This window comes from Vibrio sp. OPT41, assembly GCF_015163595.1.
GTDB classification, from domain to species: Bacteria; Pseudomonadota; Gammaproteobacteria; order Enterobacterales; family Vibrionaceae; genus Vibrio; species Vibrio alginolyticus.
In genome coordinates this window covers 335,076-392,746 of the sequence record NZ_JADDYH010000036.1, presented here as the reverse complement: position 1 = coordinate 392,746, position 57,671 = coordinate 335,076, and the positions used below count along the sequence as shown (strand labels likewise).

The following is a 57,671-nucleotide window of genomic DNA, read 5'->3' as shown; positions in this document are numbered from 1 at the left end:
GTAACAGTCGCTGCTGACCGTACTCTAATTGCTTAAATGAGGTTTTTTTGTACTGGCTCATATGTAAGATATCGAGCCACTCGTTTGCAATATCCATTTCTTTGCGAGTTGGCTGGTTATACAACCCAATCGAATCGTAAAATCCTGACAAAATGACTTCTAATGCGCTGCAATTGACTCGATATTGGAGGTGTAGCGCTGAAGACACCATACCGATATGCTGCTTAATTTCCCAGATTGTCTCGCCAGTACCACGCTTTTTACCAAAAATATCAATGTCATTGCTGTAGCATTGCGGATGATCGCCAAAGATCAATCCAAGTAAGGTACTCTTTCCACAACCATTTGGGCCTTTGACCTGCCAATGTTGGCCCTTGTCTATGCGCCAGTTCAAGTCAGTAAAAATCTTCTTATCGGTATATTCAACAGCCCCATTCTTTAGTTCAAATATTGGGTTGTTGAATGGTGTCGAGTGCTGATGCTGACGTATCAAGCTCATCATTTCTTCACTCTGTTGTTCTGACTGAGATTTAATTTGTCCAATGATTGGATGATTATCCCAACTGGACTTATCCATTGTACTATCAAGCTTTCCTGCACTGAAAAGCGCGATGCTATTGATCCACTCAGGCATGTCAGATTCGCGAGAGAAGGTTATGAGTAGTTGCACATTTTGAGAAAGCGAGTGTAAATAGCGAGCGAGAGCAGCTCGGTGCGCAATATCTAAGCCAGTAAATGGATTATCGAGTAATACTAAGTCAGGTTGTGTGGCTAAAGCTCGGGCGAGCATTACTCTTCTGGTTTCTCCGGTAGAGAGAACACGGAAGCCACTATCTCTAAGATGACTTAGGTCGAGATCATTGACTAGCTGTTCAGTTAAGTTAGTGTCTTGGCTCTGTTCTAGGATTAATGAATAAACAGTGCTTCCTTGGTCGATACGATCAAGAAAATCCGTATCATCTTTTTCTAATTCTCTTTCCAGTAATCGCTGTTGCTCTGATAACGACACTTGCGCAACGGATAGCCCATTTAGCTCAATTTCCCCACTATTTGGTGACATTTCATCACAAATAAGGTCTCCAAGCAGAGAGCCAATATCTCCATCCGCGCTGAATATCCCCCAAGACTGCTGAGTGTTAATTTTCCAATCGTCAATAAACAAGTGTGTCGTGTTTCTCTTAGCTGCAAGCTGACGAAAGTGAATAGTCATTGTGTTTGTCTTCCTTGTTTTCGTTTTAGTGGATTACTTATAACAATTTACGAACTCAGTACGGAAGCGCTTTTGTGTATTAATTTTGAACAGTGCTCAGTCTTGTGCATATCAACGAAGCCTTGTATTAGAGGATAAAAATGCGACTAGAGTCATTAAGTAACAAGTAAGCTTGTCAATAATTTTGTTTTATTTTTGAATCAACCTATCATTATGCATGTGAATGTTATGCTGATAAGTTCATATTTGCCGTTTGTTAATTAATCAATGTAAGGACACATGTTTATGAGTGAAACGGAATACGATTACCCCTCGAGTTACAGCCTAGTTTCCATTACCGATACCTCCAGTTACATCAAATATGCCAGTGAAAACTTTAATGAAGTAGCGGGGTTTGATGAAGGGGAGCTTATCGGTAAACCCCACAATGTTGTGCGTCATCCTGATATGCCAAAACAGGCTTTTAAAGATTTATGGACTCACCTGAAAACTGGCAAACACTGGATGGGAATGGTCAAAAATCGACGTAAAAACGGCGGCTATTATTGGGTTGACGCGTTTGCTTCTCCTATAAAATCTAATGGTGAAGTTGTGGAATACCAATCAGTGAGATTTAAACCTGAGCGTATACACATCCAGCGAGCGGAAAAAGCGTATTCGAAGCTTCGAAATAATCGTAAGCCGTGGAAAATGTATCTTCCTCGTACACGTTTGTGGATGAGATCGGCCTTCTTCCTTTTAATTTCAAACCTTCTTGGCTTACTCACTCTACAAATGAATCAATCACCAGTGATAGCGTTTAGCGTTGTTGCGTTACTTTCCGTTTTCTCTATTTATGTATTAACCAGACCAGTTGAAAAGCTCGCTAAACAGGCTAGGCAAGACTTCAACAATCCACTTATGGAATATATTTATTGCGGAAGAATCAACGATCTGGCTGAGATTGAGCTGGGTATGAAGATGCGTAAGCAATTTGCCAATGCGCTATTGGGGCGCGTTGGCGTGTCTGTAAAAGACTCTTGCGAAGAAACGCGCGCAAGTGCTAACAGTGCTGCGACAAATAGCCAGCAAGTGACGGAGAACTTAAGCGCACAGAAAGTGGAGATTGACTCGGTCGCAACAGCGGTCAACGAGATGCAAGCCTCTTCATCTGAGATATCAAATAATGCTCAAGCGACCGCCGAGGCTACGTTAGAAGCGCAAAATACGATGATAGACAGCCGTAGCGTTATCGATAATGTTAACCAATCGGTACTAGAGCTGGTGGGTGAGCTCGGCGAAATATCTAAAGTGGTCATACGTTTGAACCAACAAACCGAGCAAATTGGAACCGTTGTTGAAGTCATCAATGGTATTGCCGAACAAACTAATTTATTAGCGTTGAACGCTGCAATTGAAGCCGCGAGGGCAGGCGAACAAGGCAGAGGGTTTGCCGTTGTAGCAGATGAAGTGAGAACCTTAGCTAAAAGAACTCAGGAATCGACAACAGAGATTAAATCGGCCATTGAAGGGATTCAAAATGGGAGCAAATCAGCGGTTTCTGCGTTAGAGAAAGGTAATGAAATGTCGACCGGAACGGTAACATTGCTAAGTACTGCTTTGGATAGCATTCAACAACTGGAGTCCCTTGTTCAGGACGTCGTCGAACGAAACCAACAAATTGCGGTCGCGATAGAAGAGCAGGTTTATGTAACGGATGAAATAAATGAAAACATCCAGTCGCTTAATTTAAAGTACAGTGAATCGTATGAACTGATGACTGAAACGAATCATATGAACACCAAAGTGCAAAATTGCACCAATGACCTGTCTGAAATGATTAAGAAGTTTGCTTAAACTTTAGAAAATCGAAGTTAAAAGCCCGCTAAACATTAGCGGGCTTTTAACTGGAATATAGTGAAGTGCTGGATTCGCTTACGAGCGAGGATTTCTAAATCTCGTTTTTGTAAGAGCTAAAACGACGAGAGCTCGCAATAAATGCGAGCTCTCTAAATAAGTGGCGGAGAGATAGGGATTTGAACCCTAGATACGCTATTAACGTATGCCGGTTTTCAAGACCGGTGCTTTCAACCACTCAGCCATCTCTCCGTTGTGGGCGGTATAATAAGGAGCATAGTCCGACTTGTAAAGTGCTGAATTATAATAGAAGTACTGTTTGCTTGTTTTATGATCACTGATCTGATGTTGGACAGTTTGAAAACGGAGTGAAAAAGGGACAAAAAGTACCAATTTATAGAGTTTTTACTTTATATTGGCGCACGTCAATAAAATGGTGTTTTATTGTTATCTTGCTGATATATAAGACATAACATGCTTTTAGGGTACATGTGTTCGCCCGAAAGTATTTGCAAGACTTTGTGAACTAATTCAAAATTAACTGGTATAGCCAGTTGTGCTTAGAATTCTTAAGGGTGTTTATGAAGGTCACAAATCTATTTAAAGACAAAGTTGATGCGATTTCTGCTCATCAATCCGAGTTTATGAATTGGATGTCTCCAACGTTACGCGATTATTGGAGTGACTTTTTGGGGAAAGCTCAAAATAGCTTTCTTTTCTCAAAAGTTCGTGATCACCAGCAGCCAGCCGTCAACGAAGAAGTTGCACCTCAACCTGCACCGATCGTAATGGCACCTGAGGCTCAAAAGCTTTATGACGAGTTAAGTGAAAAAATTGGCGAAGTTATTCACACTGGTGATTGGGTTCATGTGTCTCAAGAACGTATTAACCAATTTGGTGCGGTAACGGAAGACATGCAATGGATTCATACTGATCCAGAGCGTGCTTCAACTGAATCTCCATTTAAGACAACTATCGCTCATGGCTTTTTAACATTAGCATTGCTGCCTAAACTGACGGATTCAGTCGATCCAGACAAGCCAATGTTCCCAACAGCTAAGATGGTAGTTAACTTGGGTTTAAACCAAGTCCGTTTCCCTTACCCTGTCAAAGCAGGCAATAATGTTCGTGCAGTCAGCACGTTAACAAAAGTAACGCCAATCAAAAAAGGTTTGGAGATTGAGCGCGAAATTAAAGTGGAAATTGAAGGTATTCGTCGACCTGGTGCGGTTGTGGTCTCTGTAATTCAACTGCATTTCTAATTCCGAAACCGGATAGAACACGACATAGTAAAAGAGAGCATCAAGGTGCTCTCTTTTTCATTTTTACTGATTAAAGTTTTTTACTGGCGTATAACCGTAACCTGCAATCGCTTTTTGTCCCTGCTCTGAACGAAGGAAAGCGATAAAACCTTTACCTGCATCGCTAATCTTATCTACTTTGTATAGCACTAGGAATGGTCGCGCCAACTTGTACTTATGATTGCTAATGTTTGTCGAGGTTGGGTCAATACCATCTAACTGAATCGCCTTGATCGAGCGATCTACTGACCCTACAGAGATAAAACCAATGGCGCGAGTGTTATGGTTAACAATGGTTTTTACCATGCTGTTGCTGTTTACAACCAAGTTGTTTGGGCTGATATCCGAGACAAGGCGATCATTAACGATTTTGGTCAGTCCCAGCAAGCTTTCGAAGCTGTAACGTGAACCTGAAGACGCTTCTCTAGTAACCACCGCGATAGGCTGATCTGCGCCCCCGACCTCTTTCCAATTCTTAATTTTACCTTTGTAAATATCAAATAGTTGTTGCTGAGAAAGGTTTTCTACAGAGTTGGTACGGTTTACAACAACAGCGAGGCCATCATAAGCGATAGGGTATACATTGAGATCTTCACCTTTTTCGCTTTCAGTCAGATAGCGAGAGCTCATGCCTATTTCGGCTACTCCTTTATTGACCATGGTGATACCAGCACTCGAACCAATGCCCTGAACAGCAACGTAATCGTCTGGGTGTGTTTTGTTGTATTCCTCAGCAAGTACATCCATCACACGAGCAACCGACGTTGAACCTGAGATGTTGATTTCTTTTGCAATGGTAGGGAGGGAGACTGCTATGGCCAATAACGTCGCCACAGTAAAACGTAACATATTAAACTCCATATACGGGATAAAGCAGAGTTTATGATATTGCGTTCAGGTTACACTTTTGTGAACTGTTAGCGCTAAACAAAGGAATTGTTTCTAGTCAAGAGGTGATGGAGCTAGCGTTTCCAAGTGGATTGAGATGATAATCTGGGCAAATGATAATATAGCTATCTTATACTTGAGTTAGGTAGATAACTACCATCGGTGATGATGTAAAGGTTATATACTAGGATCGACAGCTCTAACTATCATCCATCGGGAGAACGTTGATGTCAGTGTCCCAAATGGCGACAAGTCGTTTATACAAATCAGTTCAATCGCTCTGTTCTGCGCGTAATGCTAACTTGCCTGTCGAACAGGGCAAGTGCCTCTATGAGCTAGTAGAAAATGGCGTTGAGCTTCATCGGGCGCATTTTCTCCTCGACTCCCAGCATAGCGAGTATACTTCTCCCGTCGCGAAGATCATGTTTGATGAGGACAACCAACTTTGGTATTTCTATGTTCCCACATATCACAACGAGCTGTTAAGGTGGGTGCCTTATAAGCCACTTCCATTTAGCCGAATGCTTGAGGACTTACTCAACGAGTTGGAGCGCGATCCTCAAGCGTGTTTTTGGGAATAGGGCGAGCCCAACGGATGCGAATGCCGACATGATTTATACTTTAGGCCTAACAACTTGGTTTCTAAAGTCTTTGGGGGGTCATGTTGTAAACGGATTTAAATGCTGTACTGAAATGCGCTGCACTTTTAAAACCAGACTCAAACGCTATTTCTGTTATTGATTTTTCTGACTTGCGCAGTTGGGTTGCTGCGAAGTTTATCCGTTTCACCTTTAATATCTGAGAAAACGAAAGATCATCTGCGGCGAGGCGACGTTTTAAGGTCGCGATGGACATGCTCATATGAGCCGCTAAGCCTTCTAGCGTGATGTCTTTTTCAATATTACCCTCAATGTACTTAATGGCTTTTTGAGAGTCGCTCAGGCTACTTGCATCATCTATGATAGATAGAATGTTTGGCTCTACCTCAACCATCAACGACAGCAATGCCATTGCGATATGGCTTTGTGTGTAGTCTGGAGCGTTGCGACTCGCTAACTTAACCAACATGTCCTTCAATTGTGCTACTTCGCTACTGGATTGCGTTGAAAAAGGATAGAAGCGCCTTTCTTCCGTTTTGGAACGTAGCATCGGGTGCGCTTTCTTAAAGTCACAGAATATGTTTGGGTTGAAGACCAAAGCCAATGCTTTAAAGCCTCCGTCACTAGAGACGGCTTCTGCACTGCTCAGATCTGCGGAGTTATAGAGTGTGAAATCTCCGGCTTTAAGTTCAAATTGCTCGCCATTAGGTTGATGAACTAATAGGGCACCTTCTTCAACAATATATAACCCATTATGTGTTGCAGTGTAACGCTCACTTTTGCGCGCAGTGAAGTGATTAAAGCGAATGATCTCAATGTTCGGCATACTCTTTCTTATCGTTTTACATAACAAATAAAAAAGGCGCTCAATAGAGCGCCTTTTAACTTCATTCGGTATTACTCACTTACAGTCTGTTCTGTTTGTGCTGCTGGTTGTTCAGCGAATACCTGGGTTGGCTTTGCAACTAAACTGCGGTTTTCTTGGTTTACGTCCGTAAGGACAATTTCCAATGTATCCCCAAGTTTGTATACGACCTCTTTATCGATAGAGATGGTACCGTTGTCGCCATTGCACTCAATTCTTTCTTTATTATCAAGAATTAGTGCACCAGGAATAAAGGCTGCTGCGCCATTTTCGAGAAGTCGGACACGTGCGCCTGCACGATTAATATCGAAAATCTCACCTGTGAAACAAGTTTTCTTACTCGGCTCATCAGCAAGCGTGCGTGCATATAGCCAATCTGAGACATTTCGCTCAGCGATTTTATGATGTTTACGATGTAGAGCTAGCTCTTCGCCTACTTGGTCATCTGGTTTTTGTACGGGTTCTTTACCAAGGATGACGGCCTTCAACATACGGTGGTTGATCATATCACCGTATTTACGAATTGGTGATGTCCAAGTTGCATAGATGTCTAAACCCATTGCGTAATGAGGCAGAGGCTGATTACCCACCTCACTGTATGCTTGGAACTTACGAATGCGGTTATCTAGATAAGACGTTTCTTGAGCTGCCAACCAGCGGCGCAACGCAGCAAAGCCTTCTAGCGTAGCAATAGACTCCGCTGTGAACTCCAACTGGCCTTCTGGATTGACAAGTTGAACCACTTCTTCAATCTTCTCGTTCTTGATACCTGCATGCGTATTGAAGACACCTGTTTCAAATTTATCGCGTAATGTACGACCTGCACAGATGTTTGCGGTAATCATGGATTCTTCAACAAGACGGTTTGCACTGCGGCGCATGTCTGCGTGGATAGCGATTACATCGTTATCTTCACTGAGCTCAAAACGGTAGTCAGGACGATCAGGGAAGACCACTGCGTTTTTCTCACGCCATTCAGCGCGAGCAAGAGAGAACTCATAAAGATCACGAACGATGGTCGCGATCTCTTCAGATGGCTGCCATGCTTCAGAGCTGCCGTTTTCTAACCAATCAGACACGTGATCGTATGCTAGGCGTGCATGTGATTTGATGTTTGCCGCGAAGAATTTAATATCGTCGCCAATCACACCATCTTTACTTACCGTTACGGTACAGCAAATAGCAGGGCGGGTTTCACCTTCAATCAGAGAACATAGGTTGTCCGCTAAATCACGAGGTAACATCGGGATGTTGCGGCCTGGAAGATAAATAGTATAGCCACGCTCACGCGCTACTTTATCCATTTCATCTTCAGGTGTGATGTAGGCGGTTGGGTCCGCAATAGCGATGGTGAGTTCGAAATCGCCAGATACGGTTTTCTTCGCGTACAGCGCATCGTCCATATCTTTAGTCGATTCACCGTCGATAGTGACGAATGGAACATGAGTCATGTCTACGCGTTCTAGCTCCGCGTCGTCTTTCAGTTCCCAGTTATCGATGCCTGCTGGCTCAGAGTTTGGTAGATCGTTTTGAGCAAGCGTTACCCACCAAGGCGCAATTTTATCATTCGCGTCAGTGATTTTTTCAGAAATTTCTACGAAGAAAGAGTTATCGCCTTTTAGAGGGTGGCGAATAAGATGTGCGACAACCCAATCACCTTCGGCGAACTCGTCAGGTTTTAGACCTTTCTTTAGTTTCGCTTTAAGAGATAGCTTTTTAAGCTGTGGGTGATCAGGTGCTACGTTGAGCTTGCCTTTGAACATTTTTACTCGACCAATAAAGCGAGTCACGGCTTGTTCCAGCAGCTCTTGTGGCTCTGCAACTTCGCGTTCATTTTCGGTGCGGATAATGGCGATGACTTTGTCACCGTGCATGCACTTTTTCATGTACGCAGGCGGGATGAAGAAGCTCGTCTTACTATCCACTTCCAAAAAGCCAAAGCCTTTATCTGTGGCTTTTATTGAGCCTTCTTTTTTAGGCAGGTTTTCTTGGATTTGCTGCTTAAGCTGAGCGAGTAGTGGGTTATCTTGAAACATCTTTTCTTAAATTACCTATGGAGTTGGGCACACTATAATCATTGCGAGCTATTATTACTACCTGTGGAGCGTAATTTCGCCGTGAATTTTGCCAATTTAACCACGAGAAATTGGCTTAAATATTGATGAAATTCTCATCTGTGAGTTACGCGAATCTACGGGGAATGGTAGGGTTGGTGGAAAAATATGCTAAAAATACCATTGTTGAGAATAAATTGTGATGTAATTCAATTTTTTCTGGATTTTTTTATGCTTTTAAGGAATAATCCGCCTCCCTTAGTCGTCCCTAATGGCTTATCGCGGTTGTGTACTGTGCTGTGTTCCCGTCTGAATGGAATCAGTATCTGGATGGATCAGTATCGAATTGGAAGAGCATATGGGACTGTTTTTTTGTTTAATTAAGTAGGATCCCAATGCAAGATTCTGTTATTCAATTCAGTGATTTATCTCTGAATGATTCTATCCTTTCTGCTCTAGACGGAATGGGTTTCGTGTCACCAACTCCAATTCAGGCTGCGGCAATCCCACACCTATTGGAAGGTGCTGACGCGCTGGGTAAAGCTCAAACAGGTACAGGTAAAACAGCAGCGTTCTCTCTGCCTCTTCTCAACAAACTCGATCTAAACCAACGCAAACCGCAAGCGATTGTACTTGCTCCGACTCGTGAGCTGGCAATTCAGGTTGCAGCGGAAATGAAAAACCTTGGTAAAAACATCAAAGGTTTGAAAGTTCTAGAGATTTACGGTGGCGCATCTATTGTCGACCAAATGCGTGCTCTTAAAAGTGGCGCTCATGTAGTTGTTGGTACTCCAGGCCGTGTTCAAGATCTTATCAATCGCGAACGTCTACACCTAGACGAAGTTAGTACTTTCGTTCTTGATGAAGCAGACGAAATGCTAAACATGGGTTTCGTAGATGATGTAACTGCGATCATGGAGCACGCTCCAGAGTCAGCACAACGCGTTCTGTTTTCTGCAACTATGCCTCCAATGCTGAAGAAGATCGTTGAACGTTTCCTTCGTGACCCTGTAACGGTTGACGTTGCTGGTAAAAACCACACTGTAGACAAAGTTCAACAACAGTTCTGGGTAGTGAAAGGTGTAGAGAAAGATGAAGCGATGTCTCGTCTTCTTGAAACTGAAGAAACTGACGCGTCAATCGTATTCGTACGTACTCGTCAAGATACTGAGCGTCTGGCTGACTGGCTATCTGCACGTGGCTTTAAAGCAGCTGCACTGCACGGTGACATTCCTCAGTCTCTACGTGAGCGTACTGTTGATCACATCAAACAAGGTGTTATTGACATTCTAGTTGCAACTGATGTTGTAGCTCGTGGTCTTGACGTTCCACGTATTACGCACGTATTCAACTACGACATCCCATTTGATGTTGAGTCATACATCCACCGTATCGGTCGTACTGGCCGTGCTGGACGTAAGGGTAAAGCGATCCTTCTAGTTCGCACTAACCAAATTCGTATGCTTCGCACTATCGAGCGTGTAACTAAGTCATCTATGGAAGAAATCCAACTTCCTCTACGTGACCAAGTTGCTGAAGCTCGTCTAGCTAAGCTAGGCGCTGAGCTTGAAGCAGAGAAAGAGCACAAAGCACTAGACAAATTTGCTGAGTTGGTAGAGAAACTACAAACTTCTCTAGACATCGACCCAGCAACACTTGCTGCTATGCTTCTTAAGCGTCAGCAAGGCAAACGTCCTCTGTTCTACATTGGCGAAGACCCAATGGTTGAAGCAATTGAGCGTGACAAGCAACGTCGTAAAGAGCGCCGTGAAGGTGGTCGCGACGGCGGTCGTAACTTCAACAACCAAGACTGGGATACTTACCAGCTTCAAGTTGGTCGTGAGCAAGGCGTTCAAGTTAAAGACATCGTTGGCGCTCTAGCAAACGAACTAGGTCTAGGTAAAGGTTCTATCGGTGCGATCAAGCTAGCTCAAGGTCACACATTCGTACAGCTACCTAAAGCAATGACTTCAGACGCGGCGAACAAGCTAAGCAAACTACGTATCCGTCAACAAGATGTTGGTGCTGTAGTATGTGACTTCGATGATTTCCGCGAGTCTCGTGGTGGTCGCCGTGACGGTGGTCGTCGCGATGGTGGTCGTCGTGATGGCGGTGGTTACCGTGGCAACCGCGAAGGCGGCAACCGTGGTGGTGATCGTCGTGAAGGCGGCCGTCGCGAAGGTGGCTTCCGTGGTAACCGTGACGGCAACCGCGATGGCAATCGTGAAGGTGGCGAACGTCGTTTCGATCGCAACCGTGGTGGTGATCACCGTGGTGCACATCGTGGTGAACGTGGTCACGGTCGTGGCCGTCGTACAGACGCATAATCACTAGTGATTAAAGCGACGGTTTAAGTCGCTACAAAAAGAATTGAAAGCCGAGCAAAGCGCTCGGCTTTTTTATGCGCGTCTAATACGGTTTTGCTTTTTCATCGTGTTTGTTTACCCAACTTATTACTTCGTCTAAGGGCAGGACAGAACAAGTAACCCTGAATGATGTCACAGCCTCGACTTCTCAAAAAATGCAGTGTGTCCATGTCTTGAACGCCTTCTGCTACGACCGAATACCCTAATCCATGTGCTAGCGCAATCGTGTTCTCAACGATAGAGCGGGAGCCTTCAGTGCGGCTTGCTGTGGAGAGAAATGAGCGGTCGATTTTAATTTGATCAACCGGAAGATCTCTTAACAGTGACAAAGATGAATACCCAGTGCCAAAATCATCCAAGCTGATCTTTATACCTAATCCTTTAATTTGATGAATTAAGGGGTTGAGCTCAACGACCCTATCGATCGCCATCGTTTCAGTGATCTCTAAACTTATTAGGTCAGCGAATTGCGGGTTTACTTTGAGCAAAGTTTCTAAGCGATTAAACAGCAAGTTAGATGAGAGATCTTTCGCTGATAAGTTTACGTGGACAGGAAGCTTAATGCCTTTCTCTATAAATGTTTGCAGATCCCTTTCTACTTGGTTAAGAACCCACATGGTAATGTTGTGCACCTGATTGCTACGCTCTGCGATAGGAATGAAGTCGTTGGGTGAGATCGTTTTACCATTTTCGTCATGCCAACGAATCACTGCTTCAAAACCGACAGCTAAGTTAGTGTGTGCATCAATCAACGGTTGGTAATACAACTGAAACTCTTCTTTTTCAAGCGCACATTGAATACGAGAAGATATCTCAAGTTGGTACTTAGCCCCGACGTTCATATCCTCATTATAAAACGCACAAAGATTGCCATTACGCTTGGCGTGATACATAGCGATATCTGCGTGCTTGATCAAAAGATCATTGGTTAGGGCGTCATATGGGTAGGTTGTTCTTATACCGAAAACAACGCGGCAGGAAACTTGAAACTCATCTAAATGAAAGCGTTCAGACATTGCAGAATCTAGTTCTTCTATGAGTTTTTTACCCGTTTCCTCGCATGCAGAAGAGGTCAGGATGACAAATTCATCACCACCAACGCGGAATATCTGGTCATTGCCTTTCAGTTTCCCCTGAAGGCGTTGACCAATTTGAATAAGTAACTGGTCTCCACAAAAGTGACCCATTGCATCGTTGACTTGTTTAAAATTAACCACGTCAAAAAGGATCACCGAGAATGGGTCTCTAGATTGTATTCTGCCTTCGATAGACTCAAAGCAGTATTTACGATTAGGGAGCCCAGTAAGAGCGTCATGGACAGCATTGCGCTTCTCTCTTTCAGCAACGGTATGAAGCTCTAATATCGAATCGTTGCTCCACTTAATCACCAGCACGACAAAGATACTGCCGCCAAAAAGTATAAGAGAAACCCCCGTTTCTAGGAGAGAAGCAATAGGTTTTTGCATGATGGCGTGCAAAAAAACGGCATAAGCAAAAATGAAACAGCTGATTAACAATAATAGGTAAGTCCACCCGGTTACGTCAGTTTTCGAGCAGATGTTTTTTGTCATCTGCCATCCCCAGCAGAGCAAAATCAAACCTAAGATCACTAGTAGAAACGCAATAGTGAGCACATTATTACCCCGATTTATTGATTGGTTTGTTATTTTTGTTAACCCAATAAACAACGTGTTTTATATGCCTGACTTTGTACAAATTGACCTGTTCATAAACTATGTTTAACAAGTGATATTTTTTAGTCTTCAAATAAAATCAAAACTTGCTACAGATCAACAAAATTTGTTCAATCAAATCGCTTTTACTAAAAGATTGTTGAAAGATTAAAAAATTATTGAATAATAGAGGGGCAAACAAGAAGTACGCAGCGCACAAGCGCTATTACAACCTCTGCTCTACAACAGGATAACTATTTCATGTCTAATTCGTTTGTACTGGTGATCAACTCTGGTAGCTCTTCATTAAAATTTGCTGTTATTGATTCTGAAACCGGTGAAGCTTTGGTATCAGGTATTGGTGAGTGTTTTGGCCTACCTGAAGCTGAAATCAGTTGGAAATATCAGGGAGAAAAAACCGTTGAAGCAATTCCTGCTGGCGGTAACCATCATCAGTACGCTGTTGAGCGAGTGGTAAAACTACTCGAAACTCTAGGTTTGAGCTCAAAATTTGTCGCTGTAGGCCATCGCATTGTCGCAGGCGGTGAAACCTTTAAAGGAACTGTGAAAGTTGATGAAACAGTTATTCAAGAAGTAGAGCGCCTTGCTGAACTTGCACCACTTCATAACAAAGCGAACGCTGAAGGCATGAGAGCGGCAATGGCGGCGTTCCCTTCACTGCCTCAATTTGCTGTATTTGACACTGCTTTCCACCAAACAATGCCAGCCAAAGCCTTTATGTACGCACTTCCTTACGAGCTTTACGAAGAGCATAAAGTGCGTCGTTACGGTGCTCACGGTACAAGCCACTACTACGTAAGCCGTGAAGCAGCGAAAATGCTAGATAAGCCGGTTGAAGAAAGCAGCTTTATCACTGTGCACTTAGGTAACGGTGCATCAGTGAGCGCGGTTAAAAATGGCGAATGTGTTGATACAAGTATGGGTTTGACACCGTTAGCTGGCCTAATGATGGGCACTCGCTGTGGTGACCTTGATCCAAGTGTTATCGAGTTCCTTTTCCGTAAAGGCTGGGAAAAAGACGAAGTGTTCGAGATGATGAACAAGAAGTCAGGTTTCTTAGGTGTATCTGGTGTGACAAGTGATGCTCGTGGCGTACTAGAAGCAATGGAAGCGGGGAATTCACGTGCGAAGTTGGCATTTGAGATCTTCACTTACCGCGTTGCGAAATACATTACTTCCTACCTAGCGGCTCTGGATTCATTAGACGGCATCATCTTCACTGGTGGTATTGGTGAAAACTCACTACCAATTCGTCGTGAAATCTTGAAAAACCTAAAGCTGTTAGGTTTTGTTGAAGATGAGAAAGGTAACGAAGATGCAAGATTTGGTAACGCAGGTGTTATTGCAACATCTGAGTTGTTAGGTGCCAAAGCTCTTGTTATTCCTACTAACGAGGAATTTGTGATAGCTAAACAATCGGTTGAGCTATTGTAATATATAACGAAAACAGAAAGTTAAAAGCGAGCCTCGTGCTCGCTTTTTTTATTTAAAGCAATTTGGTAATTACTCTTTGAGTTTCAGAGCTTCGCGCTTTTCGATTAAAAAATCCATCAAGACGCGGATTTTTTTCGGCATATGCTCTCGTGAAGGTATATATAAATAAAACCCAGGAAACTCTTTGCACCAAGGTGTCAGAACTCGGGTCAATCTTCCCTCATTTATGTGCTTTTCCACCCATAAATCAATATGCTTCACTAAACCCACACCCTGTATTGCAGCTTGTAACATACTATAGTCATCATTAAAAATAGCATTGCCTTTAGGCTCGAAAACGAGGGTGCGCTTTGCAACATCTGGAGAGGTTAGCGACCAATGATCAATTGTTCCGCTAGAGGTAAAACGATAAGCAAGGCAATTGTGATCTTCTAAATCCTCAGGAGTTTGAGGTAGTCCATTTTGCCTAAAGTATTCAGGAGAGCCCACTATTGCCGTTGTTAACGGCGGAGTAATAGGGACCGCAACCATATGTTCATCTAAGCTTAATCCTAAGCGAATGCCAGCGTCAACGCCTTCTGCGACGATGTTAGAAAACCCATCATCCATGATTAGCTCTAGGCGTATTTTAGGATAACGAGAGAGGAACTCACCTAGATAGGGCTCAATAAGCAGCCGAGCAGCGGTTCTTGATACACTGATACGGATTAATCCCGAAGGCTCAAGATGAGAGTCGTTCAATTCGTTAACGACCTGCTCAATGTTCATCAATGAAGGTTGCAAAATATCAAGCAGACGTTGGCCTTCTTGAGTCAACGACATACTTCTAGTGGTTCTATTGATTAACCGAACTTGTAGCTGTTGCTCTAACGCTTTCAGGTGTTGTGATAAGGCAGCACGGGTTATCCCCATTTCTAAGGCCGCTTTAGTGAAACTGCGATGGCGAGCAATATGTGCAAACCACGTCAGTGATGAAATTAAAGAAGGTTCTATTCTCATTTGTTAAGTATAACTAAACAGTCATGTAGATAAAACGATATTTATCCGAAACAGTGTGTTGACTAATATTACCTCGAAGCTCAGGTCAGCCTGAGATGAACAGTTAACCTCTAATGGAGAATGTCGCTATGTCTAAAGTCACTTTCAAAAATCTCAATGGTCAAGGTATTGAGATTTCAGCGGTTATCAACTTCCCTATAGATTTTGATGCAAGTAAACAATATGCGGCGGTTGTTGTTTCACACCCAGGTGGTGGCGTAAAAGAGCAAACCGCAGGCCTATACGCGAGTAAACTTGCAAAAAGCGGCATAATTGCCATTACGTTTGACCGTTCGCATCAAGGTGAAAGTACAGGTGAGCCTCGCCAAATGGAAAACCCTTACACGAGTACTGAAGACGTGAGCGCAGTCGTCGACTATCTGACAACGTTAGAGTACGTCGATAACGATAAAATTGGCGCAATGGGGATTTGTGCTGGTGCGGGCTATAGTGCAAATGCAGCGATCAATGATCGTCGAATCAAAGCACTGGGTATGGTTAGTGCCGTAAACATTGGCCAAATGTTCCGTAATGGTTGGGATAATTCGGTTAACGATGCTGACGCTGTTGGTTACTTAGAATTTGGTTCGAATGCTCGCACAACCGACACGAATGGTACAGAATTCGCGACTATTCCTCTAGCTCCGATGCGTGAAGAAGATGCCTCAAATGCAGAACTACGCGAAGCTTGGGAGTATTACCACACACCACGTTGTGAACATCCAAATGCGCCGGGTTTTGCTCTAACTCGTAACTTAAATCAGATCATTACTTACGATGCGTACCACAAAGCGGAAGCATTCCTAACTCAGCCAATTCTTGCTGTCGTTGGTAGTGACGCAGGCAGCAAATGGATGAGTGATGACCTGATAGAACGTGCTGCGAGTTCAGATAAAACCTTGTATGCCATTGATGGTGCAAACCATATGTCGCTTTATGATGTTGCCGAATACGTCGATGACGCAGTATCCCAACTCGCATCTTTCTTCCAACGCACTCTTTAATATTCCCGATGAAAGGCTCAATTGCTTCGAGCCTTTCTGCTCTCAAGGCTTTTTACTCTTAAGGTATTGATTATGAATATGCAAAAAATCACTTTTAGAAATGCTGATATGTCTTGGGATATGTCTGAATTAATTTTATTCCCAGAAGGCTTCAATGAATCGAAACGCTACCCAACAATGATAAGTGTTCATCCTTTTGGTAGTTGTAAAGAACAAACATCCAGCGCTGTCTATGGTAAAGCCCTTGCTGAGTTAGGTTACGTCGTGATCGCATTTGACGCGAGCTTCCAAGGAGAATCGGGAGGATTGCCTCGCTACGTAGAAGACCCAAGTCAACGTGTTGAAGATATCAGTCGCGTTATCGACTATGCAGTAACTTTACCATATGTCGATGAGAATAGAATTGGTGGACTCGGTATCTGCGGCGGTGGTGGTTACATGATCAATTCAGCCCTAACCGAAAAGCGCTTGAAAGCTGTCGTAGGTATTACGCCTGTTAACTTAGGCCGCTTGTTCCGTGAAGGCTTTAGTATGTACGACCCTATCGCCAATCTTGAAGCTATGGCTGCACAGAGAACAGCCGAAGCTCGCGGCTCAGAGCTGAAAATCGATGAACTTCTTCCTCCAAATATTGAATTTGCAAAAGAAAATGGATTAACAGAACGAGACGTGTTCGAAGCTACTGAATACTACAAAACATCACGTGGACAAACCGAAGGTGGTGCAACTCGTATGCTGTTTTCACATGCACAGAAAACACTGAGCTGAGATGCCTTTGCATTTGCCGAAACGTTATTGACTCAGCCTGTTATGGCCGTGGTAGGGCAAAAAGTCGGGGCGTTTGGTGCTTATCGTGATGGGCAGGAAATTTATGGCCGCTCTGTTCAATCAAAAGACCGACAGCTGGTTAATTTGGAAAATTGGTCTCACTATGAACTGTATGACCATCCAGAAGCAGTCGGCATTGCAATGGACAAGGTTTCTGCATTCCTTGAAACACACTTAAAATAATCTAATAAGTTAGAAGCGTTTTGTAGAGTTGCAAAGCGCTTATTTTTAACAGCGTAAGATGTAGTTCGAAGCGAGTAGGTCGGTAAATCTTCGTGCGAATAACCTCATCTACAGGCTATTGACTAAATACCACTGCCAAATACTGTTTAAGACAATGTACACTGAAACCTAATTAAAGGCGTTAGATAGGAATGAAGTTTAATTTATGCGCAAATCAGATAAGAAGGTCGAGAATCTAATTAGAGAAGTGTTGACCGAAGTTTGTGAAGATACGCTAAAAGGCTACGATGGCTTTCTTTGGGTGACTCATACCGTCAAATTCTCTTCTTTTCCACAAAGCTTAGAAATAGTCTGCGTCTTCGAAACGAAGCAAGATCGAGCTAACTTTTTTGAAGGAGAGGGCCGCCAGCATGTTTCCACAACTATTCAAAAGGCATTTAATAAGGCAGGAGTGCAACTAAAGAACGTCAGTAAGCAAATCAGTTACGATACAAAACAAAAGCATTAGCGCAGGCAGCAATGGTCCGTAATAAAATGGTGCTTGGCTACCTTGCTATAAAAATGCAAAGGGCACTGGATGGGCAATGAAGCTTCGGCTCACTTAGATATACATCGGTGTAACTATGAGTTATGGAGTTATGGAGTTATGGATTGTGAATACGGTTGGTTTTCTAATGTTGCCTTAAGAGGCCATGATTAGTCGTTTACAATGAGTAAAGTACAAACTTCTGCATGGTGGATATCCGCAGAAAATTATTGAAAAGAAAGGCTCTAGCTGGAGCGGTCTATCATTTTCTTTGGGTTACCTCGACTATGAATAGCTTAATTGCTATGTTTCGCAAAATATATGGATATTCTTCTGCTCGTTATCTTCAGATGCCGTGCAGAAGAATGTGTTTGCCGGCTGAGGGAAAAATGAAAACCAAAATAATAATGTCTTTTCTACTCGCTACATTGTGTGTCAGTGTCAGCGCCAGTACGAATGAGCCGAAATACCATTCTGCGCTAACAGTCAAAACGGGATTCAGTGAAGACAGAGACAAGCCTGTGGAAGTCTATTATTGGTATCCCACCACGAACGAAAAAAACAACTTCTCGTTTGGTAGGGGGAACATTTTTAAATCAGTCGAAACGCAGTTAGATGCCCCTTTAGCAAGTGGAAAATTTCCCGTTGTGCTTTTGTCGCAGGGCGGAACACGGTCAGCGTTTTCCCACAGTGGTTGGATAGCCTCGAGCCTGGCGCAACAAGGTTATGTCGTTGTGGTACCAAAGCCTCCTGCACCGAACGAAATCAATGCAGAAATGGCTGTTGATGAAATCACATTCAGAACCAGTGATTTGGTGCTTGGGCTGAACGAATTAAGTTCGGTCGGGATACTGTCCGGAGGCGTAGATACTGATGCAGTGCAGGGGGTCGGCTTTTTTCTGGGCGGCACATCTATGCTGATGCTCTCCGGAGCTCAAATAAGCCCGGAGAAATATCGAACATCGTGTCACAACGCCACCAATGTAGACTGTCATTGGTTACGTGAAAATAACGTTGATATTACCAGCATCCCGGATCAAAAATTCCCCCGATTTCAGTCTGAAAACAAACTGAAATCGGTCGTCGTTATCAACCCTGAGCTAACGAAAACTTTTGTCCCTGAAACTCTGGCCTTGATGAACAATGCTATCACCGTGGTGGCGCTCTCTGATCGGCTACATCCCGCACTGACACCAGCCGAATCACTTGTTGCTCTTCCCAATGTGACATTTCAAGAGATCCCCAGTGCGAGTCAGTTTAGTGCGTTCTCAGAATGTACTGAGCGTGGCATTAAAATTCTCGCATCAGAAGGGGAGGAAGCACTTTGCCAGGAGCGTGACGAGGTTTCCAGAAAGGACAATCATCAGCACATTTTGGATGTAATTCTGGCCAGGTTAACAAAGTCATAAGAGTGCAACAATGAGGAGCTTTCTTACACATTGTGTGCTTGGACCAGCAAAGCGAGAAGTAAGTTTTTGCAGGCTTATCCTTTCACCATAGTGCAAGGCCTACTAGTGACCGTGTTATTTGCTCTAACTAAGTACTTGTACCAACATTTTGAAACTTAGAAGAACACACAAAATACCAACGATTTTCTTAAGAACTTTATTTGGGAAATACGCTGCACAACGCACGCCGAGGCTAGTAGTTAAGTAGCTACTAATGGAGAAGCTGAGCATTGCAGGAAGGTATATGTATCCTAATACTAAGTTGTTCCAATCTGTGTTTCCCCATCCGTTTAACATGTAACCGAGGCTTCCTGACAGCGCGATAGGGAAACCTATCGCAGCAGAGGTACCAATAGCACGTTTTACCTCAAAATTTTGCTGGACAAGATAGGGGATGATCAACCCCGCACCGCTTATAGAGACAAGTGCTGATACAGAGCCAATCACCGAGCCTACAGTGATATTACCGATAGCTCCATGTGGGCTCGGGTTGTACTCATTTTCAGTGTTGAGGAACATCTTATAAGCAACATACAACATGAATACGCTAAAAAAGCCTGCCAGATAGACTCCTTGTAGATACGATGCTACGAATGTGGCGCAAAATGTTCCGACTAGAACTCCGCTCAACATTTTTCCTACCATTGTCGAGTCTACATTCTCTTTTTTGTAGTGAGCGCGCATGCTGCCCAATGTTGTAATAATCATCGAAGCCATTGATGTCCCTAACGCAAGATGCACTACTTCCGTATCAGCTATTCCCTGTAGTGAAAATAGAAACGCAAAAATAGGGACGGCCATTCCACCACCACCCACACCAACGAGTCCAGCGAGAAAGCCAATGCCCAAGCCTGCTGTAATGTAATAGATAATAAAGATAGGTTCGTTCATGATGGTTCTGCCTTCGATAAAATGATCGTTGCTAAAATGTTACTCGAACGCTAACTTGCTATGGTAACGTTAAGAGGACAGAAAATAATGAATAATGGCCAAAATGGAATTGAGTAAATAAAGTGACAAACTCTGATTACAGCGAATGGAAAAATGGCGCCGCACTGATCGCTAAGGAGTGGCAGCATGAAAGGAGCGACTTCAACCATTTGGATCAACGGCCACATAATTGGCACAGTCATCATCGAGGCCAGTTACTGTGTATAGATGAAGGGCTAATACAGGTAAAAACCGATGAAGGAACGTGGATACTACCACCTCACCGAGCTGGTTGGATCCCCCCGGGTGCGATGCACAGTGTTTATTTTTGTGGTTCTCTGAAAGGTCGTTCATTACTGTTTACTCCAGAGAGTTGTGAGCGGTTTCCAATGAGACCTTGTGTTATCCAAATGAGCGATGTGTTGAAAGCCCTATCGGTTAGAGCATCGATATGGAGCAAAACAGACGATCTATCCATACAGTCTTTACGTATTCTCGCCGTAATATCCGATGAAATCGTCAGTAGCCCTCATGAGTCACTCCACATCCCACTGCCCAGAGAGCCGAGACTGCAAAAAGTTACTCAAGCAATTTTAATAGACCCAAACAGCAAGCATTCTGTAGAGCATTGGGCCAATATTGGGGCAGTCTCATCTCGGACGTTAAGACGATTGATTCGAAGTGAGTTAAACATGAGTTTTAGTGAATGGCGGCAACAAGTACTGCTAATACATTCATTAGAAATGATAGCTCGAGGGGAATCGGTGGGAGATATTGCACATGCTTTAGGTTATTCGACGCCCAGCAACTTTATCGCGATGTTTCGTCGGGTCTATGGCGATTCACCTACGCGTTACTTTTCTAATCGCGGAATATAATTTCCGTGCTCGCATGCTCATGATGTTCCCCTAATTATCTTTAATCAAAAAAGGTAAATATTGAAAAGATTGATTGTTATGTTATAACATTGCCTTGTTTGGGGCTCTACAATTTGTTGTTTAAAGAATTGATCTCACAACCAGTAGTCTCCTATTGAGAGTAAACGTTGATTTCTTCACAAGCGTTGTCTGACTTGACTCTACATGGGGTGGGACTGTGTCAATATGTCCGTGAACTAGAGCGAAATCGTAACGATTACTAGGTCTCATAGCCCTAGAAAATCAACGTTATTAAAACCTTTACCTGACCTTTTTAACGCTTGGGAGGAAGATATATGAGCATTGATGTAGTTGAGAACCCGCTTCGTGTCCAAACAACATCATCGTTGGCGATATCGACATCAGCGAACATACTTAGCGACATCTACAAACCAGAGCACAATATTGCCATATGGCAGCGAACGCTCTCGAAAGAGTTGACGAAGGACATTAATCTGATGCTGGCACAGGAGCCTAGATTGGCACTGGTACAAAGTGTCACGCCAGATGATGCTGCACAATGGGTACGAAGCAAGTTAGAGGGCTATGCGTGTGCTGATGCGCTGAGTGAAGATGTTGCTTTAATCGTCGATATGTTCTGCTGTTTGTTTGAGGTTAAAGAAGCAGGTTTGAGGCTAACTCGCCTAGACAGCCCGATCTGCCCGAAATTTCACTTTGATCGTGTGCCTTGCAGACTTGTCATAACTTATACCGGCCGAGCGACCGAATGGTTAACCAACGATACCATTGATCGCACTAAACTCGGTGCCGGTAGTCTTGGTCAACCTGATCACCTATCGGGATTATACGACTCTGAAAGTGCAATACGACGAATGCAGCCTGGCGATGTTGCCCTGCTCAAAGGAAGTGGTTGGGAAGGCAATGAAGCCACTGGAGTTATACATCGCTCTCCACATGTTGCAGACAATGAACGTCGCTTACTACTCACATTGGATTTCATCTAGAGATATGAGAAAGCTCAAAACGGTAGATGACGTCATGAAGCAGGTAGAGAAAATCTGCCTGCTGCGAGGTAAACAACTTACTACTAAACGGAAATTGATACTGACTTCACTACTATATGCGGAGAAGCCGCTTTCTGCCTACGAACTAGTTGACTACTGCAATCACAACTTTTCTCAAAACATTCAAGCGATGTCGGTTTATCGAATACTAGATTTCCTTGAAGCAGAGCACTTCGTCCATAAGCTCAATACATCTAGTAAATACGTCGTTTGTTCTCAAATCGCGTGCGATCAGGAGCATGGCGTTCCACAGTTTTTGATTTGCTCTCAGTGTGGAAAGGTTAGTGAAATAGCGGTTGAAGCCAATGTTATTTCTAGCGTATGTGCGAAAGCGATACAAGAAGGCTTCACTGTTCTTAGCCCACAATTTGAGATTTCCTGTGTTTGCGATGAATGCGCAAAGCGCCCGCTATGAGGCGGACACACGATTTCCCCTTATAGCTTCACAAGGTGACCGAGTATTGGCCACCTTTTCAAATTATCTAAAGAATGAATTATGTCAGCAACATTGATTAAAAACGCTCGGGTGGTCAACGAAAGAGCCATTACCGAAACAGATTTACGTATTGTTGATCAAAGAATTGACAAGATTGCTACTAATATATCCGTACAACACGGAGATATTGTAATTGATGCTAAAGGGGCTTATTTACTGCCAGGCATGATTGACGATCAAGTGCATTTCCGAGAGCCAGGGCTGACACATAAAGGCACAATTGCAAGTGAGTCGCGGGCAGCGGTGGCCGGCGGTATTACAAGCTACATGGAAATGCCCAATGTTAGTCCGGCTACAACGACTATTGACTCGTTAGAGCGCAAGTTCGCTCTCGCTAAAGAAAGCTCGTTTGCGAATTATTCTTTCTACCTCGGTGCAACCGAAGACAATCTTGAACAGATTAAACAACTTAACCCCAAACAACATTGTGGTGTGAAAGTATTTATGGGGGCATCAACAGGAAATTTGTTAGTCGAAGATCCGCAAGCGTTGGAGTCAATTTTTCGTGACTCTCCAGTACTCATTGTTACTCATTGTGAAAGTGGGACTGTTATTAAACAAAACCAGCAAAAGCAAAGGCTTAAGAAGCCAGGTTTCACTATCGAAGACCATCCCATTTTGCGTGACGAAGAGGCCTGTTACGCTTCATCTTCTTATGCGGTAGAACTTGCCAAAAAGTATCACAGCCAACTGCATGTGCTGCACATCACAACGGCGAAGGAGCTAGCACTTTTTGACGAGGGAGACATTCGAGATAAATCAATCACCGCGGAGGCTTGTGTTCACCATCTTTGGTTCAGCAACAAAGATTATGGCGCTCTTGGTAATTTGATCAAATGTAATCCTTCAATCAAGTTTCCTAGTGACCGCGATGCGTTGTTAAAAGCGTTAAATACGGGGCAAATAGATATCATTGCAACAGATCACGCTCCTCACACTTGGCAAGAAAAACAAGTGCCTTACGAGCAGGCTCCAGCCGGACTGCCGTTAGTTCAGCATGCGTTACTTACTCTCTTCGAGCATGTCCGTTTAGGTCATATGAGTTTGACTCAAGTAGTCGAAAAAACTGCGCACAACCCGGCCATTCGCTATGGCATTCAAGGCCGAGGTTTTATTCGTGAAGGTTACTACGCCGACTTGGTGTTGGTTGATGCTCATACCCCAACACGAGTTAGCAACGAAAACAGTTTATATCACTGTGGTTGGTCGCCTTTTGCTGGACATGAATTTTCAGCTCAAATTCAAAAGACTTGGGTCAATGGCGCGCTAGTTTATGCCAATAACAAAGTCATCGATAAACCAGCTGGAGCGATGCGTTTATCCTTCAATCGTTAAGTCGCTGACCGTAAAAAAGAGCCATAAACAAACTGGAAGCATTATGTTAAGAAGAAACCCAACGGGCCATATGCCACAGGTGTCCTCAACAGCCTTTATCGATCCAACCGCTATTATCTGTGGCAAAGTCATTATTGAGGATAACGTTTTTATTGGACCCTATGCTGTTATTCGAGCTGACGAAGTTAATAACCATGGAGACATGGAAGCTATCGTCATCAAACGTGACACCAATATCCAAGATGGTGTCGTAATTCACTCTAAGGCAGGGGCTGCGGTGACCATTGGTGAGCGCTCATCCATTGCTCATCGTTCGATTATTCATGGTCCTTGCCAGGTTTGTGATGATGTTTTCATTGGCTTCAACTCCGTCGTGTTCAATAGCGTCATCGGTGAGAGGTGTGTTATTCGTCATAACTGTGTCGTCGATGGCCTCGATTTACCCGCTTATTTCCATGTACCACCGATGACCAATATTGGTGTCGGTTTTGATTTAGAGAGTATCTCTAAAGTGCCGCCAGAATATTCAGCTTTTTCCGAATCCGTCGTTTCTGCCAACCATGAACTAGTCCAAGGCTACCGGAGAATTGCCAATGAACTTTAATAAGCCACTGATTTCGCGAGTGCCGACTAACATCATCACTGGCTTTCTCGGGGTGGGGAAAACATCGGCAATAATGCACTTATTGACCCATAAACCGAGTCATGAACGTTGGGCTGTATTGGTCAATGAATTTGGCGAAGTTGGTATTGATGGCAGCTTGTTACAAGGCCAAAAAAAACAACAAGACCAAGTGTTTATTCGAGAGGTCCCCGGGGGATGTATGTGCTGTGCAGCAGGTCTTCCGATGCAAATCGCCTTAAATCAATTATTGTCTGAAGCAAGGCCAGATCGATTGTTGATTGAGCCTACAGGCCTTGGTCATCCTAAAGAAGTACTGCAAGTGCTATCGACCGAGTATTATCGTCAAATTCTCGCTTTGCAAAAAAACATTACTTTAGTCGATGCACGTAAACTATCGGATCCTAAGTACACTGAGCATGAAACGTTTAACCAGCAAATCACTATCGCAGATACAGTGGTAGGTAATAAGCGCGATCTCTATCAAGATGAAGATGAGCAAAAGCTGACGGCTTATATAGCAAAGCTCGGTCTGCGGGAAACAAAAGTGATTTTCGCTGAACATGGCGCTATCCCTTTTCATGAATGTGAGGGAGCGACTCGTATTGACGTGCAAAAAACGCCCTCTGTTCTTTATCGTGAAAGAGAGAAAAAGTCACTTGTTCCTGAGTTGCCTATGCCTGAGAGTGGCATTCTAAAAGCAACCAATCAGGGGGAAGGTTTCTACAGTATCGGTTGGCGTATCTCCGCTGAAAACGTGTTCGATCATCAAAAGCTGAGATTATTGCTGCTCGACCTCAAGGTCGAACGAATGAAAGCGGTTTTTATCACGGGAAGCGGTATTTTTGGTTACAATCTAACATCAGATGGACTCACAGAGTTTGAACTAGACGAGTGTTCAGAAAGCCGCCTAGAACTGATCTCTTCCGGTCTAGATGACCAATTTGAAGATAGATTATTTCGATGTTTGGAGAAGGCATCATGATAGAAAAGAGAAAACTCTCCTTTTAACCATAATGTCTTACCTCCTTAAAATTCTAGTGGGGTTTCTTTTAAAGCTGCGCTTAGGGCACTTATGCTGCCGTATTAGGGTGGGGTTAGTACCCGTATTTTCTGCCTATGCGGTTCAGGCACAGTTTTATTCATGGGGTGAGGTATCCACGTTACACGTGGCCTAATTACTTGCTTTAAGTTACACGGAAGAAACACATCTTTTTTTAGCGAGGGCCATTGCTATATTTGCGGTACTGTAGGCGCTCTCATTGATAAAGTGCGGGTAAATTTCCCCTTTGCCATTCCAATGGATATCATAACCAGCGAAAGTCGCTAATAAAGGTGCTCCTGGTTTGACCGCCTCAAAATCTCTGCCACAAATAGTAGGGTGTACTAGTGCTTGCCGCATACCCTCTTGATCAAGTGGAACCCTGATTTCTTCGGTGTAAAAAAACGCCTCATAATCGCTCAGTAAGCCTATTTGGTTGAGGTTGTGCTTTTCAACATAGTCCAATACTGCGGTAAGCATCTGTTTCATCAACTCCAACGTACTGTACTCTAGCGCACCATGTGCTTGCGCCCCGACCTCAATCATTATTCCATATTGCCCAGCAGTACAAAGGTAAGGTTGCTCTTGCCATTCTTTTCGCTCTTCGAAAAGGATATGTGCTGATGGCATTCGTTGTTTGACGTACGCGCCCAGTTTCCGATAAAACACATCGTTAGAAAGCAAAATCAACGTCGCTCCCATATTGCTTGTTGTATTGTGCAGGTCAACAATCAACAGTTTTTCTTGGTTTGCATATTTCTCGATAAATTGATGTGCAATCTTGCTTTCATGCAAATCAGGACAATGATTGCTATTCATTGCTGAGAACTCGCGATTTAAGTCTGTATCGATGTATCGGACGTTGTGTTTTACTGCTTCGGAGTTTGCGATGATCGAGCAGGCTGAAAAGGTTGATCTATTGACAGAGTAACGTTTTTCTTTGATTAGTTTATGTAAATAAATACCAGAAAGTTCGTTTCCGTGTGTTCCTGCAACGATCAGTGCTGAATTGAATGTGTTCATTATTGATCCTTCTCAAAGAGAATGGGTTGAATGACTGGTCTTCTCTTAGCCAATCCAGTGAACTGAATAAACGTTTACTAAACTGAGTAAAAGCAATCTTAGATATGTTATAACATAACAATCGTTATTATTGTTACTTAGTTTCTCATGAGTCAGTTTAAATTTATTGCTTTAATCGTTGCTGTGTTTTGTTTTTCGGTCGCTTTGCTTCTACCTACAGAGGATGAGCCAAATCAAGATAGTCACAGCGTTCAACTGAATCAAAGCAGTGATTCGTCACCACCTCCATCATCAAAGATAGTGGTTCCCTCAGATGTCAGTTTGACTCCGTTGCCTAAACCTAAACAAATACACTATATAGTTAAAGTGGGAGATACGCTCAGTGGTATCTTCGCTCAATTGGGTCTCTCTTACGGTATTTTGCAGCAAATTCTCTCAGTTGATCTTGATCACCTGCAGCTAGATATGATTAAGCCCGGAGAAGAGCTTGAATTAGTGATGGATGACATGGGGCAATTGAGTCGACTAATTTATCATATGAGCCTTGTAGAGAAGGCTATCTACACTAGAGAAAACGATGGCTCCTTCTCTTACGAATTTCAGGAAATTTCAGGGGAATGGCGTGAAACCTTATTTTCGGGAGAAATCAAAGGGAGTTTTTCAGTCTCGGCACATCGAGTAGGATTGGCATCAGGCCACGTCGCAAATATTACGCAGGTGATGAAAGATAAGATTGATTTTGCGCGATCTCTTAGAGCCGGTGACCGTTTCGATATATTAGTGAAACAGCAATATTTAGGTGAACACAAAACTGGCAATAGTGAGATTAAGGCTATTTCTTTTAACTTAGCGAGGGGCGAAGTCGCTGCATTTCTAGCCGAGGATGGACGGTTCTATGATAGAGCTGGTAACAGTTTGGAGCGAGCGTTTAACCGTTATCCTGTCGATAGGGCATACCGCCGAATCACCTCTGGGTTTAACCCTAAGCGTAAACACCCAGTGACGGGAAGAGTCACCCCGCATAACGGAACGGATTTCGCGACACCAATCGGTGCGCCAGTTTATTCTACTGGGGATGGAAAAGTAATTGCGGTCCGCAAGCACCCTTATGCCGGTAATTATTTAGTGATTGAACATAACAGTGTGTACAAAACTCGTTACCTACACTTGAATAAAATCTTGGTTAAAAAAGGTCAAGTTATAAAGCGTGGGCAAAAAATAGCCCTCTCTGGGAATACTGGTCGTTCAACCGGACCACATTTACATTTTGAAGTTTTAGTTCGTAATCGTCCGGTTGATGCAATGAAAGCCGACTTACCTATCGCGAAGTCGCTTCCTAACATCCAGAAACCTTCATTTTTGGCGCGAGTATCAGAGTTTGATTATCTAGTAGAAACGAAAAACTGAGTCCCGACAATTTGTTAGGGCTCAGTTATGCTATTTTGTGTTGTGAGGTTGGAGCAATAGGTGAGTGTCAATATGTGTTCCTAGAAGAATAATGACTGCGATTTTTTCTTTTACGTGCGCCCACATCCGCAACATCGGACGCTTTGCAACAACCTCCGCCTTTGATCGGCCTACGTGAAAACATCACACCAATCGCGAGCATCGCAATACAACTTAGGAAAATAAGAACGGTAAGAACTAAAGTCATAACACCACCTCCTATAAATCGCTGTATTGTCATCTTTCTCCAATTTTATAAACAAAGCAATGGTCGTTTTGTAACCACTTATTATTTTTATCAATAGTCAGACCTTTGCTGGTGATGAAACGTGATGAGAAACGAAGGAGAGTTCTGAGAAATCAGCCCCTGTGATCTTTACCGATTCTTAAGTTTTGCGTCTAAGACAGCAATTGGATTCCTTCTATAACTCACTAAGTTGTTATGTTATAACATGCGTTCATCCAGATTTTGTAGGTCAAAAGTATGCCATCAATTCCAGTCACCATTTTGCATGGGTTTCTCGGGTCCGGGAAAACTACGTTTTTACGCAACATTCTTCAACAAGCCGATTCTTCTGGTATTGATCTGTCCGTTATTGTTAATGACATGAGTGAGTTAGACGTCGATGGCGTGCTTATCTTAAATACCGATGCGGTGAGTGAAGAGCGGGGCAACTTTGTTACGATCAGTGGAGACAGCATCAGCAGCCTGAGTGGTGTAAAGCAGCTCGATAAAGCTCTTAAAAAGCTCTGCGCAGAAAAATCGCCAGAATGGGTTGTGATTGAAACGTCGGGCAGTAGTCATCCTTTACCTTTGGTCGAGTACTTCAAAAGTAACGCACAATTCGCACTCAAAGACGTAATTACGTTGGTGGATGCGACTTGGTTGCGAGATGACTATCGACAAGGTTCTGCCTTAATCCCTAAGTGGCAGGAGAACGTGCAGCAGGGTGTTCGCGGCGTTGAAAACTTGTTGGTAGAGCAAATCATGTTCTCAAACCGTATCATGCTCACCAAGACGGACAAAGTGGACGACAATACCGTTCGCAACATCGCGCAGGCGATTCACCCGCTTAACGTTTACACCGAGATAATCAAAACGTCGTGGGGAAACTTGGATATCCGCATGTTGAAAGGTGAGCAAGACTACAATTTCTTCCTTGTTGAGCAGTTAATCGCAGAACTTCGTGAGACGGTGAATGAGCCGTTGAATCTCTCTGATAAAGACGAACAAAGCCTTGTCGCGAAAGTGATCAAAGATGATCGACCTTTTCATCCTGCGCGTTTGTGGAATACCTGCCACCAGTATTTAACTAAAGGTGTGTTCCGCAGTAAAGGGTTCTTTTGGTTTCCAACTCGAGACGATGTTTCACTGCTTTGGAGCCAAGCAAGCGGCAATGTGGGGCTTGAAATTACAGGCTTTTGGCGCGCTTCGGTAATCAATGACGAATCGCAAAACTTCACTGAGGAACATCGTCAAATCCTGCAAGATAAGATAGACAGTGTTGAAAGCCGCTTTGGTGATCGTCGTTGTCGCTTAACGGTGATTGGGCAGGAAAACGAAGTCGATGCGTTTATTGATGCGCTGGAAAACTGCTTTTTAACGGAAGGGGAATTGGAGCAATGGCAACAAGGGGCAACATTTGAAGATCCTTGGCCAAAGAAAATAGCTAAGTTGAGCCAGAAGAAGACGGTTTGAATGCGCTGGTGAGGATTCCCTCGCTGCATGCTTGAATCTCAGCTTGTTCCAAGACGGACTTGCTGCGTTGGTTCTATATAACAAAATTGGCTCAGTGTAACTAAAAAGCCTCCCGAATGGTGGGAGGCTTTTTTGTATCTCAGTCGTTTACTGTTCCCATTCAGGGAAAGGGTCTTCCAGAGATAACCAATAGTCGAGCCCTTGCTCCATCTCATCTTCTGTTAACAAGCATTCGTTAAGACGAGCAATCAATTTCTCTTGCTCTAATCCCTGACCAATAAACACCAATTCTTGTCGCATATCGCCGTATGGTTCTTGCCAAATGTCGTTTATAGCATCTAGGTAATCTTGATCCGTCGGCCACTCCTCCTTCGGAATCGCTTTCCAAAACATACCCGCAACACCATAACGTGCGATGCCTCCCGCTTGGCTCCATTGGCCGACAAACTCTGGTCTGGTTGCTAGCCAAAAGTAACCTTTGGAACGAATCAGTTTGCCGTAATCTTTCGCATTGTGGAGGAAGTCGTAAAACTTCTCTGGATGGAAAGGGCGTCTCGCATGATAGGCAAAGCTGGAAATGCCGTATTCTTCGGTTTCAGGTATGTGCTCGCCTCGCATTTCCTTCAACCAACCTGGGGCTTGTTGTGCCTTTTCAAAACTGAAGCTTTGTGTGTCGAGTACCGCATCAAGTTCTACTTCACCATTCGAGATAGGAAGAATAGTGGCCGATGTATTGAGAGTTTTAAGAATAGCAAGAAGCCTTTCGATTTCTGATTTCTCAGCGAGGTCGGTTTTACTTATCAAGATAACGTCAGCGAACTCTACTTGATCAACGAGCAAGTCGGCGACGCTGCGTTCATCGTCTTCACCTAAGGATTCGGCTGTCTCTGTTAAGAACTTAGCTTCATCGTAATCACGCAGAAAGTTAATCGCATCAACTACTGTAACCATGGTGTCTAAACGTGCAACGTCTGAAAGTGAGAGCCCGTTTTCATCGGCAAAAGTAAAAGTCTCTGCAACGGGGAGTGGCTCGGCGATGCCAGTGGACTCGATAACTAAGTAATCGAATCTGCCTTCTTGCGCGAGTTTAGTAACTTCTTCAAGTAGATCCTCACGCAGGGTACAACAGATGCAGCCGTTACTCATTTCAACCAACTTTTCTTCACTGTGGTTGAGAGAAACTTCATTCTGAACGGTCGCTGCGTCGATGTTGACTTCGCTCATGTCGTTGACGATGACCGCCACTTTTCTGCCTTGTCTATTGTTAAGAATATGACTTAAAACGGTTGTTTTTCCTGCGCCTAGAAAGCCGGACAAAACCGTAACAGGGAGTTTCTGGGTGTTCATGCTCATGCTCTTTATAGTGTAATGTTATAATATAACAATTAATATAGTCGGTGATCTTAACTCTGGCATCAAGCAGTTTGTGACTGTGTCGAGTACTGCACCTTATTGGCGCATTCATTCGTCGTTAAGTTATACAGATTCAGATGTACGGAATTTAGAGAGCGAACTCTTATCTCGGTGTGGAGGTTCTATGAACGAAGAGAAAAAGCATGTCATGACAGAAGAAGAAATTCTTGCAGCGCCCGAGGCGGATTATATGAATGAAGCTCAGCTCGCGTTTTTTGAAAACCGATTATTTGAGCTTTATGAATCGACGTTAGCGCATATTGAACGTGCGAAAGAAGAGATGATTGCGCCAATGGAATTCAGTGACGAAAGCGATAGGGCGTCCAGTGAGGAGCAATCTGCAATCGCGTTAAGAATCATAGACAGAGAGCAAAAGCTGTTACCTAAGATTCAACAATCGTTGGCTCGCTTGCGCGCAGGGGAGTATGGCTACTGTTTAGAGTCCGGAGAACCTATCGGCATTCCAAGGTTATTGGCGCGACCTACCGCTGAATATAGTGCAGAAGTAAAAGCTCAAATGGAGTCAAAAGAGCACTGGTATAAACACTAAAGCCTCACTATCTTATGACGTCGATATTCTTCTCGTTCACTTGTTTTTTTTGATGTTCTCTGAGAAGTCTAAAGCGATGGCGACTACCGTTAGGTATGGTAGTCATTACCTTTGAGATATTAATAGTTATCGATAGGATAGAAGTAAGTTCTGTATTGTAAATAACGCACCATTTTTGTTTTTCTGAATGAGCTCTCGCTATGTTAGCGTCAAACATTTTCTCTGCTACTTCAAGCTGATCTTCTATCCTTAAAGCTAAATTGGTACTGGAGAAGTAGCATGATTGACTTTGTGGCAACTTTTATCTTTTTCTTTGCTGTCATCGATCCCATAGGTACTGTGCCCGTTTTTATCGCAGCCACAAAAAGCTATGAAGAAGTGGCAAAGCGTAAGGTCGCTCTGTTTGCGACTCTATTCTCCGCTGCTATCCTACTGTTTTTTGTTGTTGCTGGTGAAATCATACTTACAGCAATGCGTATTCCCTTGTCTGCGTTTCAAATCTCGGGCGGTATCGTATTGTTCTTGTTTGCTTTGACTATGATATTTGGTGAGAGTAAACCAGCAGAAGAAATCAGAACGCTCAATAGTCATCATGATACAGCAGTTTTTCCTCTAGCCATTCCATCAATTGCTAGCCCTGGCGCAATATTAGCCGCCGTTTTACTCACAGAGAACGTGCGGTTTAATATTTGGGAGCAAGTCCAGACCGTGGCTATGATGCTGCTGGTACTATTGGTTGTTTATATCTTGCTATTAATGGCCAGCGGCATACACAGGATTATTGGGAATACAGGAGCTAGTGCTGTAAGTCGGATCATGGGGTTGATATTAGCCGCTGTGGCCACGACCAACACTCTGAATGGGATTGAAAGTTACTTTGACCTTTAAGGCTTTTTCGCAAACTGAGCTGAAGGTATACGTTAAGAGCTAATTTTACGGCGAGATGACCGACCACCTGACAATCACTTTTCTGGCTGTTACTTCTAGCCGGATGTAATCCTTCAGGCTACTCGTGACGACCTTGTTTAAGAGGACCACGGAAAAGTTGAAAGTAAAATGCATAGATGTTGAGGGTATATATCAGATGGGGGAACTGGAGCAACACTTGCCCCCATTGAGCTGTGCCAATACTCAAAGATTAGCTGCTAGAAAACAATATCGATAATTTCTCCGCCTAGGCACTACTCTATACTCTTGTAGTCTCGCAGTATATAGAGCCTAGCATGGAGGAATTTATTAGCTTCCAACGTGCTAAGACAAGACTTTTTCATGCCTTGAGAGTATCTGAAAATTTGGGAGGCTGAGAAGTTTATTCAGTATGGCTCTTATTGGGCAGTTTATGGATCAGCCAGTAACCAAGACTCATACTAAGAACTACAGCCGCAATTCCAATCAGGTACATTGGAGACAAGGTTTCAAAGTCTATAATAATGACCTTTCGGGAGATTGCCATCAGCGCGGTGGCCATGACGATTTTTACATGAATAACATTTTCTCTCAGGTAAATAGTTATATTGATGAAAATTTCAATAGCAATTAAAACGGCCATAAAAGCACCAAAAGTGGCTAGCATATCTGAAATCGTCAGAATGAGTTTAGGTGGCGTGATAAGTTTTTGATATATCGTCCATGCAACATCTATCACACCCATGACGATTACAAACAACATAACTATCGACAATACTCTTACAGACCAATGAATCACTATCTGTAATTTTTTTGTTAACTTATCATTTTTATCGACTTCCATGGCCCTGTTTCCTTCGCTTGTTTATGTTCACTTAACCTTCATATGTTGAAGCTAGACAATTGAATACATGTCGTTTAAAGCATAGTTGCTGTGGTGAGAGATAGAAGCGTCCGAGGGAAGGAAGTTATGAAACTTAGGAGTGGGCACAATGTTGGACACATAATGTAATCTCTGGTGTCATGCGTTATTACCTCATTACCTCATTACCTCATTACCTCATTACCTCATTACCTCATTGCCTCATTTCTGATCGTGACGAGTCGACTGGTGAGGTGGTGATTCATCACCTTCACGGCAAACTGAATGAGCGGATACCACAACGTATTGATACTGGGCAAATCGATGCGCTTGTTGCTGGTTCCTCCGTGCGCTATTAATAGAAATACAAGCGAATAAGGAGTGGGTAATCGCTCAAAAGTCGGGTGGAAAAGCGGTAAAACGGCGAAAATTATTGGAACTAAGTCAAGGCCCTTTTTTTAAATGAAAAGGCTTATTGATCTGAACACACCACTTCTCCATATAATAAGTATATCCACAAATACAAACCTCAAATTGGCGATAAAGAGCTTTAATATTGATAAATATATAAACAACTTGGGTGCTGAAGAAATTTCAGTATACTGCGCTTAGGTTACACTGGAGAAAAAATCGCCGTATTCCCAGCGGGGTCCTTTGATAAGAAATAGAAATCGCGTTTGAATATGCAACCAAACGATTTTGCCGCTTGCAGTTTATTCGGTATACAAATAATAAACCTTTGACTAATCCGAAGGTCGGTCAAATGAGAGAAAGTCATGTTTTTTAATAAGTCGCTTCAACAAGAAAATCAACGATTAAAGCAGGAGTTGCAAATCCTGCAGCAAATCCAAACCAGTTTAGATGAAGAGATGATCCGCTTAACATTGGATAGTAAAGGCCTCATTACTTCTGCAAATACCAAACTACAGCAAGAACTTTTCTTACATGATGATGAGATCTTAACGAAATCAATTACTGAATTGGTACCGTCAAATTCGCGCAATACAGACCACTTTCATCGAATGAAGAAAGCCGTCCAAGATAAAGTGTTCTGGAATGGGGCATTGCAAGTACGGAAAGGTAATGGTGAGGAAGCCTGGTTAAGAACGATTATCCAGCCTGTTTTAAATGAGCGCAGAGAAGTAGAAAGCTTTTTTGTTTTTGCTTCTGAACTTACGCGAACGATCAAATCATCCCGTGAGCAAGAGGACATGCTAAATGCATTAAGTCGTTCTATGGCGGTGATTGAGTTCACATTAGATGGCCATGTTTTAAAAGCCAACGATAATTTCCTAAACACAATGGGTTATACGCTTGATCAGATTCTAGGGAAGCATCATCGCATGTTTTGTGATCAGGAAGAGTCGAGCTCTCAAGCTTACCGTGAGTTTTGGCAACGTTTAGCAAAAGGGCAATTTTCATCAGAGCGATTCAAACGAGTTAACCGTTATGGTGAAGAGGTGTGGTTAGAGGCTTCATATAACCCTATCCATAACGACAGAGGAGAGCTCTACAAGGTCGTTAAGTTCGCGACAGATATTACCCAGCAGGTGATGCAGGAACAGAAAATGGCCCAGGCTGCGCAATTGGCGAACGAAATCTCCCAAGAAACTGGAACACAAACCCTGCAAGGGCAAGAGGTTATAGGCTCAACGTTAGAAAAGATGCAGATACTTTCCGAGCAAATGCAGCAAGCGAACACCGCGATTGACGAGCTTAAAGCGCACTCATCGCGTATTAGCGAGTTGGTAAATAGCATCAGTGGTATCGCTGACCAAACTAACTTATTGGCGTTAAATGCGGCGATAGAAGCGGCTCGTGCGGGTGAGCATGGTAGAGGTTTTGCCGTTGTTGCTGATGAAGTCAGACAGCTTGCTACAAGAACCAATGCAACCACCGATGAAATTGTCACAATGGTCAGTGAAAACCTACAGCGAACAGATAACGCAGTTAAGCTGATCGCTAAATGCCAAAAAGAAGCACTAGATACGCTAGAGCTCTCTGAAAAAGCAGGCAATGTGATGAATGAAATACAAGATGGCGCTAGCCGTGTTGTAGAGGCCGTGGAGCAATTTAACCGCTCGTTGTAGTCAGTTCTTCATGCCAGCACAGGCTTTTAAGTTCCTATATAATCAAATTGTTTACTAGTGCTACTCATCGCCAATCAAGCGTGTTTTTGGTGATGAGAAAGCCAGTTCATTCCTTTCTTAATATTTCGTATTTCTATCTTTACGTGTCGCTATTTTACAACACTGTTAATAAAAAGTAGCGTAATTTAATCTCCTGTTAACTTGGTTGCGAATCACAGTTGGGGGAGACCTACTTGGACTTACTAAATTTCACCATAGATAACTTAGCGCTGCTAGGTACGCTTACCATGGAGCACATCTCTTTGGTTGCTCTGGCTGTTGGGCTTGCCATCTTAACTGGCGTACCTATCGGCATTCTTATCACACAAAATGAGCGCGCTGCGAAAGTGGTGCTTTACGTAGCGTCCATCATTATCACCATTCCTTCAATCGCATTGTTTGGTTTGATGATTCCTCTCTTATCGACCATTGGTCATGGGATTGGCTACGTGCCCGCCGTGATTACCGTACTGCTTTATTCTCAGCTGCCTATTATTCGCAACACTTATACCGCAATTCACAACGTAGAACCATCGCTCAGAGAGGCTGCTCGCGGTATCGGGATGACGCCTTTTCAACGTTTGAAAATGGTGGAAATTCCATTGGCGATTCCGGTGATTATGGCGGGTGTGAGAACGGCAGTAGTAATGAATATTGGCGTTATGGCGATCGCCGCGTATATCGGAGCCGGTGGGCTGGGCGTGTTTATCAGCCGTGGCATCTCGCAAAGTGATCCTCGACAACTGATCGTTGGTGCCATCGCCGTCAGCCTTCTGGCTATCATCGCGGATTACGGATTGATTCGACTACAAAAAAGATTAACGCCACCGGGCCTAACCGCTGCTCGATAAAGGACAAATAATAGGGACATTCAAATGATCAAAATTGACAAGCTAACCAAAATTTTTGAAACGCCTAATGGCCCGGTGACTGCCGCAGATCACATTGAGATGGAAGTTCACAGTGGTGAAATATGTGTGTTACTTGGCCCGTCCGGTTGTGGCAAAACCACCACGCTGAAAATGGTCAACCGAATTATTCCCGCGACATCGGGCAAGATCTATCTTGGCGGTGAAGATACTTCTGGGATGGATACAGTCACTCTGCGCCGCAACATCGGCTATGTTATTCAGCAAATTGGCTTATTTCCCAACATGACGATCGGCGAAAACATCGCGGTGGTTCCCAAGTTATTAGGGTGGGATAAGGCAAGATACATGACGCGTGCAAAAGAGCTATTGGAGATGGTTGCTCTTGATCCTAGTGTCTTTCTTAATCGTTATCCAAATGAGTTGTCTGGCGGACAGCAGCAACGAATTGGAGTTGCTCGAGCGCTAGCTGCGGATCCTCCCGTCATGCTGATGGATGAACCTTTTGGTGCGATTGACCCGATCAACCGTGAAGTAATCCAGGATGAGTTCCTTAAAATGCAGCAAGAGCTCAACAAGACCATCATGTTTGTCAGTCATGACATTGATGAAGCGGTCAAAATGGCCGATAGAATTGCGATTTTCCGCGATGGTCATCTGGTTCAGTACGATACGCCTGACGATTTGCTCGCACACCCGAAAGATGATTTCGTGAAAAACTTTGTCGGAGATGATCGCGCACTTAAACGTCTACGCTTAGTGACGGCTGAGTCCGTCATGCAGACCACCTTTGCGCACGTGAAACCTAACGAGACGCTTGCCGACGCTTTAACCAAAATTGACGCGTATGGGTATCGCGACGCCGTGATATTAGTAAATGGCCAACACCAGCCTATCGGTTATGTGCCAAAAGCTACAGCAATCAATATGAAGGGGTACTGCGGCGAACATTATGTCGGCCTGAAAACAATCGCCCGAACCACGGATGATCTGCGTAAAGTCGCGTCGAAGATGTTCACGCACGACATTGTTTGGATGCCGTGTGTTGACGAGAATGGCCGCTTAGTGGGCGAAGTCACACAGCGCGGCATTACTCATTATCTAGGCGCAACTTATCAGCGCGATACCTCTCTTAGTGAGCCACAGCCATTGCATCAGGCTAAGGAGGCATCGTGACCAATCAGCTAAAACAAACCTACTATTTCGTTTTATTGGCGTGTGTCTTTGCGTTGGGTATTTATTTACAAGGCGCGGGTACGATCGATGATTTCCTCTACTACCAAGAAGACATTGTTTATTTGACGGTTCAGCACATTGAACTGGTGCTGCTGTCTGGTGGATTGGCGATCCTAATCGCTATTCCCGTCGGCGTATTGCTCAGCCGTCCTCGTTTTCAGAAAGTCGCAGAATCGGCGATGCAGGTTTTGAATGTGGGGACCACGATTCCTACTTTAGCTATTCTTGCGCTGGCAATGAGCTTTCTTGGCATTGGCACCGTGCCTGCGGTATTTGGGCTGACGATTGCCTCGTTGTTGCCGATTGTCAGAAACACCTACATCGGGCTGAAAGAAGTGCCCGCTCATTTAAAAGAAGCGGCGTCAGGCATTGGTATGACCGAGTTACAAATGTTATTTCAGGTTGAAATTCCTAATGCGCTGTTCGTCACTTTTGCCAGTATCCGCACGGCGTTAGCTGTCAACGTGGGCACCGTGCCACTGGCCTTCTTAATTGGTGGCGGTGGGTTAGGGGAGCTCATTTTTACCGGTATTGATCTGGATGAACCCATCATGATGCTGGCAGGCGCTATTCCTACAGCGATGTTGGCTATCGCTATCGACAGTGTGGTAGGAGCCGTTTCCTATGTCACTGTACCTAAAGGCTGTAACCCTATTAGAGCTAGACAATAACAATCCTAAAAATTGAACACAGACAGGAGTCAAACATGTTAAAGCAAATTACTCGCCGCTTGCTGGCCGTTGGTGTACTGCTTTCAAGTTTTCACGCATCCGCGGAAATCGTCGTAGGTGGCAAAAACTTTACAGAACAACAGCTTTTAACGGAGATCACGTCTCAATATTTAACCAAAAAAGGCTACGACGTTGATAAGCGTTCGGGCATGGGCAGTGCGGTTTTGCGTAAAGCGCAAGAAAACGGCCAGATTGATCTTTATTGGGAATACACGGGCACATCACTGATCATTTACAACAAAGTCAAAGACAAGCTCCCAGCAGAGCAAGTGTATCAACGCGTTAAGGAACTCGATGCGAAGAAAGGCCTAGTTTGGCTTAACCCTTCAAAAGCGAATAACACCTACGCGCTCGCTATGCGCAGTGACGATGCGAAACAACGTGGCATCTCTACCTTATCCGACTTCGCCGAGCAAATGCGCCAAGACCCGCCAATGACCATTGCTTTGAATGCGGAATTCTATGCACGAAAAGATGGCTTCCGACCTTTACAGAAAACCTACAAATTCAAAGCTTCACGTGACCAAGTGAAACGCATGGATACTGGGTTAACTTATGATGCGCTAAAAGGGAAAGAAGTCGATGCTGCGCTCGTGTTTGCAACAGATGGTCGTATCAAAGCATTCGGTTTTACCGTTTTAACGGATGACAAACAGTTTTTCCCTGATTACGCGATCACTCCTGTTGTTCGCCAAGAAACGTTAGATATGAACCCAGAGCTTGCCGAGCAATTGAACGCCCTTTCTGCGGCGATCGATGGCGATACGATGTCGACTTTGAATCAACAAGTTGATGTGGAGCGACGTTCGATCTCAGAAGTCGCAAGCCAGTTCCTATCTGAGCATAACTTGGGGTAGTACCATGACTATCCTGCAAGTCAGTGTGGCCCAAATCAACGCCCAGTTAGGCGATGTGAATGCCAATCTGAATATTCATCAGGATTACATAAAGCAAGCTGCGGCCTTAGGGTCGCAGCTATTGCTGTTTCCTGAACTCTCCTTGACCGGATACCAGCTCCAATCCTCTGTGCGTGAAGTTGCCATGAAGCGTGATGATGCTCGGCTTAAAGAGCTTGCGCAACTTGCACCGCAGATGTCCGTGATTGTCGGCTTTGTTGAACAGGCCGCTCCGGGAGAATACTACAACGCGATGGCTTGGTTGCTCGGTGGTACGGTGGTTGCTGTGCATCGTAAAGTCAATTTACCAACCTATGGTGGGCTTGAAGAGGGTAAGTGGTTTCATTCGGGAGAGGCTACCACCAGCGTTTCTCTTGATGAAAATTGGCGAGGCTCGGTTTTAATTTGTGCCGATTTATGGAACCCACCTTTGGTTCATTGCGCGCTACTCGATAAGCCTGAAATCTTGCTCGCGCCGATCAACTCGGCCAGCAGTATTGTCAGTAAAGACTTTTCCAACGAAGACAACTGGTTAGTTAACGTTAAATTTTATGCGGTGCTCTACGGAACTCCAGTTTTGATGGCTAATCGTTACGGGCCAGAGGGCGAAGCGTGGTTTTGGGGAGGAAGCTGTATTTTGTCTCCAACGGGCGAGCTATTGGCGCAGGCAGAAGACGGTGAAACCTTGATAACTGCAACCTTGTCATTGGACGATATTGATAAAGCCAGGTTCGAGCTGCCTACCGTGCGAGACAGCAATACACCATTGATCACAACGCTATTGTCGAAGGCAAAACGCTAAAACTGGAGCAGTAGATGATGCAATCTATTCATCGATTTATTCACGAATTAACCTTTGAACAGCTTCCTGCTGACGTTATTGAACAAGCGAAATATTGCGTCTTGGATCTGTTGGGTGTCGCCGCAGCAGGTAAAGCGACGCAACTGCAAAATATGGTAGCTAAACTCGCGCAGAAGCAGTTTGCCGGTGATACGCCGATGCTGTTTTCTGATCACACGGCCAGTGGTTGTGGGGCGACTCTATATGGCGGCATGTTGATTGACAGCATGGACGCGCACGACGGCCAAGTCCTGACGAAAGGCCATGTTGGCGTCGCTGTTTTGCCGGGGCTGCTCGCCAGTATGCATGAGTCAGCGATCACGGGAGAAGAGTTATTAACGTCCCTCATCATTGGCTACGAAATTGCAACTCGCGCCGGAATCGCGCTGCATCAAACCGCTTGTGACTATCATACTTCTGGTGCTTGGAATGCGTTGGGCGTCGCTGCGGTGTCTGCAAGAAGAAAAGACTTAACGGATGCACAAACAGAGCATGCGCTCGGCATTGCCGAGTTCTATGGCCCGCGCAGTCAAATGATGCGTTGTATTGAACATCCAACCATGCTCAAAGACGGCTCTGGCTGGGGAGCGATGGCGGGCTTTGCCAGTGCAGAGCTGGCAGAAGAGGGCTTTACTGGCGCGCCAGCCGTGACTCTGCTGGACCAACAAACTCACGCTTTGTGGGCAGATTTAGGGCAGCGCTGGTATATCCTGGAGCAATACTTTAAACCGTATCCGGTTTGTCGTTGGGCTCAACCCGCGGTTGAAGCGGTGAGAGCGCTGCAACAAGAAAATAAACTAGAACCTGATGAGATTGAACTTATCGAAGTTCACAGCTTTCACCAGGCGGTGTGCCTGCATACCAAGCGCCCTGAGACAACCGAGCAGGCTCAGTACAGTTTGCCATTTTCAGTCGCGAGTGCGGTTATAGATAATACGGTCACGGTAGAAGCCGTCACCAAAGGACTGAACGATCCTGCTCGCTTGGCACTTACGGAACGGATGAAGTTAATTGAAGAGCCTGCATACAATGATAAGTTTCCAGCCGAACGTTGGGCGCATGTCGTGGTGACGTTGAAAAATGGCGACAAACTGACTTCGCCTCCCTGTATTGCGCGAGGTAATCCTGAAAATCCGCTCAGTCGAGGCGAGATGCGAGGTAAGTTTCGTACTTTGGCAGAGAAAGAACTGCCCGCTTCGCGCGTGTCAGCGATAGAAGAGGGCTGTTTGCAACTTGATAAAGCCAGTAAAGAGCAGGTACTTGCTTGGCTATCATTGCTTTACCAAGGCACGTTGTCCGATAAGCCGTCTGACACATCACGATGAGATCGAAGAGATCGAACTCCTTTCTCTTACTCAATCTTAAGCTAAACGTCGCTCTTCACGCGGCGTTTTTTCATAGCGTTTTTTGTAGCAGCGCGCAAAATACGATGTAGAACTGAACCCACAAGCGGTGCTGATTTGAGTGATGGACAGCATGGTTTGCAACAACAAATGTTGAGCGCGTTCTAAGCGCAATTGAAGGTAGTAATTGCCTGGTTTGTCTTGCAAGTATTGCAAAAATAACCTTTCCATCTGCCTGACCGATAACCCTACTTGCTCGCCAATTTCATAGCACTTTAGTGGCTCTTCCATGTTGGCTTCCATGATCTCTACAGCGTCGAGCAGGCGCGGGTGGCGGATGTTGTGCTTACGGATTAACGACATCCGCTGTTTATCATGCGCGGGTCGAATCGCAGGGTGAATGCATTGCTCTGCCACTTGATTCGCCAAGTCACTCCCATGTTGGTTTGTAATTAAATGAAGCATCATATCCAAACCGGCTAAGCCGCCCGAACAAGTTGGTGTGCGTGGGTCGAATTCGTACAACTCACTGGTCACGTTAATGTTTGGAAACTCCTCTGCCAGGCTGTTGGCGGACTCCCAATGCACGGTACACGTTTTGTTTTTTAACAGGCCAGCTTTTGCTAACAATACGCTGCCTGTCGAAGTCGAGCCCACGGCGATGCCTTGACGAAGCGCTTGCTTTAACCACTGATTCACCGAGCCACTCGCAGCAGCAACATGGGCGCCAATACCTGCCACAACCAGCAGCAAGTCTAAATGAGCAATGTTGTTGACTGACTGTGTTGGCGAGAATGAAACGCCATTACTGGCCGACACTTCTTTATCTTCGAATCCATAAATATCCCACTGATACAAATCGCAACCAGCGAGGCGGTTGGCCATTCGAAGAGGTTCGATAACCGCCGAAAAAGAGAGCATCGAAAAATCAGGAATAAGGAAAAAACCAATGCGATACGTGTGTGTCGTTTTCATTCTCTGTGGTCACCAAGTGGGCAGTTCATCTATGTCGTATTTCTGGATAAGAATGTCGCAATTGTTAAATTATTGCTATCAAAATTCGAACATGATGTGACTTAAGACAAGGACTTCTTTGTCGAGCATACACATTCATTTGGACGAGATAATTATGATTGAACAAAAAGCCCCAGTAATTAGTGATGGTCTACGCCTTGATGGCGCTTTCTTTACTGACGAGAACGTTAACAACCCAGACTTACCGATCGTTATTGTCTGCTCAGGCTTTACTGGGCAAAAAAATATTCACCCAGAGCGTTACGCGAGAGCCTTAACTGCGAAGGGCTTTACAGTATTCGGATTTGACTACCGTGGCTTTGGTGAATCTGAGGGTATTCGTGAGCGAGTTATCCTAGATGAACAAGTACGTGACATCGCGAACGCGGTTGCGGTTGTGAAACAGCGCGCTGACGAGGAAGGCCGCAAAGTCGTACTGGCTGGCTGGGGCATGGCCGGTGGATTAATTCTTGATGCTTACCGAGTTTGTCAAGATGCGATTGATGGCCTTATCTCCATGAACGGCTTTTATGATGCGGTACGTGTTCAGGTTGCTCAACGTGGCGAGCACGGTTGGAAAGCGTTCCGTCAATTTATGTTAGAAGAGCGTACACGTCTTGCTCTTGGTGGAGAAAAGCAGGGGATTGATCCATTTGAAATCTACCCGCTTGACCCAGTAAGCCGCGAATATGTATTCACTGAACTGGTCAAAGCACCGGGCTACGGCGTGACATCTGATCTGGATTTTGCGGATTCTCTCATCAATTTCAAACCGGAAGCCCTACTGGACGAGCGATTTGCAGACGCGCCAATCTTGATTGCGCACGGTGCAGAAAACGATCTTCACCCAGTGACCGAAGCAAAGTCGCTGTACGCGAAATACCCTGGGCCGAAATCTCTATTCTTACTGCCTGAAGGTGGTCACACCGAGTGGATGTTGGACGACGATCCTAAGTTTATTCAGTTCTCTGGCGTGATCGCGAACTGGTTGAGTGAGAACTTCAGTTAAGTCTTCAAGAGGTGCTTTCGTTGATGGCACCTCTACCTTTCTGACAGGATGATTTTCGATGAGCATAATTCCATTTTGTGAAGCGGCGGACCCATTTGTACATAAACCAACAATCGCGATTCCTGAAGGCGCGGTTGATTGTCATGCCCACGTTTTTTCTTCACGTTATCCGTACTGTGAAACGCGAACCTACACGCCACCCGATGCCAGCGTCGGCGCGTACCTGCATTTGCACCAGCAATTAGGCATCCGTCATGGCGTGCTGGTTCAGCCGAGTGTGTATGGCAATGACAACCAGTTGCATCTTGATACATTACGGTATTTACGCCAGCAAGGTTACGACTACAAAGGCGTCGCGGTCGTGGATGCGGATGTGTCCGAGCAAACGCTGGATGAGCTACAAGAAGCCGGATTTTGTGGGGTGCGGATGAACCTGCTGTTTAAAGGTGGTATTGAGTGGCGTGATGTTGAACGTTTAGCGGCTCGCCTTGCAGAGCGACACTGGCACCTTCAATGCTTAATTGATGTTTCGCAGTTTGATGACTTATATCAGCGATTAAGGGCTTTACCCGTGCCCGTAGTGATTGATCATCTTGGACATATGCCAACAAACAAGCTGATTTCTCATCCTGGTTTTCAAACCTTATTGAAGCTTAAGGCCGAAGGGAAAGTGTGGACAAAATTGTCGGCACCGTATCGTTTGTCGCTTCAATCTCCGCCTTATGATGACGTTTCTTCGTTTGCTCAAGCTTTGTTAGAAGCGAATGAAGAGCAATGCGTCTGGGGCTCGGATTGGCCTCATCCATGTTTTGCTGCTGAGATGCCAAATGATGGCCAGCTATTAGATACCTTGTGGCACTGGACGCAAGATACGACACTGTTTAGCAAGATTCTGGTCGATAACCCCAAGCGCCTCTACCGCTTTTAACTCCACATTCATGTTATGAACCTAAAAAGACAACCGTAAGGCACTGATTCAAATTATGCTTCCTGCACTTCCGCTACAGGTTTCCTCTGATACTGTGGTTATCAAGTTCTTTAACACCCTTAAACAGCTTGGTTTCAAGGGGGATACTGATGCTCGCTATACCACTCGATTGAGTATGGCGACTGACAACAGCGTCTACCAGCAACTTCCGTTGTCGGTCGTCTTTCCTGCCAACCATCATGATGTGGTAATACTTGGCAAGGTCAGTGCTCGTGATGAATTTAAACACTTGACCTTTTCGCCCAGAGGAGGCGGAACGGGCACCAACGGACAATCATTGAACTCGGGGATCGTGGTTGACCTGTCTCGCTACATGAATCGAGTGTTAGAGATCAACGAGCAGGAAGGTTGGGTGAGAGTGGAAGCTGGGATAGTCAAAGATCAACTCAACGACATCGTTCGCCCTTATGGTTATTTCTTCTCGCCAGATCTGTCGACCAGCAACCGCGCAACATTAGGTGGGATGATTAATACTGATGCATCAGGCCAAGGCTCTTTGCAATATGGTAAAACCTCGGATCATGTGTTGGAGCTCAAAGCCGTATTGGCAGATGGCTCGGTGCTCGATACCGAAGCAATTCAACAAAACAAACGGTTAAACTGTGATGTAGTATCGCGAGCGTTAAAAATTACGGAGGAAGTTTGTCGAGACAAGCGTCAACAGATTCTGGATAAGTTTCCTCCTCTGAATCGCTTTCTTACTGGTTATGACCTAAAAAATGCCATCAACGACAAGAGTGAAGAGTTTGACGTCACGAGAATATTATGTGGCTCTGAAGGTACGTTAGCTTTTATTACTGAAGCCAAGCTCAATCTTACGCGAATACCTACTACGCGACGGTTAGTGAACGTTAAATACGATAGTTTTGATTCTGCATTGCGAAATGCTCCCTTGATGGTCGAAGCAGAGGCGCTATCGGTTGAGACAGTCGATGCAAAAGTACTCAACCTTGCAAGAGAAGACATTGTCTGGCACTCGGTAAAACACGCGATCTCAGATGTGCAGGGCAAACAGATGCAAGGGATTAACTTTGTCGAGTTCGCAGGCAGTCAAAGCGATGATATTGAGGATAAAGTTGAACGCTTATTTTTAATTCTTGATAAAGAAATCGTTCATCGACGCAGTGGTATCATCGGTTATCAAGTCTGTCGTGAACCCCAAGACATCCAGGCCATTTATGGCATGCGCAAGAAAGCGGTTGGGCTGCTTGGCGCGACTAAAGGTCAGGCAAAGCCGATTGCATTCGCGGAAGATACCTGTGTGCCGCCCGAAAACTTGGCGGACTTTATCGCGGAATTTCGTACGTTACTAGACAGCAATAACCTGCATTATGGCATGTTTGGGCATGTGGATGCTGGCGTTCTTCACGTGCGTCCGGCGCTCGATATGTGTGACCCTGAGCAAGAAGCGTTAATGCATCAACTGTCTGACGATGTGGTCGAGCTAGTGGCAAAATACAATGGCTTAATGTGGGGAGAGCACGGTAAAGGATATCGCTCAGAATATGGACCTGCCTTCTTTGGTGATGAGCTCTTTACTGAATTAAGGCGCATTAAAGCGGCGTTTGACCCCGACAATAAAATGAATCCGGGGAAGATTTGCACACCACTGAATAGCGACGCTGAAATGGTAAAAGTCACAGCGACCAAGCGTGGCTACTATGATCGTCAGATCCCCGTAGAAGTCCGAGAGTCGCTTAAGCCCGTACTGTCTTGCAATGGCAATGGGCTGTGTTTTAATTACGATGCTGATAGCCCAATGTGTCCATCATTTAAAGTGACAGCCGATCGTCGCCACTCTCCGAAAGGGAGGGCGGGGATAATGCGTGAATGGCTGCGTCGCCTTAATGACAATGACTTCGATTTGCTCGCTAACGAACAGCAACTTCTCAATCAAAAGTTATCGGTTAAGCTTTTGGCTCAGAAGCTGAGTAAGTTGATATCTCGCCCCGCTCCTGATGATTTATCGCATGAAGTTTATGAGGTGATGAATGGCTGTCTAGCGTGCAAAGCGTGTGCGAGTCAGTGTCCTGTGAAAGTTGATGTACCTGATTTTAGAGCGCGTTTTTTACACCTCTATCACTCTCGTTATCGTAGACCTCTGCGCGACTATCTGGTGTCGAATATTGAGCAACTGCTGCCGATTATGGCAAAAGCTCCCAAGCTGGTTAATCAAATTGCATCTAGTAGGCCTGTTACGCATGTATTAGAGACATCCATCGGTTTTATTGATTCGCCAGTGCTATCGATCCCTACGTTGCAAAGTCGATGTCAGGCACTTGGAGTGAGCCCGTTTGACTTTGTGTATCTAGAATCGCTTTCCCCAGAAGTGAAGCAAAATTACGTCTTGATTGTTCAAGATCCATTTACCAGCTTTTATGAAGCCGAGTTGGTTGCGGACTTTATTCAGTTATTGCAGCGGTTAGGGAAACACCCTGTTGTTCTGCCTTTCAAACCCAATGGGAAAGCTCAACATGTAAAAGGTTTCCTTAAGGCATTCGCCAGAAATGCACAAAACACATCGGATTTTCTCAACCAAGTTGCTGAGCTTGAAATTCCTATGATCGGTATCGATGCAGCCTTAGTGCTTTGTTATCGTGATGAGTACCATCAGGCTCTAAAAGAGAAGCGAGGCGAATTTACAGTTTATACGGCTCTTGAGTGGTTGGTGGATACACTTAATGAATGGCCGCCAGTACGTGTATCGGATGAAGAACCTTGGTATTTGATGGCGCATTGCACAGAAAAGACCAAAATACCGGAGGCTGAGAAATCTTGGCAGTCTATTTTTCAGCACTTTGGCTTAAATCTGCAAGTCATACCTACGGGATGTTGTGGCATGGCTGGGACATTCGGACATGAAGTGGATAAGAAAAGTACGTCTGAAGCTATATATCAGCTTAGTTGGAAACCGAATATAAAGAACCTGCCCACTGAGCGTGTGTTAGCCACGGGGTACTCCTGCCGCAGTCAAGTTAAGCGTTTTGAAGGGGAGGTAGTTCGACACCCGGTACAGGTTTTAGCCAGTTTGCTTGCTGTATAGAATGCCTAAAGTAATTTAGTATGCGAAAAGGCTTGCCTTAAGACTTTGCCTGCATTTAATGTATCTAGCAGCAGAACTTCAATCTGCGTGACAACAATACAGGAGAGGATCGGGCTTTCACTTTTTCGCTCGACACAAACCCCTTTCAAATTTACACAATAGCGCAGTAAAACTCTCTTGCTGCGCTATTGTGTGTTCCATATTTTGTGAGTACTTATGTTTAACTCAGAACGCAAAGCGACGGTTATTCTGGTTGCGACGACGATGATCGCGGCACTTGGCTGGATATTCTCTAAGGAAACAATACAGGGTTTACCACCTTTTGGCTTTATTGGGGCGCGATTTACTATCGCTTCGCTCTGCTTACTGCCTCTATGTTACCGACCTTTGCTGAAAGCAAACTTAAAAGATGTGCTTTCTGCTGGTGGTGTCGGGCTCCTGCTAGGCAGTGCCGTTATGACATGGATTTACGCTATTTCTATCAGTGATACTCTCGGGGAAGGCGCATTTATCATGAGCCTTTCCATGCTGTTTGTGCCGATTGTTGCATGGGTTATGTTTCGTCAACGACCACAACGAATTTTCTGGCTTTCTTTGCCTATCGCTGTATTAGGTCTTGCTTGTCTTTCTTTAGTTGGTGGCTGGAAACAATCGGCCAGTCAATTGTGGTTTCTTGGTGCAGCACTGGTTTTGGCGCTTCATTTTAATGTGAACAGCAAATACTCTCAAAAACTACCTGTGCTGCTGCTTACTTGCGTGCAACTTTTTTCAGCAGGTTGTTTAGGTTTGTTGGTTTCATTTTTTATGGAATCTTTCCCGGTAGAGGTGGACTCCTCTATTTGGTGGTGGTTTGCGTTGAGTACCTTATTAGCGACGAGCTTGCGTTACGTAATGCAAACCATGGGGCAAAAATTTGTTCAGGCAGGTAACGCTGCTCTAATTATGATATTAGAACCAGTTTGGACGGTTATTCTGAGCGTGCTGTGGTATGGCGAAGTACTAACGGCAAATAAACTAGTAGGTTGTGTGCTTATCTTATTTTCTCTAATTATTTATCGTACTGGCGGGCGGTTTCGCTTCCCTACCCGAAAGTAGAGCAAATTAATTTGGGTTGGGAGAATTTGAGGTGCCGGATGGCCTTCTACGAAAGTGATAATACGCGGTTACGCAATGCTAATGACACTTTTGATGTAGGCTGTCGACCCAGCTCTTCGCTGATCATCCAGCCAGCTTTAGCCAGTAGCTCTAAGTCGATCCCTGTTTCTATTCCTAACCCTTGGCACAAATACAGTACATCCTCCGTTGCGACATTTCCTGATGCGCCTTGAGCGTATGGGCATCCACCCAGCCCAGCTACACTACTGTCGATGGTATTGATGCCCATACTCAGTGCCTGATAAATGTTGGTGAGAGCTTGTCCCCATGTGTCGTGGAAATGGACAGCAAGCTGGCGAAGAGGTGCAACCAACATGACGGCTTCCAGCATAGCAGCGATACGGTTTGGCGTGCCTGTACCGATTGTGTCGCCTAGAGACACCTCATAACACCCTAAATCGATGAGTGATTTGACCACGCTCGCCACTTGTTTAGGGGCTGTCGGGCCATCGTAAGGGCAGTCGGCAACGCAGGATAGATAGCCACGAACAGGGATGCCGTGTTTGGTGGCTAATCGCATTACAGGTTCGAAGCGAGTTAGGCTTTCTGCAATCGAGCAATTGATATTGTGTTGGCAGAATCCTTCTGATGATGAAGTGAAAATCGCGACCTGATTGGCACCAGCCTCCAAGGCTTGTTCGAAGCCTTTTAGGTTTGGTGTCAGGGCAGAATAAGTAACATGATTTCGCCTTGTTATTGCTTTCATGACCTCTGTTGAGTCCGCCATTTGTGGCACCCATTTGGGCGAAACAAAAGAGCCCGCCTCAATATGCGTTAGCCCAGTATCAGAGAGTAAGTTGATCAACCGGATTTTAGTCTGGGTCGCAACAGGAGATTCATTTTGCAATCCATCTCGTGGACCTACTTCGACAATATTTACTTTGGAAGGCAGCATTACTTGTCCTGTGATTTGGTTACCCAACTTGGGCTTCGTTTTTCAAGAAACGCTTGCAAGCCATCTTGGCCTTGTGGCGATACCCTAATGTCCGCAATGAGCTTGCTAGTATAGTGAATCAGTTGTTGATCGATGGGGTTTTGATGACATTGGTGACAGAGCGTTTTCGCTTTACGCATCGCATCTGGGCTATTAAGTAGTAACGTCTTGATCACGCTATCGACCGCATTTTCAAGTTGTTTGGCTTCTTTCACTTCGTGCACAATACCAAACCGTTCGGCATCCTCGGCTGAAATGACTTCACCACTTAAGATATAGCGTCTAGCTTGTCTATTCCCCATCGCGCGCATGACGTAAGGCGCAATGGTCGCTGGAATTAAACCAAGCTTAACTTCACTTAAGCAAAAGTTGGCACTTTGGCTTGCGATGGCGATATCACTACAACAAATCAACCCTAAAGCACCACCATAAGCGGAACCTTGAACAACTGCGATGGTGGGTTGAGGGAACGAATCTAATGTTTCCATGAGTCTTGCCAAGTTTTGGGCATCAACGAAGTTATCTTGCCTCGTGCTGTCGGCCATCGACTGCATCCAATTCAAATCGGCCCCGGATGAAAAGTGCTTGCCGTTACTTCTTAATACCAAGCACCGCACATCCGTTCGTAAAGCGAGATAATCTAGGCGGTGGATCAGCAAGTCGATCGTACAAGCGTCAAAAGCATTGTGCTTGGCTGTTCTGTTTAGAGTGATGGTCGCTACGCCATTGTCATCGACATGCCAAAGAACATCATCTTGCCTTTGGGCGTTGGGAATAATGCTTGGTTGCATTTCCTGCATACTAACTTCCTTAATTCATCTTTGGATATTTACATTCTGAAGACGCCAAACTCGCTATCAGGAATGGGGGCATTTAATGCTGCCGTTAGCGCATGACTCAACACCTGACGCGTTTTTTTAGGGTCAATAATTCCGTCATCCCATAGCCGAGCGCTCGCAAAATAGGGATGTCCTTGTGTTTCATACAAGTCTATGATCGATTCTCTAAAAGTGTGTTCTTCTTGCTCTGACCACGCTTCTCCCTGGCGTTCCTTCGCGTCTTTTCGAACTTGTGTTAAGACGCCTGCCGCTTGTTCTCCGCCCATCACAGAAATACGCGCGTTCGGCCACATCCACATCATGGTTGGATCATACGCTCGGCCGCACATGCCGTAATTACCAGCGCCGTACGATCCACCGATGATCACGGTAAACTTCGGCACGTCAGCACAAGCGACGGCCATCACTAGCTTGGCGCCATGTTTTGCGATGCCTTCTTCTTCAACCTTTTTTCCGACCATAAAGCCGGTAATGTTTTGGAGAAAGAGAAGCGGTGTTTTCCGTTTGGCGCACAGCTCAATAAAGTGCGCGCCTTTTTGTGCCGATTCAGAAAACAAGATACCGTTGTTTGCCACAATACCAATCAAATGTCCTTGAATACGAGCGAAGCCACACACTAGCGTTCTGCCATACAAGGCTTTGAATTCGTCGAAATCAGAATCATCGACGATGCGGGCAATAATTTCTCGAACGTCGAATGACAGTCGTAAGTTGGCATTCACTATTCCGTAGATTTCTTCTGCGTCGTAGCGGGGAGGAAGCACGGTGTTTTCTGGCTTAACAGGTCTTGTTCTATTGGCATTGGCAATGGCTTCTCTCGCAAGCATTAGGGCATGTTCATCATTTTCAGCGTAATAATCTGCGACACCAGATTTTCGACAATGCACGTCTGCACCGCCGAGCTCTTCACCCGTCACGACTTCGCCAGTGGCCGCTTTCACCAAAGGTGGCCCCGCCAAAAAAATGGTGCCTTGCTCTTTAACCATAATGGACACATCCGCCATGGCAGGAACGTACGCGCCCCCAGCAGTGCAAAGCCCCATCACAACAGCAACTTGGGGAATGCCTTTCGCTGACATTCTCGCTTGGTTAAAGAAAATGCGACCAAAGTGTTCTTTGTCGGGGAAGACGTCGGACTGATGAGGGAGATTTGCGCCACCGGAGTCCACCAAGTACACGCAGGGGAGTTGGCAACGTTGGGCAATCTCTTGCGCTCTTAGGTGTTTTTTTACCGAGAGTGGGTAGTAGGTTCCACCTTTTACCGAAGCATCGTTGGCGATGACCATGCATTGAATCCCCTCTATGATACCAATGCCGGCGATAACACCAGCGCAGGGGATCTCTTCGTCATACACCTGCCAGGCGGCAAACTGGCTGATTTCAAGAAAGTCAGTGTTGTCATCAAGCAAGCGCGCGATGCGTTCTCGGGCGGGGAGTTTTCCTTTTTGCCTCTGGTGCTGAATGGCTTTTTCACCGCCTCCCAGTTTGATGGTATCGATGTGTTGATTCAGTTGAGTGACCAACGTTTCCATCACGGCTTTATTGGAAAGAAATAACTCGTCAGTTGGCTTAGTTTTACTTTTGATAATGGCCATAATGACTTCCTTGTCGTATGTTCCGTTAGCGAGATTCTTCGAACAGCTCTCGGCCTATTAACATGCGGCGAATCTCTGAGGTACCCGCGCCGATTTCATAAAGCTTTGCATCACGTAGCAAACGACCAGCAGGGTATTCATTGATGTAGCCATTCCCACCGAGCAGTTGTATTGCATCGAGTGCCATTTGTGTGGCGAGTTCTGCACTGTACAAAATCGCGCCAGCGGCGTCTTTGCGTGTTGCGTTACCTCGATCACAAGCCGCTGCGACGGTATATACATACGCTTTTGCTGCACTCATTCGAGAGTACATATCGGCGATCTTGCCCTGAACTAACTGAAACTCGCCAATGGGTTTTCCAAACTGCTCTCGTTCATGTACGTACGGGACCACAATGTCCATGCAAGCTTGCATTATCCCGAGTGGTCCGGCAGCGAGGACGACGCGCTCGTAATCCAGCCCACTCATTAACACCTCGACGCCTTGATTCAACTCGCCAAGAATATTCTCTTTTGGCACTACGCAATGGTTAAATACAAGTTCGCAAGTATTCGAGCCTCTCATGCCTAGTTTGTCCAGCTTTTGAGCATGAGTGAAACCTGCGAAGTTACGTTCAATAATGAATGCGGTAATGCCACGTGAACCTGCGCTGACATCCGTTTTAGCGTAAAGCACCACTACGTCAGCATCGGGCCCGTTTGTTATCCACATTTTGTTGCCATTCAGTACAAAATGGTCGCCCTTGTTCTCCGCTTTCAGTTGCATGCTTATCACGTCTGAACCGGCATTGGGCTCACTCATCGCTAGGGCGCCAACGTGCGTACCATCAATGAGTTTTGGAAGGTATTTTTCGCGTTGAGAAGGCGTGCCGTTACGAAAGATTTGGTTGACGCACAGGTTAGAATGAGCGCCGTAGCTTAGAGCGACAGACGCAGAGGCACGGCTGATTTCTTCCATGGCAACAACATGAGCGAGGTATCCCATGCCTGCACCACCAAGCTCTTCATCGACGGTCACACCAAGCAACCCCATTTCTCCCAACAAAGGCCATAAATGATTCGGGAACTGGTTATCGCGGTCTATCTCAGCGGCGATGGGCGCAATATGTTCCGTAGCAAAGGCATTAACGTGTTCTCGGAGCATATCGATGGTATCACCAAGTCCGAAATTGAGTGGGGTATAGGTGCTTTTCATAACGTCTCCCGGTATCAGAGGTAAGGTGGAAAAGCCGATAGCGGTGTTGCTAATTGAGTATAGCGTTTATGTCTGCTTGCTTTTGAGTGTTTGAATACAACGCTCCTTAGCGGCATTCAACTCAGCCATAACGACGCTGATGTCGTTGAGTTGTTGTTGTAGGACAGCTTGTTTCTCTTCAATGATATTGAGCATTTTCAACAACTGTCCTTCGGTTTGTTGCATGTCGTAGAGCTCGAAAAGTTCACGAATTTCTGCCAACGAAAAACCGAGTCGTTTCCCTCTTAAAATCAGTTTGAGGCGAATTCTATCCCTGCGTTGATAAACGCGCATATTGCCTTTTCGCTCTGGTTCAATCAGACCCACGTCTTCATAAAACCGGATACTGCGAGTAGTAATATCAAACTCCTTGGCGAGGTCACTGATCTTGTATTTTTCCATAACATACTTACCTCGAATAAAAATCCAGTTTCTGGAAATCGAACCTTTAATGGGAAGGTCGAACATCAACTTTGAAATATAAACGCCTGCTTGGTGTGTTTTTTCATCTCATTGTAAAGGCTAGTGCTATGCTTACGTAAACGTCAAGAAATCGCGGAATGAAAGTTTGTTAGTGAAAAAGGCGATAAAGGCTGGTGTGGCGCTTGGTGAGTAATTCTATGTAGGGTGTCATCATTCTGCCAAGTGTTCACATATACCTTAAGGGAATGCGAATCATGGGAAAAGACATCTGGATTGTCAGCGCGAAAAGAACGCCAATTGGGCGCTTTCAAGGCAAGTTGCAAACTTACTCTGCTCCTCAATTAGGCGCACTGGCGATCAAGGCGGCAATGCACGAAGTGAATGTGACTTCGGTGGATGAAGTGTTCATGGGATGTGTGCTTCCAGCAGGGTGTGGACAAGCTCCTGCGAGGCAAGCATCTATGGGGGCCGATTTTCCTTTGGGTGTAGGGTGCACCACCATTAACAAAGTGTGTGGCTCTGGCATGAAGAGCGTCATGTTAGCGCACGATCTCATTAAAGCTGGAACGATTCGCTCAGCCATTGCTGGTGGTATGGAAAGTATGACCAATGCGCCGTATTTGCTGAGGGAGGCGAGAAAGGGAATGCGCATGGGGCACCAGTCTACGTATGACCACATGTTTCTCGATGGGCTACAAGATGCTTACGAAGGGCACTTAATGGGTGTTTATGCTCAGCAAGTCGCTGACAGGCTTAAGTTCACCAGAGAGCAAATGGATGAATGGGCCGTGATGTCGGCAAAACGTGCGTTGGAAGCTCAAGAGCGAGGCTTGTTTGCCGATGAACTTTCGCCGGTTTCACTCAATACCAAGTCAGAACAAGCGGTGCTGGACTACGATGAGCACCCACGCTCGATTGACCTTGGTAAAATTCCTCAACTCAAACCTGCATTCGATGAAAAAGGTACGGTGACCGCTGCTAATTCGAGTGCCATTTCAGATGGCGCGGCGGCTCTTGTGCTTATGGATGAAGACACTGCGCGTCATCAGGGGCTTAAACCACTTGCGATCATCAAGGCGCACTCTACACATGCCAGAAAACCTGCAGAATTTACTTTGGCACCCGTCTACGCAATTGAGCAACTGCTGTTCCAGCTAGATTGGTCAATTTATGAAGTGGACCTGTGGGAAATCAATGAAGCCTTTGCCGTTGTGACACAAATAGCGGTGGCGGAACTTGGACTAGATACGAGCAAAGTAAATATTAAAGGTGGAGCCTGTGCACTTGGGCATCCGATAGGGGCTAGTGGCGCACGAATTCTGGTGACATTGATTCACAGTTTGCGTCAGCTACAAGCGCTAGGCACCAATGGTGATCTCGAAGCCAAAAAAGTGATGCGGGGTGTTGCGTCACTTTGTATCGGTGGTGGAGAAGCCACGGCGATAGGCATTGAAATACCGCTTTAATTGAAATCAGGAAGGAGTAAATGATGACTCGTTTGGTTCCCTTGTTTATTGGTGGCGAGTTTCGTGAATCTCAAACATCGGATTGGGTTGAGGTAACCAATCCTGCCACTAATGATGTCATTGCGTACGTTCCATGTTCCACAGAGCACGAGATGGAAGCTGCCATTGATAATGCGAAAGAGACATTCCAATCCTGGAAGGAAGTGGCAGTATCCGAGCGTGCCAGAGTCATGCTTCGTTATCAGCACTTGCTCAAAGAGCATCATGATGAGCTTGCCACACTGCTTTCTCATGAAACGGGTAAGATTTTAGCGGATGCTAAAGGCGATGTGTGGCGTGGTATCGAGGTGGTTGAGCAGGCGGCAAACATTGCTAGCAACATGATGGGCGAAACCGTCGAAAACGTTGCCACGGATATTGATAGTTACTCAATGATTCAGCCCCTAGGTGTGTGTTGCGGCATTACGCCATTTAACTTTCCTGCCATGATTCCGTTGTGGATGTTCCCAATCGCTATCGCTGCGGGCAATACATTTGTGCTTAAACCCTCCGAACAAGTGCCATTGACCTCTATTCGTTTAGCTGAATTATTTGAGCAAGCTGGCGCGCCGAAAGGAGTGTTGCAGATCGTTCATGGCCGCAAAGAGCAAGTCGACTTTCTTCTGGCTCATCCTGATATTCGAGCGGTGTCATTTGTTGGCTCGGTTCCCGTTGCCCGTTATATCTACACCACAGGGACTAAACATTTTAAACGGGTTCAAGCTTTTGCTGGTGCAAAGAATCACATGGTGATCATGCCTGATGCAAACAAAGATCAAGTGGTGAATAACCTAATCGGAGCCTCCGTAGGGGCTGCGGGGCAGCGTTGTATGGCAATTTCTGTTGCGGTATTTGTCGGCGATTCAAAACAATGGATTACAGACCTCAAACAGGCAATGGCGAAAGTACACCCAGGGCCTTGGGACGATGAGCAAGCTGCTTATGGCCCACTGATCAGTGAGCAAGCTAAACAACGCGTATTGGACCTAATTGAAGATGGCAAACAACAAGGCGCAGTGTGTGAACTCGATGGCAGTCAGTGTGAAGTGGAAGGCTTTCCCGATGGAAACTGGATTGGCCCAACCTTGTTTAGCGGTGTAACAGCGAACATGTCGATTTACACGCAAGAGATATTTGGCCCTGTCTTAGTTTGTATGGAAGTCGAAACGTTGCAAGAAGCTATTGAGTTAGTGAATCGCAACCCTTACGGCAACGGAACTTCTATATTTACCGCTAATGGCGCTGCTGCGAGAAAATATCAGCATGACATTCAAGTCGGTCAGGTTGGGATCAATGTGCCTATTCCAGTCCCTTTACCATTTTTCTCCTTTACTGGTTGGAGAGGCAGTTTCTATGGTGATTTACATGCGTATGGTAAACAAGCGGTACGTTTTTATACCGAGACTAAAACGGTGACGGCACGTTGGTTTGATGACGATATTCCGACGGGGCCCAATCTGACCATCCAACTGCGCTGAGTGAATAAAAGGAGCTTTTATGGACTTTGAACTTAATGAAGATCAACGTGCATTTGCCGATACCGCTCAGCAATTTGCCGATGAGTGTTTAGCACCGATGGCGGCGGAGTGGGATGAAAAGCAGATCTTCCCCAAAGACGTATTGAGAGAGGCGGGGGAACTGGGGTTTCTCAGTCTCTACACTCCAGAAGCGCAAGGTGGCCTAGGGTTAAGCCGTTTGGATGCTTCAATTATCTTTGAACAACTGGCCATGGGATGTACGTCCACTACGGCGTTTATGACGATTCACAACATGGTCAGTTGGATGATCGCGAGTTTCTCGAACGAAGAAGTGAGAGCCAAATATTGCTCTAAGCTGGTCTCTGGCGAGTGGTTGGGTTCATATTGCTTAACCGAGCCTAATGCGGGATCGGATGCCGCTTCGTTGGCCACAACCGCGAGCAAAAAAGGTGATACTTACGTGCTGAATGGCGGCAAAACCTTTATCTCTGGCGCAGGAGAGACAGATGTTTTGGTCGTGATGGCGCGAACCGGAGATGCGGGTGCCAAAGGTGTGTCCGCATTTGTTGTTCCTGCTCACGCTGATGGTATCAGCTATGGGCGCAAAGAACCCAAAATGGGTTGGAACAGCCAACCAACACGAGCGGTTACTTTTGAAAATGTCGTTATTCCAGCTAGCCATTTACTGGGCGAAGAAGGGCAAGGTTTTGTCTTTGCGATGAAAGGGCTTGATGGAGGGCGTATAAATATTGCGACCTGTTCCGTCGGTACGGCTCAACAGGCCCTTGAACAGGCGACACAATACATTCAGGAGCGTAAGCAGTTCGGCAAGCCGCTTGCGCAGTTTCAAGCCTTACAATTCAAATTGG

47 protein-coding genes, 1 tRNA gene and 4 pseudogenes (1 of these 52 only partly in view) are annotated in these 57,671 nt (G+C 45.1%); 35 read left to right on the top strand and 17 right to left on the bottom strand.

Annotation, left to right across the window (positions count from 1 at the left end; genetic code table 11):
- Positions 1–1,210: the 5' portion of a molybdate ABC transporter ATP-binding protein ModF gene (gene modF, locus IQP38_RS16055; protein WP_193837756.1), read on the bottom strand. 245 nt of this gene lie to the left of the window's left edge; the window shows 1,210 of its 1,455 coding nt (coding positions 1–1,210); it begins with the start codon at positions 1,208–1,210; the stop codon falls past the left edge of the window.
- A 285-nt stretch (positions 1,211–1,495) separates the two neighbouring features.
- Here modF and IQP38_RS16050 point away from each other — a divergent pair, with 285 nt between their 5' ends.
- The gene (locus IQP38_RS16050; protein ID WP_193837755.1) at positions 1,496–3,046 is read left to right on the top strand and encodes a PAS domain-containing methyl-accepting chemotaxis protein; all 1,551 of its coding nucleotides are present in this window, start codon (positions 1,496–1,498) and stop codon (positions 3,044–3,046) included.
- A gap of 161 nt (positions 3,047–3,207) precedes the next feature.
- Here IQP38_RS16050 and IQP38_RS16045 read toward each other — a convergent pair.
- Positions 3,208–3,298 (bottom strand) — tRNA-Ser (locus IQP38_RS16045).
- A gap of 329 nt (positions 3,299–3,627) precedes the next feature.
- Between IQP38_RS16045 and IQP38_RS16040 the strand changes: the two genes are divergently transcribed.
- Entirely contained in the window at positions 3,628–4,308 is a 681-nt protein-coding gene (locus IQP38_RS16040; protein ID WP_005375670.1) for a MaoC family dehydratase, read from the top strand.
- A gap of 63 nt (positions 4,309–4,371) precedes the next feature.
- On the opposite strand, the gene IQP38_RS16035 is transcribed toward IQP38_RS16040, so the two are convergent.
- A complete protein-coding gene (locus tag IQP38_RS16035) occupies positions 4,372–5,196 on the bottom strand; it encodes a phosphate ABC transporter substrate-binding protein (RefSeq protein WP_064354614.1) in 825 nt (274 codons plus the stop codon).
- A gap of 266 nt (positions 5,197–5,462) precedes the next feature.
- Here IQP38_RS16035 and IQP38_RS16030 point away from each other — a divergent pair, with 266 nt between their 5' ends.
- Positions 5,463–5,816, top strand: coding sequence for a DUF3024 domain-containing protein (locus IQP38_RS16030; RefSeq protein WP_017635751.1), 354 nt, complete (start codon positions 5,463–5,465; stop codon positions 5,814–5,816).
- Positions 5,817–5,849: 33 nt separating this feature from the next.
- On the opposite strand, the pseudogene IQP38_RS16025 reads toward IQP38_RS16030, so the two are convergent.
- Both IQP38_RS16025 and rnb read right to left on the bottom strand, forming a co-directional pair.
- A pseudogene (locus IQP38_RS16025) lies at positions 5,850–6,660 on the bottom strand (helix-turn-helix transcriptional regulator).
- A gap of 71 nt (positions 6,661–6,731) precedes the next feature.
- Positions 6,732–8,735 carry an exoribonuclease II gene (rnb, locus tag IQP38_RS16020; protein WP_053350659.1) on the bottom strand — a complete coding sequence of 668 codons (2,004 nt, stop codon included), beginning with the start codon at positions 8,733–8,735 and terminating at the stop codon, positions 6,732–6,734.
- A 413-nt stretch (positions 8,736–9,148) separates the two neighbouring features.
- On the opposite strand from rnb, the gene IQP38_RS16015 reads away from it, so the two are divergent.
- Positions 9,149–11,080: a DEAD/DEAH box helicase gene (locus IQP38_RS16015; RefSeq protein ID WP_005375680.1), complete on the top strand. Its 1,932-nt coding sequence runs from the start codon at positions 9,149–9,151 to the stop codon at positions 11,078–11,080.
- Positions 11,081–11,152: 72 nt separating this feature from the next.
- Here the strand turns inward: IQP38_RS16015 and IQP38_RS16010 are convergent.
- Positions 11,153–12,690, bottom strand: a pseudogene (locus IQP38_RS16010) (putative bifunctional diguanylate cyclase/phosphodiesterase).
- Positions 12,691–13,053: 363 nt separating this feature from the next.
- Between IQP38_RS16010 and IQP38_RS16005 the strand changes: the two are divergent.
- Positions 13,054–14,247, top strand: a complete 1,194-nt coding sequence (locus tag IQP38_RS16005) for an acetate/propionate family kinase (protein ID WP_005386205.1) — start codon at positions 13,054–13,056, stop codon at positions 14,245–14,247.
- A 69-nt stretch (positions 14,248–14,316) separates the two neighbouring features.
- On the opposite strand, the gene IQP38_RS16000 is transcribed toward IQP38_RS16005, so the two are convergent.
- On the bottom strand, positions 14,317–15,246 hold the full coding sequence (locus tag IQP38_RS16000; protein WP_193837753.1) for a LysR family transcriptional regulator: 930 nt from the start codon (positions 15,244–15,246) through the stop codon (positions 14,317–14,319).
- A 128-nt stretch (positions 15,247–15,374) separates the two neighbouring features.
- Between IQP38_RS16000 and IQP38_RS15995 the strand changes: the two genes are divergently transcribed.
- From IQP38_RS15995 to IQP38_RS15980, 4 genes and pseudogenes are all read left to right on the top strand, one after another.
- Positions 15,375–16,289 (top strand): alpha/beta hydrolase, encoded by a 915-nt coding sequence (locus tag IQP38_RS15995; protein WP_193837752.1) that lies wholly within the window; start codon positions 15,375–15,377, stop codon positions 16,287–16,289.
- A gap of 72 nt (positions 16,290–16,361) precedes the next feature.
- Positions 16,362–17,300: pseudogene (locus tag IQP38_RS15990) on the top strand (alpha/beta hydrolase).
- Positions 17,301–17,505: 205 nt separating this feature from the next.
- Complete coding sequence (locus IQP38_RS15985; protein WP_042521903.1) at positions 17,506–17,808, top strand: hypothetical protein; 303 nt, start codon at positions 17,506–17,508, stop codon at positions 17,806–17,808.
- Positions 17,809–18,113: 305 nt separating this feature from the next.
- On the top strand, positions 18,114–19,235 hold the full coding sequence (locus tag IQP38_RS15980) for an alpha/beta hydrolase family protein (RefSeq protein WP_228010083.1): 1,122 nt from the start codon (positions 18,114–18,116) through the stop codon (positions 19,233–19,235).
- A 123-nt stretch (positions 19,236–19,358) separates the two neighbouring features.
- Here IQP38_RS15980 and IQP38_RS15975 read toward each other — a convergent pair whose 3' ends face one another.
- Entirely contained in the window at positions 19,359–20,165 is an 807-nt protein-coding gene (locus IQP38_RS15975; protein ID WP_193837751.1) for a sulfite exporter TauE/SafE family protein, read from the bottom strand.
- Between the two features lie 122 nt (positions 20,166–20,287).
- On the opposite strand from IQP38_RS15975, the gene IQP38_RS15970 reads away from it, so the two are divergent.
- The 6 genes from IQP38_RS15970 to IQP38_RS15945 all read left to right on the top strand — a co-directional run bounded on the left by IQP38_RS15970 (position 20,288) and on the right by IQP38_RS15945 (position 25,584).
- Entirely contained in the window at positions 20,288–21,082 is a 795-nt protein-coding gene (locus IQP38_RS15970) for an AraC family transcriptional regulator (protein WP_193837750.1), read from the top strand.
- A gap of 335 nt (positions 21,083–21,417) precedes the next feature.
- On the top strand, positions 21,418–22,086 hold the full coding sequence (locus IQP38_RS15965; protein ID WP_193837749.1) for a DUF1826 domain-containing protein: 669 nt from the start codon (positions 21,418–21,420) through the stop codon (positions 22,084–22,086).
- A 4-nt stretch (positions 22,087–22,090) separates the two neighbouring features.
- Positions 22,091–22,561 (top strand): Fur family transcriptional regulator, encoded by a 471-nt coding sequence (locus IQP38_RS15960; protein ID WP_025767649.1) that lies wholly within the window; start codon positions 22,091–22,093, stop codon positions 22,559–22,561.
- Positions 22,562–22,642: 81 nt separating this feature from the next.
- A complete protein-coding gene (locus IQP38_RS15955) occupies positions 22,643–23,977 on the top strand; it encodes a dihydroorotase (RefSeq protein ID WP_017821072.1) in 1,335 nt (444 codons plus the stop codon).
- A 43-nt stretch (positions 23,978–24,020) separates the two neighbouring features.
- Positions 24,021–24,581 (top strand): carbonate dehydratase, encoded by a 561-nt coding sequence (locus IQP38_RS15950; RefSeq protein ID WP_017821071.1) that lies wholly within the window; start codon positions 24,021–24,023, stop codon positions 24,579–24,581.
- Positions 24,571–25,584 carry a CobW family GTP-binding protein gene (locus IQP38_RS15945; RefSeq protein ID WP_021707804.1) on the top strand — a complete coding sequence of 338 codons (1,014 nt, stop codon included), beginning with the start codon at positions 24,571–24,573 and terminating at the stop codon, positions 25,582–25,584. The genes IQP38_RS15950 and IQP38_RS15945 overlap by 11 nt, the downstream gene beginning before the upstream one ends.
- 207 nt (positions 25,585–25,791) lie before the next feature.
- Here IQP38_RS15945 and IQP38_RS15940 read toward each other — a convergent pair whose 3' ends face one another.
- Positions 25,792–26,664 (bottom strand): aspartoacylase, encoded by an 873-nt coding sequence (locus tag IQP38_RS15940; RefSeq protein ID WP_193837748.1) that lies wholly within the window; start codon positions 26,662–26,664, stop codon positions 25,792–25,794.
- A gap of 147 nt (positions 26,665–26,811) precedes the next feature.
- Here IQP38_RS15940 and IQP38_RS15935 point away from each other — a divergent pair, with 147 nt between their 5' ends.
- A complete protein-coding gene (locus IQP38_RS15935) occupies positions 26,812–28,071 on the top strand; it encodes a peptidoglycan DD-metalloendopeptidase family protein (RefSeq protein ID WP_054701335.1) in 1,260 nt (419 codons plus the stop codon).
- A gap of 523 nt (positions 28,072–28,594) precedes the next feature.
- Complete coding sequence (locus IQP38_RS15930) at positions 28,595–29,809, top strand: CobW family GTP-binding protein (RefSeq protein ID WP_193837747.1); 1,215 nt, start codon at positions 28,595–28,597, stop codon at positions 29,807–29,809.
- 147 nt (positions 29,810–29,956) lie between these two features.
- On the opposite strand, the gene zigA is transcribed toward IQP38_RS15930, so the two are convergent.
- Positions 29,957–31,156 (bottom strand): zinc metallochaperone GTPase ZigA, encoded by a 1,200-nt coding sequence (gene zigA, locus IQP38_RS15925; RefSeq protein WP_005375723.1) that lies wholly within the window; start codon positions 31,154–31,156, stop codon positions 29,957–29,959.
- Positions 31,157–31,346: 190 nt separating this feature from the next.
- On the opposite strand from zigA, the gene IQP38_RS15920 reads away from it, so the two are divergent.
- Complete coding sequence (locus tag IQP38_RS15920) at positions 31,347–31,772, top strand: TraR/DksA C4-type zinc finger protein (RefSeq protein WP_053303728.1); 426 nt, start codon at positions 31,347–31,349, stop codon at positions 31,770–31,772.
- 279 nt (positions 31,773–32,051) lie between these two features.
- A complete protein-coding gene (locus IQP38_RS15915; protein ID WP_017635732.1) occupies positions 32,052–32,660 on the top strand; it encodes a MarC family protein in 609 nt (202 codons plus the stop codon).
- Positions 32,661–33,081: 421 nt separating this feature from the next.
- Here IQP38_RS15915 and IQP38_RS15910 read toward each other — a convergent pair whose 3' ends face one another.
- Positions 33,082–33,522, bottom strand: a complete 441-nt coding sequence (locus tag IQP38_RS15910; RefSeq protein ID WP_005375731.1) for a phosphate-starvation-inducible PsiE family protein — start codon at positions 33,520–33,522, stop codon at positions 33,082–33,084.
- Positions 33,523–33,701: 179 nt separating this feature from the next.
- On the opposite strand from IQP38_RS15910, the gene IQP38_RS27055 reads away from it, so the two are divergent.
- The 9 genes and pseudogenes from IQP38_RS27055 to IQP38_RS15870 all read left to right on the top strand — a co-directional run bounded on the left by IQP38_RS27055 (position 33,702) and on the right by IQP38_RS15870 (position 41,567).
- Positions 33,702–33,899, top strand: coding sequence for a hypothetical protein (locus IQP38_RS27055; protein ID WP_193837746.1), 198 nt, complete (start codon positions 33,702–33,704; stop codon positions 33,897–33,899).
- 417 nt (positions 33,900–34,316) lie between these two features.
- A pseudogene (locus IQP38_RS27050) lies at positions 34,317–35,096 on the top strand (PAS domain-containing protein); the annotation flags it as partial.
- On the top strand, positions 35,094–35,630 hold the full coding sequence (locus tag IQP38_RS27045) for a methyl-accepting chemotaxis protein (protein ID WP_372036153.1): 537 nt from the start codon (positions 35,094–35,096) through the stop codon (positions 35,628–35,630). The pseudogene IQP38_RS27050 and the gene IQP38_RS27045, both read left to right, overlap by 3 nt.
- A 287-nt stretch (positions 35,631–35,917) precedes the next feature.
- Positions 35,918–36,520 (top strand): ABC transporter permease, encoded by a 603-nt coding sequence (locus IQP38_RS15895; RefSeq protein WP_017635730.1) that lies wholly within the window; start codon positions 35,918–35,920, stop codon positions 36,518–36,520.
- Between the two features lie 24 nt (positions 36,521–36,544).
- Positions 36,545–37,714 carry an ABC transporter ATP-binding protein gene (locus IQP38_RS15890; protein WP_005375741.1) on the top strand — a complete coding sequence of 390 codons (1,170 nt, stop codon included), beginning with the start codon at positions 36,545–36,547 and terminating at the stop codon, positions 37,712–37,714.
- Positions 37,711–38,445, top strand: coding sequence for an ABC transporter permease (locus tag IQP38_RS15885; RefSeq protein WP_193837745.1), 735 nt, complete (start codon positions 37,711–37,713; stop codon positions 38,443–38,445). Before IQP38_RS15890 ends, IQP38_RS15885 begins: the two co-directional genes overlap by 4 nt.
- Positions 38,446–38,480: 35 nt before the next feature.
- Entirely contained in the window at positions 38,481–39,362 is an 882-nt protein-coding gene (locus IQP38_RS15880; protein WP_193837744.1) for a glycine betaine ABC transporter substrate-binding protein, read from the top strand.
- A gap of 4 nt (positions 39,363–39,366) precedes the next feature.
- Positions 39,367–40,203, top strand: a complete 837-nt coding sequence (locus tag IQP38_RS15875) for a nitrilase-related carbon-nitrogen hydrolase (protein WP_193837743.1) — start codon at positions 39,367–39,369, stop codon at positions 40,201–40,203.
- A 14-nt stretch (positions 40,204–40,217) separates the two neighbouring features.
- A complete protein-coding gene (locus IQP38_RS15870) occupies positions 40,218–41,567 on the top strand; it encodes an MmgE/PrpD family protein (protein WP_193837742.1) in 1,350 nt (449 codons plus the stop codon).
- A 36-nt stretch (positions 41,568–41,603) separates the two neighbouring features.
- Here IQP38_RS15870 and IQP38_RS15865 read toward each other — a convergent pair whose 3' ends face one another.
- The gene (locus tag IQP38_RS15865; protein ID WP_005375751.1) at positions 41,604–42,560 is read right to left on the bottom strand and encodes a GlxA family transcriptional regulator; all 957 of its coding nucleotides are present in this window, start codon (positions 42,558–42,560) and stop codon (positions 41,604–41,606) included.
- Between the two features lie 154 nt (positions 42,561–42,714).
- Here IQP38_RS15865 and IQP38_RS15860 point away from each other — a divergent pair, with 154 nt between their 5' ends.
- The 4 genes from IQP38_RS15860 (at position 42,715) to IQP38_RS15845 (ending at position 48,734) form a co-directional block, all read left to right on the top strand.
- On the top strand, positions 42,715–43,608 hold the full coding sequence (locus tag IQP38_RS15860) for an alpha/beta hydrolase (protein WP_005375755.1): 894 nt from the start codon (positions 42,715–42,717) through the stop codon (positions 43,606–43,608).
- A 58-nt stretch (positions 43,609–43,666) separates the two neighbouring features.
- On the top strand, positions 43,667–44,536 hold the full coding sequence (locus tag IQP38_RS15855; RefSeq protein ID WP_193837741.1) for an amidohydrolase family protein: 870 nt from the start codon (positions 43,667–43,669) through the stop codon (positions 44,534–44,536).
- 55 nt (positions 44,537–44,591) lie between these two features.
- A complete protein-coding gene (locus tag IQP38_RS15850) occupies positions 44,592–47,639 on the top strand; it encodes an FAD-binding and (Fe-S)-binding domain-containing protein (protein WP_193837740.1) in 3,048 nt (1,015 codons plus the stop codon).
- 216 nt (positions 47,640–47,855) lie between these two features.
- Entirely contained in the window at positions 47,856–48,734 is an 879-nt protein-coding gene (locus tag IQP38_RS15845) for a DMT family transporter (RefSeq protein WP_017634269.1), read from the top strand.
- 46 nt (positions 48,735–48,780) lie between these two features.
- Here the strand turns inward: IQP38_RS15845 and IQP38_RS15840 are convergent, their stop codons facing one another.
- The 5 genes from IQP38_RS15840 to IQP38_RS15820 form a co-directional block, all read right to left on the bottom strand.
- Positions 48,781–49,689 (bottom strand): hydroxymethylglutaryl-CoA lyase, encoded by a 909-nt coding sequence (locus IQP38_RS15840; protein ID WP_017634268.1) that lies wholly within the window; start codon positions 49,687–49,689, stop codon positions 48,781–48,783.
- Positions 49,689–50,528 carry an enoyl-CoA hydratase-related protein gene (locus tag IQP38_RS15835; RefSeq protein WP_193837739.1) on the bottom strand — a complete coding sequence of 280 codons (840 nt, stop codon included), beginning with the start codon at positions 50,526–50,528 and terminating at the stop codon, positions 49,689–49,691. The genes IQP38_RS15840 and IQP38_RS15835 overlap by 1 nt, the downstream gene beginning before the upstream one ends.
- Positions 50,529–50,557: 29 nt before the next feature.
- On the bottom strand, positions 50,558–52,162 hold the full coding sequence (locus tag IQP38_RS15830) for a carboxyl transferase domain-containing protein (RefSeq protein WP_193837738.1): 1,605 nt from the start codon (positions 52,160–52,162) through the stop codon (positions 50,558–50,560).
- A 25-nt stretch (positions 52,163–52,187) separates the two neighbouring features.
- The gene (locus tag IQP38_RS15825) at positions 52,188–53,357 is read right to left on the bottom strand and encodes an isovaleryl-CoA dehydrogenase (protein WP_005375766.1); all 1,170 of its coding nucleotides are present in this window, start codon (positions 53,355–53,357) and stop codon (positions 52,188–52,190) included.
- Between the two features lie 66 nt (positions 53,358–53,423).
- Positions 53,424–53,798, bottom strand: a complete 375-nt coding sequence (locus IQP38_RS15820) for a MerR family transcriptional regulator (protein WP_017821195.1) — start codon at positions 53,796–53,798, stop codon at positions 53,424–53,426.
- A gap of 275 nt (positions 53,799–54,073) precedes the next feature.
- On the opposite strand from IQP38_RS15820, the gene IQP38_RS15815 reads away from it, so the two are divergent.
- The 3 genes from IQP38_RS15815 to IQP38_RS15805 all read left to right on the top strand — a co-directional run.
- Positions 54,074–55,285, top strand: coding sequence for a thiolase family protein (locus tag IQP38_RS15815; protein ID WP_193837737.1), 1,212 nt, complete (start codon positions 54,074–54,076; stop codon positions 55,283–55,285).
- 23 nt (positions 55,286–55,308) lie between these two features.
- The gene (locus tag IQP38_RS15810) at positions 55,309–56,802 is read left to right on the top strand and encodes a CoA-acylating methylmalonate-semialdehyde dehydrogenase (RefSeq protein ID WP_064354633.1); all 1,494 of its coding nucleotides are present in this window, start codon (positions 55,309–55,311) and stop codon (positions 56,800–56,802) included.
- Positions 56,803–56,821: 19 nt separating this feature from the next.
- On the top strand, positions 56,822–57,671 hold an 850-nt coding region (locus IQP38_RS15805; protein WP_228010082.1), incomplete at its 3' end, for an acyl-CoA dehydrogenase family protein.

Excerpts from the sequence above, each read along its gene's own strand:
- IQP38_RS15965 (WP_193837749.1), top strand. The coding sequence starts at position 21,418 with ATGAGCATTGATGTAGTTGAGAACCCGCTTCGTGTCCAAACAACATCA.
- IQP38_RS15820 (WP_017821195.1), bottom strand. The coding sequence starts at position 53,798 with ATGGAAAAATACAAGATCAGTGACCTCGCCAAGGAGTTTGATATTACT.
- IQP38_RS15960 (WP_025767649.1), top strand. The coding sequence starts at position 22,091 with ATGAGAAAGCTCAAAACGGTAGATGACGTCATGAAGCAGGTAGAGAAA.
- IQP38_RS15840 (WP_017634268.1), bottom strand. The coding sequence starts at position 49,689 with ATGCTGCCTTCCAAAGTAAATATTGTCGAAGTAGGTCCACGAGATGGA.
- IQP38_RS16015 (WP_005375680.1), top strand. The coding sequence starts at position 9,149 with ATGCAAGATTCTGTTATTCAATTCAGTGATTTATCTCTGAATGATTCT.
- IQP38_RS15875 (WP_193837743.1), top strand. The coding sequence starts at position 39,367 with ATGACTATCCTGCAAGTCAGTGTGGCCCAAATCAACGCCCAGTTAGGC.
- IQP38_RS15815 (WP_193837737.1), top strand. The coding sequence starts at position 54,074 with ATGGGAAAAGACATCTGGATTGTCAGCGCGAAAAGAACGCCAATTGGG.
- IQP38_RS15920 (WP_053303728.1), top strand. The coding sequence starts at position 31,347 with ATGAACGAAGAGAAAAAGCATGTCATGACAGAAGAAGAAATTCTTGCA.
- IQP38_RS15835 (WP_193837739.1), bottom strand. The coding sequence starts at position 50,528 with ATGCAGGAAATGCAACCAAGCATTATTCCCAACGCCCAAAGGCAAGAT.
- IQP38_RS15995 (WP_193837752.1), top strand. The coding sequence starts at position 15,375 with ATGTCTAAAGTCACTTTCAAAAATCTCAATGGTCAAGGTATTGAGATT.
- zigA (WP_005375723.1), bottom strand. The coding sequence starts at position 31,156 with ATGAACACCCAGAAACTCCCTGTTACGGTTTTGTCCGGCTTTCTAGGC.
- IQP38_RS15825 (WP_005375766.1), bottom strand. The coding sequence starts at position 53,357 with ATGAAAAGCACCTATACCCCACTCAATTTCGGACTTGGTGATACCATC.
- IQP38_RS15910 (WP_005375731.1), bottom strand. The coding sequence starts at position 33,522 with ATGGAAGTCGATAAAAATGATAAGTTAACAAAAAAATTACAGATAGTG.
- IQP38_RS15860 (WP_005375755.1), top strand. The coding sequence starts at position 42,715 with ATGATTGAACAAAAAGCCCCAGTAATTAGTGATGGTCTACGCCTTGAT.
- IQP38_RS15975 (WP_193837751.1), bottom strand. The coding sequence starts at position 20,165 with ATGAACGAACCTATCTTTATTATCTATTACATTACAGCAGGCTTGGGC.
- IQP38_RS15850 (WP_193837740.1), top strand. The coding sequence starts at position 44,592 with ATGCTTCCTGCACTTCCGCTACAGGTTTCCTCTGATACTGTGGTTATC.
- IQP38_RS15950 (WP_017821071.1), top strand. The coding sequence starts at position 24,021 with ATGTTAAGAAGAAACCCAACGGGCCATATGCCACAGGTGTCCTCAACA.
- IQP38_RS15935 (WP_054701335.1), top strand. The coding sequence starts at position 26,812 with ATGAGTCAGTTTAAATTTATTGCTTTAATCGTTGCTGTGTTTTGTTTT.
- IQP38_RS15985 (WP_042521903.1), top strand. The coding sequence starts at position 17,506 with ATGCGCAAATCAGATAAGAAGGTCGAGAATCTAATTAGAGAAGTGTTG.
- IQP38_RS16040 (WP_005375670.1), top strand. The coding sequence starts at position 3,628 with ATGAAGGTCACAAATCTATTTAAAGACAAAGTTGATGCGATTTCTGCT.
- IQP38_RS15945 (WP_021707804.1), top strand. The coding sequence starts at position 24,571 with ATGAACTTTAATAAGCCACTGATTTCGCGAGTGCCGACTAACATCATC.
- IQP38_RS16000 (WP_193837753.1), bottom strand. The coding sequence starts at position 15,246 with ATGAGAATAGAACCTTCTTTAATTTCATCACTGACGTGGTTTGCACAT.
- IQP38_RS15830 (WP_193837738.1), bottom strand. The coding sequence starts at position 52,162 with ATGGCCATTATCAAAAGTAAAACTAAGCCAACTGACGAGTTATTTCTT.
- IQP38_RS15955 (WP_017821072.1), top strand. The coding sequence starts at position 22,643 with ATGTCAGCAACATTGATTAAAAACGCTCGGGTGGTCAACGAAAGAGCC.
- rnb (WP_053350659.1), bottom strand. The coding sequence starts at position 8,735 with ATGTTTCAAGATAACCCACTACTCGCTCAGCTTAAGCAGCAAATCCAA.
- IQP38_RS15880 (WP_193837744.1), top strand. The coding sequence starts at position 38,481 with ATGTTAAAGCAAATTACTCGCCGCTTGCTGGCCGTTGGTGTACTGCTT.
- IQP38_RS16035 (WP_064354614.1), bottom strand. The coding sequence starts at position 5,196 with ATGTTACGTTTTACTGTGGCGACGTTATTGGCCATAGCAGTCTCCCTC.
- IQP38_RS15895 (WP_017635730.1), top strand. The coding sequence starts at position 35,918 with ATGGAGCACATCTCTTTGGTTGCTCTGGCTGTTGGGCTTGCCATCTTA.
- IQP38_RS16030 (WP_017635751.1), top strand. The coding sequence starts at position 5,463 with ATGTCAGTGTCCCAAATGGCGACAAGTCGTTTATACAAATCAGTTCAA.
- IQP38_RS15855 (WP_193837741.1), top strand. The coding sequence starts at position 43,667 with ATGAGCATAATTCCATTTTGTGAAGCGGCGGACCCATTTGTACATAAA.
- IQP38_RS15845 (WP_017634269.1), top strand. The coding sequence starts at position 47,856 with ATGTTTAACTCAGAACGCAAAGCGACGGTTATTCTGGTTGCGACGACG.
- IQP38_RS27045 (WP_372036153.1), top strand. The coding sequence starts at position 35,094 with ATGCAGGAACAGAAAATGGCCCAGGCTGCGCAATTGGCGAACGAAATC.
- IQP38_RS15915 (WP_017635732.1), top strand. The coding sequence starts at position 32,052 with ATGATTGACTTTGTGGCAACTTTTATCTTTTTCTTTGCTGTCATCGAT.
- IQP38_RS15810 (WP_064354633.1), top strand. The coding sequence starts at position 55,309 with ATGACTCGTTTGGTTCCCTTGTTTATTGGTGGCGAGTTTCGTGAATCT.
- IQP38_RS15930 (WP_193837747.1), top strand. The coding sequence starts at position 28,595 with ATGCCATCAATTCCAGTCACCATTTTGCATGGGTTTCTCGGGTCCGGG.
- IQP38_RS15940 (WP_193837748.1), bottom strand. The coding sequence starts at position 26,664 with ATGAACACATTCAATTCAGCACTGATCGTTGCAGGAACACACGGAAAC.
- IQP38_RS16005 (WP_005386205.1), top strand. The coding sequence starts at position 13,054 with ATGTCTAATTCGTTTGTACTGGTGATCAACTCTGGTAGCTCTTCATTA.
- IQP38_RS15980 (WP_228010083.1), top strand. The coding sequence starts at position 18,114 with ATGAATAGCTTAATTGCTATGTTTCGCAAAATATATGGATATTCTTCT.
- IQP38_RS15890 (WP_005375741.1), top strand. The coding sequence starts at position 36,545 with ATGATCAAAATTGACAAGCTAACCAAAATTTTTGAAACGCCTAATGGC.
- IQP38_RS27055 (WP_193837746.1), top strand. The coding sequence starts at position 33,702 with ATGCGTTATTACCTCATTACCTCATTACCTCATTACCTCATTACCTCA.
- IQP38_RS15865 (WP_005375751.1), bottom strand. The coding sequence starts at position 42,560 with ATGAAAACGACACACACGTATCGCATTGGTTTTTTCCTTATTCCTGAT.
- IQP38_RS15870 (WP_193837742.1), top strand. The coding sequence starts at position 40,218 with ATGATGCAATCTATTCATCGATTTATTCACGAATTAACCTTTGAACAG.
- IQP38_RS16050 (WP_193837755.1), top strand. The coding sequence starts at position 1,496 with ATGAGTGAAACGGAATACGATTACCCCTCGAGTTACAGCCTAGTTTCC.